The following is a 54,829-nucleotide window of genomic DNA, read 5'->3' on the forward strand; positions in this document are numbered from 1 at the left end:
AGGATGCCCGCCGGTCCTCGAAAGGGGGCTGGTAGACACCCTGAACGGGGGACAAGGAAGCTAAGGTGCCCCAGTAACGGCCCAGGATCAGGGCTGGCCTTCCGTGCGCGCGGTTGACCGTGTTTTCGGGGGGTTGCTACAATCGTCTGTCTCGGCAGGTCCGTTTTTTGGGCCTGCTTGCACATTTCCGCACTCCTGGCCGTTTTTCCCTCGGCCTCTCTTCAGAAGAACATACTGATGGCGACGATCAATCAGCTTGTCCGCAAGCCGCGGCAGGCAACCACTTATAAGAGTGCCTCGCCGGCACTTGATAAGTGCCCGCAGCGCCGTGGCGTCTGCACCCGCGTGTACACCACCACCCCGAAGAAGCCGAACTCGGCCCTCCGCAAGGTTGCCAAGGTCCGCCTGACCAACCAGGAAGAGGTCATCAGCTACATCGGTGGCGAAGGCCACAACCTGCAGGAGCACTCCGTGGTCCTGATCCGCGGCGGTCGCGTCAAGGACCTGCCGGGTGTGCGTTACCACACCGTTCGTGGTTCGCTCGATGCCTCGGGCGTCGCCAAGCGCCGCCAGGCCCGTTCCAAGTACGGCGCCAAGCGTCCGAAGAGCTAAGGGAAAGTACACATGTCTCGTAAAGGTAATACGCCGCAGCGTTCGGTCCTGCCCGATCCCAAGCACGGGAGCGAAACCATTGCCCGCTTCATCAACATGGTGATGCTGAGCGGCAAGAAGTCCGTTGCTGAAAAGATCGTCTATGGCGCAATGGACGTCATCGCCGAAAAGAACCCGAACTCCATCGAGCTGGTGCAGAAGGCTCTGGACAACGTGGCTCCGTCGGTCGAAGTGAAGTCCCGCCGCGTCGGCGGTGCGACCTACCAGGTGCCGGTTGAAGTCCGTTCGTCGCGCAAGATGGCCCTGGCCATGCGCTGGCTGATCGACTCGGCCCGTAAGCGTGGTGAAAACACCATGCCGAAGAAGCTGGCGGCTGAACTGCTGGATGCCTCGGAAAACCGCGGCGGTGCCATCAAGAAGCGCGAAGAAACCCACCGCATGGCCGAAGCCAACAAGGCATTCGCCCACTACCGCTGGTGAGTTTGACGGCCTTGTAAAACAGGCATGGCAGTACCACCTCGGTACTGCCTTGCGACACCTGGGGTGTCGCGCCAATCCGAAGGCCGCCGCAAGGCGGCGTTCGGCCATCCGAAATCCACGAAATTTGAGAGGCTCCCGTGGCCCGCACTACTCCCATCGAGCGTTACCGCAACTTCGGCATCATGGCTCACATCGATGCCGGCAAGACCACCACGTCCGAACGCATCCTGTTCTACACCGGCAAGAGCCACAAGATCGGTGAAGTGCACGACGGCGCCGCCACCATGGACTGGATGGAGCAGGAGCAGGAGCGTGGCATCACGATCCAGTCCGCTGCCACCACCGCCTTCTGGCGCGGCATGGACAAGTCCCTGCCGGAACACCGCTTCAACATCATCGACACCCCCGGGCACGTTGACTTCACCATCGAAGTGGAGCGCTCGCTGCGCGTGCTCGACGGTGCCGTGTTCGTGCTGTGTGCCGTCGGTGGCGTGCAGCCGCAGTCGGAAACGGTGTGGCGTCAGGCCAACCGTTACAAGGTGCCGCGCATCGCCTTCGTCAACAAGATGGACCGTACCGGTGCCAACTTCCAGAAGGTCGCCGCACAGCTGCGCGCCAAGCTGGGTGCTACCGCCGTTCCGATGCAGCTGCCGATCGGCGCCGAAGACAACTTCAAGGGCGTGATCGACCTGGTCAAGATGAAGGCCATCCATTGGGATGAAGCCAGCCAGGGCATGAAGTTCGAGTACCTGGACATCCCGGCAGACCTGCAGGCCGAGGCTGAAGAAGCCCGCACCTACATGATCGAAGCCGCGGCTGAAGCCAGCGAAGACCTGATGGAAAAGTACCTGGGCGGCGAAGAGCTGGCCGAGGCTGAAATCATCAACGCGCTGCGCACCCGCACCCTGGCCACCGAAATCGTGCCGATGTACTGCGGTTCGGCGTTCAAGAACAAGGGCGTGCAGGCCATGCTGGACGGCGTGGTGCAGCTGCTGCCGTCGCCGATCGACGTGCCGGACGTGACCGGTACCGACGTTGATGACGAAACCAAGGAAATGAGCCGCAAGTCCGACGACAAGGCTCCGTTCTCGTCGCTGGCCTTCAAGATCATCACCGACCCGTTCGTGGGCGCGCTGACCTTCTTCCGCGTGTACTCGGGCACCCTGAATGCTGGCGACCAGGTGATGAACTCGGTCAAGGGCAAGAAGGAGCGCATCGGCCGCATCCTGCAGATGCACTCCAACGATCGCGAAGAGATCAAGGAAGTGCTGGCCGGTGACATCGCCGCTGCCGTGGGCCTGAAGGACACCACCACCGGCGACACCCTGTGCTCGCTGGATCACCCGATCATCCTGGAGCGCATGGTGTTCCCGGAGCCGGTGATCTCGATGGCGGTTGAGCCGAAGACCAAGTCGGACCAGGAAAAGATGGGTCTGGCCCTGGGTCGTCTGGCCCAGGAAGATCCGTCGTTCCGCGTCAAGACCGACGAAGAATCCGGCCAGACCATCATCTCGGGCATGGGCGAGCTGCACCTGGACATCATCGTTGACCGCATGAAGCGCGAGTTCAACGTGGAAGCCAACGTCGGCAAGCCGCAGGTGGCTTACCGCGAAACCATCCAGATGTCGGACGTGAAGTCGGACTACAAGCACGCCAAGCAGTCCGGTGGTAAGGGTCAGTACGGTCACGTCGTGATCGAACTGTCGCCGATCACCGCTGAAGACCGTGCTGATCCGAAGATCGCTCCGAACATCAAGGACGACTTCCTGTTCATCAACGACATCACCGGTGGCGTGATTCCGAAGGAATTCATCCCGTCGGTTGAAAAGGGCCTGCGCGAAACCATCACCAGCGGTCCGCTGGCTGGCTTCCCGGTGGTGGACGTCAAGGTCAAGCTGGTGTTCGGCTCGTACCACGACGTTGACTCGTCGGAAATGGCGTTCAAGCTGGCTTCGTCGATGGCCTTCAAGCAGGGCTTCGCCAAGGCCAAGCCGGTGCTGCTGGAGCCGATCATGAAGGTCGAAATCGTGACCCCGGAAGACTACCAGGGTGACGTGATGGGCGACGTCAGCCGCCGTCGTGGCGTGCTGCAGGGCTCGAGCACCACCGGTGACGGTTCGGCCAGCATCATCAACGCGATGATCCCGCTGGGTGAAATGTTCGGTTACGCCACCTCGCTGCGTTCGCAGACCCAGGGTCGCGCCACCTTCACCATGGAATTCGACCACTACGAGCCGGCTCCGCAGAACATCGCCGACACCGTGATCAAGAAGGCCTGAGCGTAAGCTCGGGTCTTCCCTCCCTTCTTTTTTCTGATATTCAAGGTATACAACAATGGCAAAGGGTAAGTTCGAACGCACCAAGCCGCACGTCAACGTCGGCACCATCGGCCACGTCGACCACGGCAAGACCACGCTGACCGCCGCACTGACCAAGATCGGTGCCGAGCGCTTCGGTGGCGAGTTCAAGGATTACTCCGCGATCGACGCCGCGCCGGAAGAAAAGGCACGTGGCATCACGATCTCGACCGCGCACGTCGAATACGAATCCCCGACCCGTCACTACGCCCACGTTGACTGCCCGGGCCACGCTGACTACGTCAAGAACATGATCACCGGTGCTGCCCAGATGGACGGCGCGATCCTGGTGTGCTCGGCCGCTGACGGCCCGATGCCGCAGACCCGCGAACACATCCTGCTGTCGCGTCAGGTCGGCGTGCCGTACATCGTGGTCTTCCTGAACAAGGCTGACATGGTCGACGACGCCGAGCTGCTCGAGCTGGTCGAAATGGAAGTGCGTGAACTGCTGAGCAAGTACGACTTCCCGGGCGACGACACCCCGATCATCGCGGGTTCGGCTCGTCTGGCGCTGGAAGGCGACCAGAGCGACATCGGCGTGCCGGCCGTGATCAAGCTGGTTGAGGCGCTGGATTCCTGGATTCCGGAACCGGAACGCGACATCGACAAGCCGTTCCTGATGCCGGTGGAAGACGTGTTCTCGATCTCGGGCCGCGGCACCGTGGTGACCGGTCGTATCGAGCGCGGCATCATCAAGGTCGGCGACGAAATCGAAATCGTCGGTATCCGTCCGGTCCAGAAGACCACCGTCACCGGCGTGGAAATGTTCCGCAAGCTGCTGGACCAGGGTCAGGCAGGTGACAACGCCGGTCTGCTGCTGCGTGGCACCAAGCGTGACGACGTCGAGCGTGGCCAGGTGCTGTCCAAGCCGGGTTCGATCAAGCCGCACACCACCTTCGACGCCGAAGTGTACGTGCTGTCGAAGGACGAAGGCGGCCGTCACACCCCGTTCTTCAAGGGCTACCGCCCGCAGTTCTACTTCCGTACCACCGACATCACCGGTGCGGTTGAACTGCCGGAAGGCGTGGAAATGGTCATGCCGGGCGACAACATCAAGATGGTCGTCACCCTGATCAACCCGGTCGCCATGGACGAAGGCCTGCGCTTCGCAATCCGCGAAGGTGGCCGTACCGTCGGTGCCGGCGTGGTCTCCAAGATCATCGCGTAATCTGTTAGAATCTGCGCCCCGATGTTGCCTGGGTAGGGCATCGGGGCGTAATTAAATGGGAAAAGAGGCGCAGGATGCTCCTCGTGTTCCCCGGACCAGGAAGGGTCGTGCCATTCAGGCAGTGTCAACAGGCGACTGTTGACCGCCGCCTTGCATGCGCGCTATACTTTTTCGTCTGGGCAGATCGAGCAATCGGTCTGCCTCGGCTTTTGAGGTCTACGGAAAGATCTTGGCGTCGCACGGGACTGTGCGACGTTCGCATTCAGGATATTCATGGGACAAGGCAACCCAGAGGCCTTGTCTGTCGCTCTTTTAACGAAGGAACCACCGTCATGGCGGACCAAAAGATCCGTATCCGGCTGAAGGCATTCGATCATCGTCTGATCGACCGCTCGGCCAGCGAGATCGTAGAAACGGCCAAGCGGACCGGCGCGCAAGTGCGTGGCCCGATCCCGCTGCCGACCAAGATCGAGCGTTACACCATCCTCGTCTCCCCGCACGTCGACAAAGACGCGCGTGACCAGTACGAGACCCGCACGCACAAGCGCGTGCTCGATATCGTTGACCCGAACGACAAGACCGTGGACGCGCTGATGAAGCTCGAACTGGCTGCCGGCGTCGACGTTCAGATCAAGCTGACCTGAGGACTACGACCATGACGAAGAAGTATTCGTTGGGCTTCGTGGGCCGCAAGGCTGGCATGAGCCGCGTTTTCACCGATGATGGCCGCGCCATCCCGGTGACCTTGATTGAAGCCACCCCGAACCGCATCGCGCAGATCAAGACCGTCGAAGCTGACGGCTACAGCGCCGTGCAGGTGACCGTCGGCGCGCGTCGCGCTGCCCTGGTCAACAAGCCGGAAGCCGGCCACTTCGCCAAGGCGAAGGTGGAAGCTGGTCGCGGCCTGTGGGAATTCCGCGTTGAAGACGCGCAGCTCGGCGATTTCGCCGTTGGCGGCGAAGTCAAGGCGGACATCTTCGAAGTTGGCCAGAAGGTCGACGTCCAGGGTGTCACCAAGGGTAAGGGTTTCCAGGGCACCATCAAGCGCTACAACTTCCGTATGGGCGATGCAACCCACGGTAACTCGCTGTCGCATCGCGCGCCGGGTTCGCTGGGTCAGCGCCAGACCCCGGGTCGCGTTTTCCCGGGCAAGAAGATGTCGGGCCATATGGGTGCCGTGCAGCAGAGCACGCAGAACCTGGAAGTGGTCAAGGTCGACGTCGAACGCGGTCTGATCGCGATTCGTGGTGCCGTTCCGGGCGCTGCGGGTGGTGACGTGATCGTCCGTCCGGCGAGCAAGGCATAAGGAGAGATGACGATGGAACTCGTTATCACGGGTAGCAACAACAAGGTCTCGGTCTCCGAAGCCGTGTTCGGTCGCGATTTCAGCGAAGATCTGGTTCACCAGGTCGTCGTTGCCTACCGCAACGCCGGTCGCGCCGGTACCAAGGCACAGAAGACTCGCTCCGAAGTGGCTGGCACCACCAAGAAGTCGAAGAAGCAGAAGGGCGGCGGTGCGCGTCATGGCGCGCTGACGGCTCCGATCTTCGTCGGCGGTGGCGTCACCTTCGCGGCCAAGCCGCGCAGCTTCGAGCAGAAGGTCAACCGCAAGCAGTACCGTGCCGCCATGTGCGCGATCCTGTCCGAGCTGAACCGTCAGGGCCGTCTGACCATCGTGGAGTCCTTCGACGTCGAAGCGACCAGCACGAAGGGTCTGATCGCCAAGCTGGCCGGCCTGGAAGTGGGCAAGCGCCCGCTGATCGTCACCGAGGACGCATCGGAACACCTGTACCTGTCGGCGCGCAACGTTCCCTACGTGGAAGTGCGTGACGTGCAGGGCCTGGATCCGGTCTCCCTGGTCGGTGCCGACACGGTCGTCATCACCGCTGACGCGGTCAAGAAGGTCGAGGAGTGGCTGGCATGAACAGCAACGAAAAAATCTTCAGCGTGCTGCGTGCCCCGCGTGTCTCGGAAAAGACCGCGCGTCTGCAGGAAGTCTCCAACCAGTATGTCTTTGAAGTGTCGAACGAAGCGACCAAGGCCGATGTGAAGGCCGCGGTGGAGCAGCTGTTCGCAGTCAAGGTCGAGTCGGTCAACGTGCTGAACGTGAAGGGCAAGAACAAGTCCTTCCGTAACCGCAACGGCCGTCGCGGCGATTGGCGCAAGGCATACGTGCGTCTCGCCGATGGCCAGTCCATCGATGTAACGGCCAAGGCCTGAGGTACATCCCATGCCATTGATGAAATTCAAGCCCACCTCCGCAGGCCGTCGTTCGGCCGTGCGCGTGGTCACGCCCGATCTGCACAAGGGCGCACCGCACGCAGCGTTGCTGGAGCCGCAGAGCAAGTCCGGTGGTCGTAACCACCACGGCCGCATCACCACCCGTCACGTGGGCGGTGGTCACAAGCAGCACTACCGTGTCATCGACTTCAAGCGCAACAAGGAAGGCATTCCGGCGCGCGTGGAACGCATCGAATACGATCCGAACCGCACCGCCCATATCGCCCTGCTGTGCTACGTCGACGGCGAGCGTCGCTACATCATCGCACCGAAGGGCCTGAAGGCCGGTGACCAGGTGATCGCAGGTTCGGACGCGCCGATCAAGACCGGCAACACCCTGCCGCTGCGCAACATCCCGGTTGGTACCACTGTCCACGGCATCGAACTGAAGCCGGGCAAGGGTGCCCAGATCGCTCGTGCCGCCGGCGCTGCCGTGCAGCTCGTCGCTCGTGAAGGCATCTACGCCACCCTGCGCCTGCGCTCGGGTGAAATGCGCAAGGTGCCGGTCGAGTGCCGCGCCACCATCGGTGAAGTCGGTAACGACGAGCACAACCTGGAAAAGCTGGGCAAGGCTGGCGCCAAGCGTTGGCGCGGTGTCCGCCCGACCGTTCGTGGTGCTGCCATGAACCCGGTTGACCACCCGCACGGTGGTGGTGAGGCGAAGGCCGGCCAGGGTAACCCGCATCCGGTCACCCCGTGGGGTGTTCCGACCAAGGGTTACAAGACGCGCAAGAACAAGCGCACCCAGCAGTTCATCGTCCGCGATCGTAGGGGCTAATCGACCATGGCACGTTCACTCAAGAAAGGCCCGTTCGTCGATCACCACCTCGTCAAGAAGGTGGAGGCCGCTGCGGGTAGCAAGAAGCCGATCAAAACCTGGTCGCGTCGTTCGATGATCCTGCCTGACATGGTAGGCATCACCATCGCCGTTCATAACGGCAAGGCCCACGTTCCGGTGCTCGTCAACGAGAACATGGTCGGTCACAAGCTCGGCGAATTTGCCATCACCCGGACCTTCAAGGGTCATGGTGCTGACAAGAAGTCGGGCAAGTAAGGAGAGATGACAATGGAAGCGAAAGCAATCCTGCGCACTGCGCGCATCTCCCCGCAGAAGGCTCGTCTGGTCGCTGACCAGGTGCGCGGTCTGCCGGCCGAGCGTGCGGTCAACCTGCTGAAGTTCTCGGACAAGAAGGCTGCCCACCTGATCAAGAAGGTGGTGGAGTCGGCTATTGCCAATGCCGAGAACAACCAGGGCGCCGACGTCGACGAGCTGAAGGTTCAGACCATCATGGTTGATGAAGGTCCGACCCTGAAGCGTTTCATGGCGCGGGCGAAAGGCCGCGGTACCCGCATCCTCAAGCGCACCAGCCACATCACTGTGGTTGTGGGCGCCGGCAAGTAAGCGGAAAGGAAAAAACCATGGGTCATAAAGTTCATCCGATTGGTATCCGCCTCGGCATTTCCAAGGACTGGAACTCCAAGTGGTACGCCAACAAGGCCGAGTTTGCCGGTTACCTGGCAGCCGACCTGAAGGTGCGGGACATGCTGCGCAAGAAGCTCGCGCAGGCCGGCATCAGCAAGATCCTGATCGAGCGTCCGGCAAAGACCGCTCGCGTGACGATCCACACCGCCCGTCCGGGCGTGGTGATCGGCAAGCGCGGTGAGGACATCGAGAAGCTGCGCAAGGAAGTGAGCGACATGATGGGCGTTCCGGCGCACATCAACGTCACCGAAGTGCGCAAGCCCGAGCTGGACGCACAGCTGGTTGCCGAGTCGATCGCGCAGCAGCTGGAGCGTCGCATCATGTTCCGCCGTGCAATGAAGCGCTCGGTCGGCAACGCGATGCGCCTGGGTGCCCTGGGCATCAAGGTCAACGTCGGTGGCCGTTTGAATGGTGCAGAAATTGCCCGTTCGGAGTGGTACCGCGAAGGCCGCGTGCCGCTGCACACGCTGCGTGCCGACATCGACTATGGCTTCGCTGAAGCCAAGACGACCTACGGCATCATCGGCATCAAGGTCTGGATCTACAAGGGCGAAGTCTTCGATTTCTCCCAGGTTGGCCAGGAAAAGCAGGACGACACCCCGTCGCGCAACGATCGTAACGATCGCGGCGACCGCGGTGACCGTCAGCGCCCGGCTCGTGAAGCGAGGTAACGGCAATGTTGCAACCCAAGCGAACCAAATACCGCAAGGTACACAAGGGCCGTAATGATGGCCTGAGCTGGAGCGCCAACGCTGTCAGCTTCGGCGAATACGGCCTCAAGGCAACCGCCCACGGTCAGCTGACCGCGCGTCAGATCGAAGCGGCTCGCCGTTCGATCAGCCGCTACGTCAAGCGCGGTGGCAAGATGTGGATCCGTGTGTTCCCCGACAAGCCGATCACCAAGAAGCCCATCGAAGTCCGAATGGGTTCTGGTAAGGGCAACGTGGAATACTGGGTGGCCCAGATCCAGCCCGGCCGCATGATCTATGAAATTGAAGGCGTTGGCGAAGACGTGGCACGTGAGGCGTTCCGCCTGGCTGCCGCCAAGCTTTCCGTGACCACTACTTTCGTGACCCGGACGGTGCGCTGATGGACATCAAACAACTTCGCGAAAAGTCGGCTGACGAACTGAACGCCCACCTGACCGATCTGCGTAAGGAGCAGTTCTCGCTCCGCATGCAGCAGGTCACCGGGCAGCTGCCGAAGACTCACGAAACCCGCCGGGTCCGCCGCGAGATTGCTCGCGTCAAGACCCTGCTCGGCAGCAAGAAGTAAGGACGGCCGCTATGAGCGATAACAACGAAAAGACGCTGCGCACGGTCGAAGGCCGTGTCGTCAGCAACAAGATGGACAAGACGGTCACCGTGTTGGTGGAACGCCAGGTCAAGCACGCCCTGTACGGCAAGTACATCAAGCGCTCGACCAAGCTGCACGCTCACGATGCCGACAACGCCTGCAATGAAGGCGACGTCGTGCGCGTGACCGAGATTGCTCCGATGTCCAAGACCAAGAACTGGCGCGTGGTGGAAGTCATCACGCGTGCGGCTCAATAAGGAGATCTGAATCATGATCCAGATGCAGAGCTACCTTGACGTCGCGGACAACTCCGGTGCCAAGGAACTGATGTGCATCAAGGTGCTGGGTGGTTCCAAGCGCCGTTACGCGCACATCGGTGACATCATCAAGGTCACCGTGAAGGATGCGATCCCGCGCGGCAAGGTCAAGAAGGGTGAAGTGTATGACGCCGTCGTGGTGCGTACCCGCAAGGGTGTGCGTCGCGCCGACGGCTCGCTGATCCGTTTCGACGGCAACGCCGCGGTCCTGCTCAACAACAAGCAAGAGCCGATCGGCACCCGCATCTTCGGGCCGGTGACCCGTGAACTTCGTTCCGAGAAGTTCATGAAGATCGTCTCGCTCGCTCCCGAAGTGCTGTGAGCGACAGGAGATAATCATGGCTAACCGTATCAAGAAGGGCGACCAGGTCGTCGTCAACACCGGCAAGGACAAGGGCAAGCAGGGCGAAGTCGTCCGCGTCGACGGCGATCGTGTGATCGTCGCCAACGTGAACATCGTCAAGCGCCACACCAAGCCGAACCCGCAGGCAGGCGTTGCCGGCGGCGTGGTCGAGCGTGAAGCGTCGATCCATATCTCCAACGTGAATGTGCTGAACCCGGCTTCGGGCAAGGGCGAACGCGTTGGCTTCAAGGTGCTGGAGGATGGACGCAAACTGCGTGTGTTCCGCTCCAGCGGTGAGGCGCTCGACGCCTGAGGAATGAGAAGATGACTTCCCGTCTCGAAAAGTTCTACAAGGACGAAGTGGTGCCGGCGCTGATGAAGCAGTTCGGCTACACCAATCCGATGCAGGTCCCGAAGCTGGTCAAGGTCACCCTGAACATGGGTGTCGGCGAAGCGGCGACCAACAAGAAGATCCTGGAAAATGCCGTTGCTGACATGTCCAAGATCTCCGGCCAGAAGCCGGTCGTGACCAAGTCCCGTATTTCGGTGGCTTCGTTCAAGATCCGTGATGGCTGGCCGATTGGCTGCAAGACCACGCTGCGTCGTGCCAAGATGTATGAGTTCCTGGATCGCCTGATCAACATCTCGCTGCCGCGCGTGCGCGACTTCCGTGGTGTTTCCGGTCGTTCCTTCGACGGTCGCGGCAACTTCAACATGGGTGTGAAGGAACAGATCATCTTCCCGGAAATCGACTTCGACGCCGTCGACGCGATCCGCGGTATGGATATCGCCATCACCACCACCGCCAAGACCGACGCGGAAGCGAAGGCGCTGCTCGCAGCGTTCAAGTTCCCGTTCCGTAACTGATACGTCGAGGATATCGAAATGGCTAAGACCTCCATGGTCAACCGCGATCTGAAGCGTGCCAAGCTCGCTGCCAAGTACGCCGGCAAGCGCGAAGAGCTGAAGAAGATCATCTCCAGCACGACCGCTTCGTACGACGAAAAGGCAGAAGCCGTGATCAAGTTGCAGAAGCTGCCGCGCGATTCGTCGCCGAGCCGCCACCGCAACCGTTGCGAGCTGTCGGGCCGTCCGCGTGGCGTGTACAGCAAGTTCGGCCTCGGCCGTAACAAGCTGCGCGAAGCCACCATGCGCGGCGACGTGCCGGGCCTGCGCAAGGCAAGCTGGTAATAGGGGAGCAATCCCTGGATAGGAGATGAATTCATTCAGGTTCATCTCCTCCCGAAAGGGCCCGACGCAAGTCGGGCTCTTTTTGTCGTATACTCCCGCTTCTGTCCCGTCCTGCGGGGCAGGGTGTGTGTAAGAGGGGCCTGGCCCATCCCAGGACTACAAGCAAGATTTTCGCGAAAGCGGATATCGGTGCACTCAAAGGGTTTGACTAATGAGCATGACTGATCCCATCGCCGACCTGCTGGTACGCATCAAGAATGCGGCCGCGGTTGGCAAGCAGACGGTGAAGGCACCGTCCTCCAAGATCAAGGTTGCAATCGCAGAAGTGCTGAAGGCCGAGGGCTACATCACCGACCTGCGCGTGACCAAGACCGAAAACAACAAGGCCGAACTCGAAATCGTCCTGAAGTATTTCGAAGGCAAGCCGGTCATCGCGACCCTGAAGCGCTTCTCGCGTTCGGGCCTGCGCCAGTACCGCGGCAAGGCTGAACTGCCGAAGGTCCTGAACGGCCTGGGTATTGCCATCATTTCCACCTCCAAGGGCATCATGACTGATGCGCAGGCGCGCCAGTTGGGCGTCGGCGGCGAAGTCCTGTGCTTCGTGGCCTAAGGCGAGAAGGAGTCCACTATGTCCCGCGTAGCCAAGAAGCCGGTCAACCTGCCCAAGGGCGTTGAACTGAACATCCAGCCGGAATCCGTCAGCGTGAAGGGCCCGAAGGGCACCCTGTCGCTGCCGAAGAAAGCTGGCGTTGAAATTACCGTTGCAGACGGCGTTGCCACTCTGGCCGCCAACGATGCAAGCCTGGTCGCACTGACCGGCACCGTGCGCGCCATCCTGGCCAACATGGTCAAGGGCGTGAGCGAAGGTTTTGAGCGCAAGCTTGAACTGGTCGGCGTGGGTTACCGCGCTGCCATGCAGGGCAAGGACCTGAACCTGTCGCTCGGTTTCTCGCACCCGGTCGTGTTCGTCGCACCGGAAGGCATCACCATCACCACCCCGACCCAGACCGAAATTCTGGTCCAGGGCGCTGACAAGCAGCAGGTTGGTGAAGTGGCTGCCAAGATCCGTGGCTACCGTCCGCCGGAGCCCTACAAGGGCAAGGGTGTGAAGTACGCCGGCGAAGTCATCATTCGTAAGGAAGCCAAGAAGGCGTAAGGCGTTTCCCGCCAGCCCTTCAGCTTTCAAGGACCAAGATCATGAACAAGAACATCGCTCGTCTGCGTCGCGCCAAGTCGACCCGTGCACACATCCGCGAACTGGGCGTGCCGCGTCTGTCGGTGCTGCGCACCGGTCAGCACCTGTACGCACAGGTCTTCACCGCCGACGGCTCCAAGGTGCTGGCTGCGGCCAACACCACCCAGGCCGACGTCAAGGAAGGCCTGAAGAACGGCAAGAACAGCGACGCCGCCGCCAAGGTGGGCAAGCTGGTCGCCGAGCGCGCCAAGGCTGCGGGCATCGAGAAGGTCGCTTTCGACCGCTCGGGCTACCGCTACCACGGCCGCATCAAGGCACTGGCCGACGCAGCCCGCGAAGGCGGCCTGCAGTTCTAAGGGATAAGGAAGCGGGGTTTTGCCCCGCTTCCGCCTGCCTGCCGGCACGGGCTGTGCCGGGCGACGTCCTTCTTCTGCAGGGGCGCTCGATTCACCGCTTCACTTCACAGCTATAAGCGGCCCTGAGCCGTACATACCCAATCAATCAAGGAATCAACATGGCAGAAGAACGTCAGCAGCGGGGTCGCGATCGCGACCGTAACCGCGAAGAGAAAGTCGACGACGGCATGATCGAGAAGCTGGTCGCGGTCAACCGCGTCAGCAAGACCGTCAAGGGTGGCCGTCAGTTCACCTTCACCGCCCTGACCGTGGTCGGCGACGGCGAAGGCAAGGTCGGTTTCGGTTATGGCAAGGCCCGCGAAGTGCCGGTCGCCATCCAGAAGTCGATGGAGCAGGCCCGCAAGAACCTGGCCACCGTCGATCTGAACAACGGCACCCTGTGGCACCCGGTCAAGGCTGGCCACGGCGCAGCCCGCGTGTTCATGATGCCGGCTTCGGAAGGTACCGGTGTGATCGCCGGCGGTGCCATGCGCGCCGTGCTGGAAGCCGTTGGCGTGAAGAACGTGCTGGCCAAGGCCGTCGGTTCGCGTAACCCGATCAACCTGGTTCGCGCCACGCTGAAGGGTCTGACCGACATGCAGTCGCCGGCCCGCATCGCGGCCAAGCGCGGCAAGAAGGTGGAGGAACTCAACCATGGCTGATGCGTCCAACAAGACCGTCAAGGTCCGTCTGGTAGGTGGCCTGCGCGGCACCCAGTCCAAGCACCGTCTGTCGGTGCGCGCCCTGGGCCTGAACAAGCTGAACGACGTGCGTGAGCTGAAGGACAGCCCGCAGGTTCGTGGCCTGATCAACAAGGTCCAGTACCTCGTCAAGGTTGAGGAATAATCCAATGACCATGCGTCTCAATGATCTGAGCCCGGCACCGGGCGCCCGCACCGAGCGCACCCGCGTCGGTCGCGGTATCGGTTCGGGCCTGGGCAAGACTGCCGGCCGCGGCCACAAGGGTTCGTTCGCCCGTAAGGGTGGCGGCAAGATCAAGGCTGGCTTCGAAGGCGGCCAGACCCCCATGCAGCGTCGTCTGCCGAAGATCGGCTTCCGTTCGGCGATCGCCAAGGACACCGCTGAAGTGCTGCTGTATCAGCTGGATCGTCTGGAAGGCGGCGAGATCGACTTCGCCGCGCTGCGCGCCGCCAAGCTGGTGCCGAGCACCGCCAAGAAGGCCAAGATCGTCGTCAAGGGCGAAGTGACCAAGGCGTTCACCCTGAAGGGTGTTGCTGCAACGGCCGGTGCCAAGGCCGCGATCGAAGCTGCCGGCGGCAGCGTACAGGAGTAAGACATGGCGCAAGCTGGCATTGGTAACCTCGGCGGCGGGCTCGGCAAGTTCACGGAACTTCGCCAGCGTCTGTTGTTCGTTCTCGGGGCGTTGATCGTCTACCGCATCGGCTGCTATGTGCCGGTGCCGGGCGTCAACCCCAATGCCATGCTTGAGCTCATGCAGGCGCAGGGCGGCGGTATCGTGGACATGTTCAACATGTTCTCGGGCGGCGCCCTGCACCGTTTCAGCATTTTCGCGCTGAACGTGATGCCGTACATCTCGGCATCGATCGTGATGCAGCTGGCCGTCCACATCTTCCCGGCGCTGAAGGCGCTGCAGAAGGAGGGTGAATCCGGCCGTCGCAAGATCACCCAGTATTCCCGCATCGGCGCCGTGCTTCTGGCGGTGGTGCAGGGCGGCAGCATCGCGCTGGCGCTGCAGAACCAGCTGTCCCCAAGCGGTGCGCCGGTCGTGTACACCCCGGGCATGGGCTTCGTGCTCACCGCCGTGGTCGCGCTGACCGCCGGCACCATCTTCCTGATGTGGGTGGGCGAGCAGGTCACCGAACGCGGCATCGGCAACGGTGTGTCGCTGATCATCTTCGCCGGTATCGTGGCCGGTCTGCCGGGTGCGGTCATCCACACCTTCGAGGCCTACCAGGATGGCAACATCCAGTTCATCCAGCTGCTGCTGATCGCGCTGGTGGTGCTGGTCTTCACCTTCTTCGTGGTGTTCGTCGAGCGCGGCCAGCGCCGCATCACGGTGAACTACGCGCGTCGCCAGGGCGGTCGCAATGCGTACATGAACCAGACCTCGTTCCTGCCGCTGAAGCTGAACATGGCGGGTGTGATTCCGGCGATCTTCGCCTCCAGCATCCTGGCGTTCCCGACCACCCTGGCCATGTGGTCCGGCCAGGCCAGTTCGGCGACCTGGCTGCAGAAGCTCGCCAACGCGCTGGGCCCGGCTGAGCCGCTGCACATGATCGTGTTCGCCGTGCTGATCACCGGTTTTGCGTTCTTCTATACCGCGCTGGTGTTCAACTCGCAGGAAACCGCCGACAACCTGAAGAAGTCGGGCGCGCTGATTCCGGGCATCCGTCCGGGCAAGGCGACCGCCGACTACATCGACGGCGTGCTGACCCGCCTGACCGCAGCCGGCTCGGCCTACCTGGTCATCGTCTGTCTGCTGCCGGAAATCATGCGCACCCAGCTGAATGCGTCGTTCTACTTCGGCGGCACCTCGCTGCTGATCGTGGTGGTGGTGGTGATGGACTTCATTGCCCAGATCCAGGCGCACCTGATGTCGCACCAGTACGAAAGCCTGTTGAAGAAGGCCAACCTGAAGGGTGGCAACCGCGGCGGCTTTGCTCGCGGCTGATTCGGCTGTTACACTATCGTCTTCCTGACGTGATGGTCCTCCGCTTCGCGGACCTGGCCACACAAACGAAGGGCGGCCCCCGCAGCGGTTCCGGGTGGGGGTGTGATCGGGTCGTCCCGCGCGGGAGTAGCGCGGGCGGCACCGGGGCAGGGCACGCAAGTGGCTTGTTCCGGGGTCAACCTGGTCCGGCGCCGGAGCCTGGGCACACTCCCTGGGCCGGGTTCATGAAACCTTTCAGGTTTCACGGACTTCCAAGTAAACCGGAACCTTGTTAGTATCGCTAGTTAACTTTTTTGATCCATCCTGCCGGATTGGCGCACCTTGTGTGCGCTGTCGGCCATCACTCAGCTGGAGAACCGCGTCATGGCGCGTATTGCAGGCGTCAACCTGCCAGCCCAGAAGCACGTCTGGGTCGGGTTGCAAAGCATTTACGGCATCGGCCGTACCCGTTCGAAGAAGGTCTGCGAAGCCGCAGGCGTCACTTCGACCACCAAGATCCGCGATCTGTCGGAGCCGGAAATCGAGCGTCTGCGCTCGGAAGTGGCCAAGTACATCGTGGAAGGCGATCTGCGCCGTGAAATCGGTATCGCGATCAAGCGCCTGATGGACCTGGGCTGCTACCGCGGTCTGCGTCACCGTCGTGGCCTGCCGCTGCGCGGCCAGCGCACCCGTACCAACGCCCGCACCCGCAAGGGCCCGCGCAAGGCGATCAGGAAGTAAGGGACCTAAGAAATGGCTAAGCCCGTCGCTAAGACCAAGAAGAAGATCAAGCGCGTCGTCACTGACGGCGTTGCCCACGTCCACGCTTCTTTCAACAACACCATCGTGACCATCACCGACCGTCAGGGCAACGCTCTGTCGTGGGCGACCTCCGGTGGCGCTGGCTTCCGCGGTTCGCGTAAGTCCACCCCGTTCGCTGCCCAGGTGGCTGCCGAGAAGGCCGGCCGTGCCGCGCTCGACTACGGCGTCAAGTCCCTGGAAGTCCGCATCAAGGGCCCGGGTCCGGGTCGTGAGTCGGCCGTGCGCTCGCTGAACAACGTGGGCTACAAGATCACCAACATCATCGACGTGACGCCAATCCCGCACAACGGGTGCCGTCCGCCGAAGAAGCGTCGCGTCTAAAGGAGCGATAAGAAATGGCTCGTTATATCGGTCCTACCTGTAAGCTCGCCCGCCGCGAAGGCGCCGACCTTTCCCTCAAGAGCCCGGCCCGTGCGCTGGACTCCAAGTGCAAGCTGGAGCAGAAGCCCGGCCAGCACGGCGCGACCGCCCGCAAGGGCAAGCTGTCCGACTACGCCACCCAGCTGCGTGAGAAGCAGAAGGTCAAGCGTATCTACGGCCTGCTGGAGCGTCAGTTCCGCAACTACTACAAGAAGGCCTCGACCAAGAAGGGCAACACCGGCGAGAACCTGCTGCAGCTGCTGGAAACCCGTCTGGACAACGTCGTCTACCGCATGGGCTTCGCTGTGACCCGTCCGGCTGCCCGTCAGCTGGTCTCGCACCGCGGTGTAACCGTGAACGGCAAGTCGGTGAACCTGGCTTCGTACCAGGTCAAGGCCGGCGACGCTGTCGCCCTGTCGGAAAAGGCGGCCAAGCAGCTGCGCGTGCAGGAAGCCCTGACCGTGTCCAGCTCGCACGACCTGCGTCCGTCGTGGATTGAAGTCGATGCGGCCAAGTTCGCCGGCATCTTCAAGGCGGTTCCGGATCGTTCGGACCTGCCTGCGGATATCAACGAAGCGCTGATCGTCGAGTTGTATTCGAAGTAATTCACATTGGAGAACCCCCGGCGACGGCCGGGGTGTTCACTAGGAGAACCCGCAAACATGACGGTTACCGCCAACCAGGTTCTGCGTCCTCGCGGTCCGCAGATCGAACGCCTTACCGACACCCGCGCCAAGGTCGTCATCGAACCCTTGGAGCGTGGTTACGGGCATACGCTGGGCAACGCCCTGCGTCGCGTGCTGCTGTCGTCCATTCCGGGCTTCGCCATCACGGAAGTTGAAATCGACGGCGTGCTGCACGAGTACACCACGCTGGAAGGTCTGCAGGAAGATGTGCTTGAAGTCCTGCTCAACCTGAAGGACGTGGCCATCCGCATGCACACCGGCGACAGCGCCACGCTGTCCCTGTCCAAGCAGGGTCCGGGTGTCGTCACTGCGGCCGACATCAAGGTCGACCACAACGTCGAAATCCTGAACGCCGACCACGTGATCTGCCACCTGACCAAGGACACGGCGATCAACATGCGTCTGAAGGTCGAGCGCGGCTTCGGCTACCAGCCGGCGGCTGCACGTCGTCGTCCGGACGAAGAAACCCGTGCGATCGGTCGTCTGGTCCTGGACGCTTCGTTCTCCCCGGTCCGCCGCGTGGCGTACTCGGTGGAAGCGGCGCGTGTGGAACAGCGCACCGACCTGGACAAGCTTGTCCTGGATATCGAAACCAACGGCACGATCGACGCCGAGGAAGCCGTGCGCACCGCCGCCGACATCCTGAGCGATCAGCTGTCGGTGTTCGGTGACTTCACCCACCGCGACCGCGGTGCGGCCAAGCCGGCCAACAACGGCGTGGATCCGGTGCTGCTGCGCCCGATCGACGACCTGGAACTGACCGTGCGTTCGGCGAACTGCCTGAAGGCCGAAAGCATCTACTACATCGGCGATCTGATCCAGAAGACCGAAGTGGAGCTGCTGAAGACCCCGAACCTGGGCAAGAAGTCGCTGACCGAGATCAAGGAAGTGCTGGCACAGCGCGGCCTTTCGCTCGGCATGAAGCTGGAAAACTGGCCGCCGGCCGGTGTTGCCCAGCACGGCATGCTCGGCTGATCCAGCGCAACAGTTTTACCCCGCACCTTCGGGTGCGGGGGCTTTACCGCAGTACCTCGCACCGACAGGCGCACAGCCTGCGGTGACGGTCGGCCAGGAGGGCCGGCATCGGACCAACCGCAGTCCAAGTTTGAACGCCGGGAAGGCGACAGCGAACCACAACCGATCCAACATTCTTTAAGGAATCACACCCATGCGTCACCAGAAATCCGGCCGCAAGTTCAACCGTACCAGCGCCCACCGCGAAGCGATGTTCAAGAACATGGCTGCCTCGCTGTTCAAGCACGAGCTGATCAAGACCACCCTGCCGAAGGCCAAGGAACTGCGCCGCGTTGCCGAGCCGCTGATCACCCTGGCCAAGGTTGACTCGGTTGCCAACCGCCGTCTGGCCTTCGCCCGTCTGCGCGACAACGAAGCCGTGGGCAACCTGTTCACCATCCTGGGCCCGCGCTACGCGACCCGTCCGGGCGGCTACCTGCGTCTGCTGAAGTGCGGCTTCCGCGCCGGCGACAACGCCCCGATGGCCTACGTCGAACTGGTCGACCGTCCGGCCGTTGCTGAAGCCGTCGAAGGCTGAGCCTCCGTCAGGTTTTCAAGATTTGCTGAGAGACCCGGCCTTGTGCCGGGTTTTTCATTTCTGGCGCGTAAGGCGCTAGGGCGTCGTAGTCCAGTGCGGGGCAGCTTCGGGAGGGGGTATGCGGGACACGCCGTGAACCCATCCATGGGGGCTCGTAGAAAACATCCATGTTTTCTACGGTCCCGCATACCCCCTCCCGAAGCTGCCCCCGAAAGTTCGTCGGTGCTCACAGGGCCCATCGGCCGGGCATGGAAGGCCGCAACCTGACGCAGGCTCTTGTAGAGCCGGGCTTGCCCGGCTGCTCCTGCTCCTGCCTTCCCATCCGTGGCCAGCCATCCATCGGGGTGGGGCTGAGGTATCCCCTGGAGGGACACTCCACGGCATGGATGCCCGTAGTGACACGCCATGCGTGTCTCACGGGTCGGCCGGACCGCGCGACGGGGGTGCCTCAGCCCCGCCCAGCACGTAGAAATGACGAGCAACCCGCTCTACGCGACCAACCCACCGACATACGGCAATCCGCCGCAGCCATGACACAACACCACCCTGTTAATCTTGACACCTGACTTTCACGAGTGTGTTGGCAATGAATCCACTGCGCTGGCCTTACCGCGCCCAGTTCTTCCTGGGGTTCCTGATCTGTGCCGGGCTGCTGGCCTTTGCCATCTTCATGCAGTTGAAGATGGGCCTGGAGCCGTGCCCGCTGTGCATCTTCCAGCGCATCGCGTTTGCCGCGCTCGGCCTGCTGTTCCTGATCGGCGCACTGCATGGGCCGCGTGACCGGCCCGGGCGCATCACCTACGGCGTGCTGGCCTTCATCGCCGCCGCGGTGGGCATCGGCATTGCCGGCCGCCATGTGTACGTGCAGATGCTGCCGCAGGACCTGGGCTCCAGCTGCGGGCCGCCGCTGTCGTTCCTGAGCGAGACCATGGGGCCGTTCGAGGTGTTCCGCACCGTGCTGACCGGCACCGGCAACTGCGGCAACATCGACTGGGCCTTCCTCGGGCTTACCATGCCCATGTGGAGCCTGGTCTGGTTCGTGCTGCTGGGCCTGTGGGCGCTGGTGGTGTCGTTCCGCAAGCCGCCACGCCGCTATTGATTCTTCTGTACTGCTGACCTGACTGGATATTCCGATGAACGCCTCTACGCCTGCCAACGCTTCTGCCGCTTTGCCGACCGACTGGTCGCCGGAGAGCTGGCGCAGCCGGCCGGCGCTGCAGATGCCGACCTATCCCGATCCGGTCGCGCTGGATGCGTCACTGCATGAACTGAAGCGGCTGCCGCCGCTGGTGACCTCGTGGGAGATCCTGTCGCTCAAGCGCCAATTGGCCGAGGCACAGGAGGGTAAGCGCTTCCTGTTGCAGGGCGGTGATTGCGCCGAGAACTTCAGCGACTGCGAAAGCACCACCATCTCCAACCGGCTCAAGGTGCTGCTGCAGATGAGCCTGGTGCTGGTGCACGGCATGCGCAAGCCGGTGATCCGCGTAGGGCGCTTTGCGGGCCAGTACGCCAAGCCGCGCTCGGCCGACACCGAAACCCGCGATGGCGTCACCTTGCCGAGTTACCGTGGCGATGTCATCAACGCGCCCGATTTCACCGAAGCTGCGCGACTGCCGGATCCGCGTCGGATGCTGCAGGCGCATGCGCATTCGGCGATGACCATGAACTTCGTGCGCGCACTGATTGATGGCGGCTTCGCCGACCTGCACCACCCCGAATACTGGAACCTGGAGTGGGTACGTCACTCGCCGCTGGCCACCGACTACCAGAAGATGGTGTCGTCAATCGGCGACGCCGTCCGCTTCATGGAAACCCTGTCCGGCACCCAGGTGTACAACCTGAACCGGATTGACTTCTACACCTCGCATGAAGCGCTGTTACTGCCCTACGAGCAGGCACTGACCCGGCAGGTGCCGCGTCAGCAGGGCTGGCTGAACCTGAGCACGCATTACCCCTGGATCGGCATGCGCACGGCCGCGCTGGATGGTGCGCATGTGGAGTACCTGCGTGGCGTGCGTAATCCGATTGCGATCAAGGTCGGCCCGTCAGTGCAGCCTGATCAGCTACTGCGTCTGATCGATGTTCTGAATCCTGACGACGAACCCGGCCGCTTGAGCTTCATCCACCGCATGGGCGCGGCGCAGATCGCCGAGAAGCTGCCGCCGCTGCTGGATGCGGTGAAGCGCGATGGCCGCCGCGTGCTGTGGGTCTGCGATGCGATGCACGGCAATACCGAAAGCACCAGCAATGGCTTCAAGACGCGCCGGTTCGACAACGTGCGCAGCGAGGTGGAGCTGTCCTTCGACCTGCATGCCGCGGCCGGTACGCGACTGGGCGGCGTGCATCTGGAGCTCACCGGTGAGGATGTCACCGAGTGCACCGGTGGCGCGCGTGAGCTGACCGAGCGCGACCTGGAGCGGGCGTACCGGTCCACCGTGGATCCACGCCTGAACTATGAGCAGTCGCTGGAGATTGCGATGGCGATCGTGCGCAAGCAGTCCGCGTAACAAATCGATCATCGCCGCTCTGGCAGGGTAAGGGCTCTCCCCCCACAGGAGCCTGCATGCACGTCGACTGGACCCTGGCCGCCGAATACCTGTGGCCGATCGGCATCGCCCTGCTCATCGGCATCACCAGTTGGTGGCTGCTGATGGCACTCACCCGTCGCCTGAAAGGGCGTGAGTACCGGCGCGCGCGCATCGCCCGTGTGATCAGCCGACCGCTGGCCTTCGCACTGCCGCTGCTGGTGCTCATTCCCGCGCTGGAAGCGACCCCGCTGCAGGACCGCTGGCTTGACCAGGCACTACGCCTGCTGCATATCGGCCTCACCGCCTGTTTCGTCTGGTTCCTGGTGCGCGTAGTCGCGGCCGGCGAGCAGGCCATCCTGCGCGAGCATCGCATCGATGTGGCCGACAACCTGGCCGCGCGTCGCATCCATACCCAGACCCGGGTGCTGAGCCGGGTGCTGATGGGCGCGATCATCCTGGTCGGGATCTCGATGGTGCTGCTGACCTTCCCGATGGTGCGGCAGATCGGCACCGCGCTGCTGGCGTCGGCGGGCATCATCGGCCTGGTCGCCGGTATCGCGGCCAAGCCGGTGTTCGGCAATCTGATTGCCGGCCTGCAGATCGCGTTGACCCAGCCGATCCGGCTCGATGACGTGGTCATTGTCGAAGGCGAGTGGGGCCGTGTGGAGGAGATCGGCAGCAGCTATGTCGTGGTGCGCGTATGGGACGAACGTCGCATGGTGGTGCCGTTGACCTGGTTCATCGAGAACCCGTTCCAGAACTGGACCCGGCGCAGCGCCGACCTGCTCGGCACGGCGTTCCTGTGGCTGGATTACCGCGCCCCGATCGGTGCGATCCGCGCCGAGCTGGAGCGCATCTGCCACAGCGAAAAACTGTGGGACGGACGTGTCTGCGTCACCCAGGTCACCGAAACCAGCGAGCACACCCTGCAGGTGCGCCTGCTGGTCAGCGCCCGCAACTCGGGCGATGCCTTCGACCTGCGCTGCATCGTGCGCGAGCGCATGCTGGATTTCCTCGCCCGCGAGCACCCACAGGCGCTGCCGCGTACGCGTGCCGAGTTGCTGGAACAGCCGGATCCGGCGCTGCAGGCCGCACGCGGGCGGCCTGCGGGGCACGTGCGCTCGCCTGGGGCAGAGGACGGCGAACCGGCCGTGGACGTTACCGGATCAACGCCTCGGTCTTGAATGCCGGTGGCTTCCGCGCCCGGGTACGCTGTTCGTAGTCGTAGGCCAGCTCGATCAGGCGCGGTTCGCTCCACGCCGTGCCCATGAACAGCAACCCCAGCGGCAGCCCGTTCACGTGCGCCATCGGCACGCTGATGCTGGGGTAACCCGCCACGGCGGCGGCACTGTAGTTGCCGCCGGGAAATGCATCGGCCTCGCCGCTGCGCAGCGGCCACGCGGCACCGGTGGTCGGGGCCACCAGCGCATCCAGGCGCTCGGCTTTGAGTGCCGCATCAATACCTTCGGGGCCCGCCAGCCGGCGCGCCTCGGTGCGCGCCGCAATGTACTCCGGGCTGCCCAGCGCGCCGGCCTGCGCGGCGCTCTCCATCAGGTCCTGGCCGAACAGCACCAGTTCCTTGTCTGCGTGTGTGCGGTTGAAGGCAATGATGGCGTCCAGGTCGCGCACCGGGGCCTGCTGGGTGGAGAGGTAGCGGGCCATGCCGGCCTTGAACTCGTGCAGCAGCACGATCCGCTCCGCGGCTTCCCACTGGTCCTGGGTGGGCAGGCGCACCGGGACCACCACCGCACCCGCATCGCGCAGCACGGCGACCGCATGCTGCAGGGCGGGGGCAACGCCCGGTTGGGTGTCCAGCGACCCGTACAGCACGCCGATGCGCGCGCCGCGCAGGCCACCGTCCTTCAGCCGCGCGGTGTAGTCGTACACGGCCTGGCCCGGTCGGGTCGCGGTGGCCGGATCGGCGTCGTCGCGGCCGGCCATGGCGGTCAGCAGGGCCGCCGCGTCGGACACGCTGCGGGTCATCGGCCCAGGGGTGTCCTGGCTGAACGAGATCGGCACCACGCCATCGCGGCTGACCAGCCCGACGGTGGGCTTCAGTCCGACAATGCCATTCACCGCAGCCGGGCAGACAATGCTGCCGTCGGTCTCGGTGCCGACCGCCGCCGCCACCAGGTTGGCCGCCACTGCCACCGCACTGCCGCTGCTGGAACCGCACGGGCTGTGGCTGAGGCGGTAGGGATTGCGGGTCTGCCCGCCGCGCGCGCTCCAGCCCGATACCGACTGGCTGGAACGGAAGTTGGCCCATTCGCTGAGGTTGGTCTTGCCCAGGATCAGGGCCCCGGCCGCGCGCAGGCGGGTGACCAGGAAGGCATCGTCCGGACGGAAGCCAGCCAGGGCCAGAGACCCGGCGCTGGTCCCCATCGGGCGCGCGCCAATGTTGTCCTTCAGCAGCAGCGGAATGCCATGCAGGGGCCCGCGCAGCTGCCCACGGCGGCGTTCGGCATCCAGCGCTGCCGCTTCCTTCAGGGCGTCCGGGTTGAGCTCCAGCACGGAATTCAGGCGCGGTCCGGCGCGGTCCAGCCGGGCGATGCGGTCCAGATAGGCGCGGGTGAGGGTGACGCTGTCCAGTTCGCCTGCAGCCATCTGCGCCTGCAGTTCGCTGATATCCGCTTCGGCATAGGGGAACGGCGCGCTGGTGTCGGTCTTGTCCGCTGCGGCGGCATGCGCAGGGCTGGCCAATAGCGATGACGGCGAGGGCGAGCAGCCGCTCAGCGCGATGGCCAGTGCCAGCGATGTCAGTGACAGACGCATCAGTGAGTGTCAGGTGTCCCCGGTTGCAGCGCTCAGGCTAACCAGCGGTTGCCGCGCTTGGCAACTCAGTGACGCTTGCGCAGGTCGCGGGCGAGTACCCCGACCACGATCAGGTTGATGACCAGCACCGTCCACGAGGCCCAGCCGGGGTGGCGGAGGATGGCGTAAATATCGAAGGGCAGGTAGATGCCGGCGGTCACACAGCCGAGCCAGGAGGCCCAGGCCTTGGCCCGCCACAGGCCCCACGCTTCGAACAGATGCAGGACGCCGTAGGCGACCATGGCCGCTGCGGCCAGATGCACCGCGTCGGGGCTGATCATGTTCAGCAGCGAGGGAAGGGTGCCGTGATCCGGGTCCAGACTGAAACGCCGGATCAGGGCGTTGACCCCATCGCGCAGTGGCTGCGGGCCGAGCACTTCCAGCCCGGTCGCCGCCAGCAGCGCCAGTGCCGCCTTGCCGGCTTCCAGCAAGGCGATCACATGAAGACCCGGATGCGTATGCGGATCCGGGTTGTAGGGCTTGTCGGTCACGACAAAGGTCCGATCAACCGGCGCGCGACGCCTTCTTGCGGTCGCTTTCGGTCAGGAACTTCTTGCGCAGACGGATTTCCTTCGGGGTGATTTCGACCAGTTCGTCGTCCTCGATGAAGTCCAGTGCCTGTTCCAGCGTGTACTTGATCGCCGGGGTCAGCTGGATCGCGTCGTCCTTGCCCGAAGCGCGCATGTTGGTCAGCGGCTTGGTCTTGATCGCGTTGACGGTCAGGTCGTTGTCCTTGGAGTGGATGCCGACCAGCTGGCCTTCGTACACGTTGTCGCCTTCAGCGGCGAACAGCTTGCCGCGTTCCTGCAGCGGGCCCAGCGAGTAGGCCGGGGTGACGCCCGGGGCATTGGCGATCATCACGCCGTTGATGCGCTTGGCGATCGCGCCCTGTTCCTTCGGACCGTAGTGGTCGAACACGTGGAACAGCAGGCCCGAACCCTGGGTCAGGGTCTTGAATTCGTTCTGGAAGCCGATCAGGCCACGGGCCGGGATCGAGTATTCCAGGCGCACGCGGCCCTTGCCGTCCGGCTCCATGTTCTTCAGCTGGCCCTTGCGGGTGCCCAGCTTTTCCATCACGCCGCCCTGGTGCACTTCTTCCACGTCCACCACCAGCTGTTCGATCGGCTCCATCTGCTGGCCGTCGATTTCCTTGATGATCACTTCCGGGCGCGACACGGCCAGTTCATAGCCTTCGCGACGCATGTTTTCGATCAGCACCGACAGGTGCAGTTCGCCACGGCCGGAGACCAGGAACTTGTCGGCGTCATCCAGCTGTTCGACCTTCAGGGCCACGTTGTGGACCTTTTCACGGTCCAGGCGGTCCTTGATCTGGCGGCTGGTCAGGAACTTGCCACCGGACAGGTCCTTGTTGCCGGCGAACGGCGAGTTGTTGACCTGGAAGGTCATCGAGATGGTCGGCTCGTCCACGGTCAGCGCCGGCAGCGCTTCCGGGGTGTCCGGGTGGCAGATGGTGTCGGAGATGGTCAGCTCCGGGATGCCCGAGATGGCCACGATGTCACCGGCTTCAGCGGTTTCCTGCTCGATGCGTTCCAGGCCCAGGAAGCCCAGCACCTGCGCGACCTTGCCGTTGCGCTTCTTGCCTTCGCGATCGATCACCGCGACCTGCATGTTCTTCTTCAGCGTGCCGCGCTGGATGCGGCCGATGCCGATCACGCCCACGAAGTTGTTGTAATCCAGCTGGCTGATGCGCATCTGGAAGGCACCTTCCGGGTCCACTTCCGGCTTCGGCGCGTGCTGCATGATCGCTTCGTACAGCGGGGTCATGTCGCCGTCGCGCACGCTGTCTTCCAGACCGGCATAGCCGTTCAGGGCCGATGCGTAGACGATCGGGAAGTCCAGCTGCTCATTGGTGGCACCAAGCTTGTCGAACAGGTCGAACACCTGGTCGATCACCCACTCCGGACGCGAGCCCGGGCGGTCGACCTTGTTGACCACGACGATCGGCTTGAAGCCCATCGCGAAGGCCTTCTGGGTCACGAAGCGGGTCTGCGGCATCGGGCCGTCCATCGCGTCGACCAGGATCAGCACGGTGTCGACCATCGACAGCACGCGCTCGACTTCGCCGCCGAAGTCGGCGTGTCCGGGGGTGTCGACGATGTTGATGCGGTTCTTGACGCCAGTGCGCTTGTCTTCCCAGGTGATGGCCGTGTTCTTGGCCAGGATCGTGATGCCACGCTCCTTTTCCTGGTCATTGCTGTCCATCACGCGTTCGGCGAGCACGGTGCGCTCGGAAAGCGTGCCGGACTGCTTGAGCAGCTGGTCGACAAGGGTGGTCTTACCGTGGTCGACGTGGGCGACGATGGCGATGTTGCGAAGATTTTCGATGGACATGCGAAAGGGGGCCAGTCGGCGCCGGAAGTTGAAAAATGAAGTCCATCATTATACTGCTTTCAGGGCCAAACGCGAAAAGCCCCCTTCCGCGCATTCATCTACCCCGTAGAGCCACGCCCTGCGTGGCTTCGCGGTCCCGGCTGGGGCAGCCACGCAGGGCGTGGCTCTACGGAGGCCTTCACTCATCGTCGAAGGCCGTCCGGGCACGGAGGGGTGTAGAATCACGGGGCTGAAACACCCCCGAATATTCAAGGATCCACATGTCCCTCATCGCCACCTTCGACACCACCCAGGGCCCGATCAAGGTCGAGCTGTACCCGGACAAGGCTCCGCTGACCGTTGCCAATTTCGTGAACCTGGTCAAGCGCGGCTTCTATGACGGCCTGATCTTCCACCGCGTCATCGCCGACTTCATGATCCAGGGTGGCTGCCCGAAGGGGCAGGGCACCGGTGGTCCGGGCTACAAGTTCGAAGATGAAAAGAACGGCGTGAAGCACCAGATCGGCTCGCTGTCGATGGCCAATGCCGGTCCGAACACCAACGGCAGCCAGTTCTTCATCACCCACATCAAGACCGACTGGCTGGACGGCAAGCACACCGTGTTCGGCCAGGTCCTGGAAGGCCAGGCCATCGTCGATTCGGTCAAGCAGGGCGACGTGATCCATTCGATCACCCTGGAAGGCGACACCGACGCCGTGCTGGCCGCCCAGGCCGAACGCGTCGCGGAGTGGAACAAGATCCTCGCCGCCTGATGCTTCCAACGGCCCCCTGACGGGGGCCGTTTTCATGTCTGCGGCCGCCCCGCCAGGTCATCCCCGCCCGGCGGCCTTCTCCCACTACGTTTTTTCGCTTTTTAGCAGAGGAAATCCCCATGAAAGCACCTGTTCGTGTTGCCGTGACCGGCGCCGCCGGCCAGATCGGCTACGCCCTGCTGTTCCGCATCGCTTCCGGCGAAATGCTCGGCAAGGACCAGCCGGTCATCCTGCAGCTCCTCGAACTGCCGGTTGAAAAGGCCCAGGCCGCCCTGAAGGGCGTGATGATGGAACTGGAAGACTGCGCCTTCCCGCTGCTGGCCGGCATGGTCGGTACCGACGACGCCGAAGTGGCCTTCAAGGACGCCGACATCGCCCTGCTGGTCGGCGCGCGTCCGCGCGGCCCGGGCATGGAGCGCAAGGACCTGCTGCTGGAAAACGCCAAGATCTTCACCGCCCAGGGCGCAGCGCTGAACAAGGTCGCCAAGCGTGACGTCAAGGTGCTGGTGGTCGGCAACCCGGCCAACACCAATGCCTACATCGCGATGAAGTCGGCTCCGGACCTGAACCCGCGCAACTTCACCGCCATGCTGCGCCTGGACCACAACCGCGCGCTGAGCCAGCTGTCGACCAAGCTCGGCAAGCCGGTCGCCGGCATGGAAAAGCTGGTGGTGTGGGGCAACCACAGCCCGACCATGTACCCGGATTACCGCTTCGCCACCGCCGACGGCGCGTCCATCGCCGAGGCCATCAACGACCAGGAATGGAACGCCAACACCTTCATTCCGACCGTGGGCAAGCGCGGTGCGGCCATCATTGAAGCCCGTGGTTCGTCCTCGGCCGCTTCGGCCGCCAATGCCGCCATCGACCACGTGCGTGACTGGGTGCTGGGCAGCAACGGCAAGTGGGTCACCATGGGCGTGCCGTCCGACGGTTCCTACGGCATTCCGGAAGGCGTGATCTTCGGCTTCGCCGTGACCACCCAGAATGGCGAATACACCCTGGTCAAGGATCTGCCGGTCGACGACTTCAGCCAGAAGTATATCGACAAGACCTTGGCCGAGCTGGAAGAAGAGCGCGCCGGCGTCGCCCACCTGCTGGGCTGATAGCGGTTCCGGAGCGACGACCAACGGTCGTCGCCTACCGCGCTCTACGGGGAGGCTTCGGCCTCCCCGTTTCTGTTATGGACCCCTGAATCGACATGATCCATCTGCACTACGCCGACGATGCCCTGCTGGTGGCTGAGAAGCCCGCCGGCATGCTGTCCGTGCCCGGGCGTACGCCGGAAAACCAGGACTGCGTGGTGGCCCGGCTGCAGGTGCTGTATCCGGATGCGCTCACCGTGCACCGGCTCGACCAGGTCACCTCGGGGCTGCTGCTGCACGCACGCGGCAAGGCCATGCAGGCGGCGCTGTCGGCGCAGTTCGCGCAGCGCCAGGTGCACAAGCGCTATGTGGCAGTGCTGGAGGGGCTGTTGGATGGCGAGGCCGGCGAAGTGGACCTGCCGCTGATCGTGGACTGGCCGAACCGGCCGAAGCAGCAGGTGGACCATGAACGCGGCAAACCGGCGCTGACGCGCTGGACGGTGCTGGGTCGCGACGAAGTGGCCGGGCGGACCCGGGTCGAACTGGAACCGGTGACGGGCCGCAGTCATCAGCTCCGGCTGCATATGGCCAGCCTGGGCTACCCGATTGTGGGGGACGTGCTGTATGGCGCGCAGCCCGCCGCGCGCGTGCATCTGCACGCCTGCGCCTTGCGGTTCGCGCATCCCCTGAGCGGTGCCGCTGTGTCCGTGCACTCCACGCCAGGCTTCTGACCGCGTCGGAACTGGCACTATCGAGCGCAGGATGGGATGACTATCATGCGCATTCTTCGAAAATCAGGGATGATCAAATGACCCATCGGATCGGGTTCTTGCTGCTTGTAGTGTTGGCCGCGTGCGGATTCTCCGGAAAGGCCCTTGCATACCAGTCCTGCCAGAACGTCGTGGTTGGCATGGTGAACGGCAATCAGCCGGTGTTCCAGCAACAGTGCACCTGGTTGGCCGGTGCGATCGCACTGAATCCCACCACGCGCGGTTTGTCTTCGGCATGGAATCATCCCAATGCCGACAACGCGCTGGCCGATGTGCGAAGGAGCTGCGGCAGCGACTGCGTTGCGGTCAGTTTCTACAGCGACCATTACTACATGGCGGCGTCCGACACTGACGTGATCGGCTGGGGGGAAACGGCAGAGCTGGCCACGTACCAGTGCGTGATGGCATCCCAGGGCGCGCCCTGTGACGTGGTGGTCGCGGCGGGCAGTGGCGGAGCCGCACGGTACTGGTATTTCCACGCGCTGGGCTACAACAGCGCCCAGGACAAGGGCTACGCCTGGCGTGAAGCGCGCCGCCGGCGGGACGCGCGCAATGGGGTTCTGGAACAGTGCGGCAACGAGCCGGACTGCTTCGTCTTTGTCTACACGCTGGACCATGCCGCCATTGCCCGGTCAGAGAGTGGAAAGCTGTATGCGTCCGACGGCAAGACCGCTGGCCAGGCCCGCCGCGCTGCGCGCAAGTACTGCGCCAAAGAGGAAGGCGGCAAGGCCAAGTGCGACGTCGTGACCGAAGCCAAGTAGCGCGGGCTGAACGGCCGGCGCGTACGACCAAGGTCGTGCAGTGACACGCACCCCATCGGACTATGCTCGACCCCATGACTTTGTCTGGGAGGGCTGTCATGCGCTACGAAGAGCTGTACCAACGCTCCGTTGAGGAACCTGAGGCGTTCTGGGCCGAGGAAGCCCAGCGCATCTATTGGCACAGGCAGCCGGAACAGGTGCTGGACTACAGCACCCCACCGTTCCGGCGCTGGTTCGTCGGCGGTCAAACCAACCTCTGCTACAACGCGGTCGACCGGCACCTGGTGGATCGGCCGGACCAGCTCGCGCTGGTTGCCATTTCCACCGAAACCAACGTCACCCGCGAGATCACCTACCGCGAGCTGTACCGCGAAGTGAATGCGTTCGCCGCGGTGCTGCAGCGTCTGGACGTGCAGCGGGGTGATCGCGTCGTCATCTACATGCCCAACATGGCCGAAGCCGTGTTCGCCATGTTGGCCTGCGCGCGTATCGGTGCCATCCACTCGGTGGTGTTCGGTGGCTTCGCCGCACACAACCTGGCGCTGCGCATCGACGATGCCCAACCCAGGCTGCTGATCGCCGCCGATGCCGGCAAGCGCGGCGGCAAGGTGATTCCGTACAAGGCGATGGTGGATGCGGCCTGCGCCGAAGCGCAGTCGCCGCCGCCGCACGTGCTGATCGTCTCGCGCGGGCTGGATCCGGCCGAGCCGAAGGTGCCGGGCCGCGACGTCGATTACGACACGCTGCGCGCCGAGGTCGGCGACCAGGACGTGCCGGTGGTGTGGCTGGAAGCGAACGAACCCAGCTATCTGCTGTACACCTCCGGCACCACCGGCAAGCCCAAAGGCGTGCAGCGCGACGTCGGTGGCTATGCGGTCGCGATGGCGCAGTCGATGCGCACGGTGTTCGACTGCGCGCCGGGTCAGGTGATGTTTTCCACCTCGGACGTGGGCTGGGCGGTGGGTCATTCCTACAATGTTTACGGCCCGCTGATCGGCGGCTGCACCTCGCTGCTGTACGAAGGGCTGCCGACCAGTCCCGATCCAGGCATCTGGTGGGCACTGTGCGAACAATACGGCGTGCGCACGATGTTTTCCTCGCCCACCGCCATCCGCGTGTTGAAGAAGCACGATGCCGACTTCATCAAACGGCACGACCTGGCTGCGTTGAAGTACCTGTTCCTGGCCGGAGAGCCACTGGACGAACCGACCGCGCACTGGATCAACGATGCGCTGGGCAAGCCGATCATCGACAACTACTGGCAGACCGAGACCGGCTGGCCGGCGCTGACCCTGCTGCCCGGCGTGGACCTGAAGCCGGTGCGCTTCGGCTCGCCAGGCTTCCCCAATCTCGGCTACCGCATGAAGGTGATCGACGAGAACACCGGTGCGGAAGTCGAGCCAGGGCAGAAGGGCGTGCTGGTGATGGTGCCGCCGCTGCCGCCGGGCTGCATGAGCACGGTGTGGAAGGATGACGACCGCTTCCTGCAGAGTTACTTCAGCCATTTCAAGGAGCTGCTGTACAGCTCGCTGGACTGGGCGATCCGCGACGAGGACGGTTACACCTTCATTCTGGGCCGCACCGACGATGTGATCAACGTCGCCGGTCACCGGCTGGGCACGCGCGAGATCGAAGAGTGCATTTCCGGGCACCCGCAGGTGGCCGAGGCGGCGGTGATCGGGGTCAAGGACGAACTGAAGGGTCAGGTGCCGCTGGTGTTCGTCACCCTGAAGCAGGCGGTCGTCGGCGATGGCAGCGCAGTGGTGGCCGAGATGATGCAGCGGGTGACCGGTTCGCTGGGGGCGGTGGCGCGTCCGGCGCACATCCATATCGTCAATGCGCTGCCCAAGACCCGCTCGGGCAAGCTGCTGCGACGTTCGCTGCAGGCGCTGGCCGAAGAACGCGATCCGGGCGATCTGTCGACGCTGGATGATCCGGGAGCCCTGGACGAGATCCGGCGCGCGCTGGGCCGGTAAGGGCGTGCCGACCAACGGTCGGCACCTACCGATGCGCCGCGGTAGGTATCGACCGTTGGTCGATACGGGGGGTGCTGCGATGCAGCACCTCTGATCATGAACGTCGGTTAAGCTTCCAATGTGGTGGGGGCCCGGTGCGCGTAGCATCGGGGCATCACAAAGGGGGCGTGGCGTGGCCGCGGGTTCAATCCGGTCCCGCCCGCAGCTGCACTGAGTGACAGGGGGGACTACATGGCGTTCATTCATGCCAAGACGGCCGCTGGCCGTCAGGAAATCGAAGACCGTGCGCGCAAACTGCCGCCGGGACTGCGCTCCATTCTGCTGATGGTTGACGGCCTGCGCGATGACGACGAACTGACCGGCATGCTGCCGGGCCTGCGCGCGCCAGACGATGCGCTGGCGCAACTGCAGGCGATGGGCCTGATTGAAGTGGTCGGCGGCGCATTGGCGGCGGCCGCGCCGCGTTCGCTGACTGCCGGGCGCGAACACGACCCGGCGTTGTACAAGCAGTTGTATGACTGGATGAGCGAGTCGGTGCGCCGGCACCTGGGCCTGAAGGGCTACTTCATGCAGCTCAAGATCGAACGCTGCACCGATGCGGCCAGCCTGGAGAAGCTGTGGCCGGAAATGGCGGCAGCCGTCTCCAAATCGAAAAGCCCGGCGCTGGCCAATCGCTGGATGGAAGAAACCCGCGCCTTGCTGCAGGGCCAACCCGTCGACGCGTAGAGCGGGGCTTGCCCCGCTGCCGTTGCGTGGCTGCCGCATGCCGTCTGACCGCAACAGCCACGCAGGGCGTGGCTGTACACGTGTGCGTGTGACCGTCAGGCCAGACCTTCAGCCTTCAACGCCGCCTGCACACCCGCATCGGCTTCCATCCGGGTCTTGAACGCGGCCACGTTGTCCAGCCCGACCAGGTCCACGTTGGCACCGGTGGCCCAGCGCAGGGTGATGTAGAAGTACGGGTCGGCCACGCTGCGGAAGCCGGCCAGCCACGGCTTGTCGGCCAGCTGGCGGTCGGCGGTTTCGAACAGACCACGCAGGCGCTTGCGCGCGGCGGCGCGGATCGCGTCGTACTGACCTTCGTCGGCAATGAACTTGCCCGGCCCGAACAGCGGCGAGAACGCCGGGTGCACGTCGGAGTTGACGAACGACAGCCAGCGGGCGGCTTCGGCGCGCTGGCGCGGGCTGCCGTCACCGGCCAGGCCGGCCTGCGGGAAGGAGTCGGCGATGTAGCCCATGATCGCCGCGTTCTGGGTCAGCACGAAGTCTCCGTCGACCAGCGCCGGCACCGCGCCGGCCGGATTGATCGCCAGGAACGCGGGGGCCTTCATCGTGTCTTTGTCGAGCAGTTCCACTTCAAACGGCTGGCCGGTCCACTGCAGGGCAATGTGGTCGGCGGTGGAACAGGCTCCGGGCTTGCTGTACAGCTTCATGCGGACTCCAGGGTGGATCGATGGTGGAAACCACCACTATCGCGGAGCCGGCGGCGCGCGGCAACGGCGCGCCCAAAACAGATTGTTACGACTGGCGGGGCTTGAGGCTCTGCACCTTATAGAAGGTGTGATCGCCGATCGTGGCCACCTGGTAGGCATTGCGCCAGCTCGGGCTGGCAATGGCCAGCGCGGCGAAATGGCTGGCCCCGGGCACGATCTCCTTGCGCTCGCCCACCGGCAGCGCCCAGTTGCGCTCGGCGTCGAAGGCCACGGTCATCGCTTCTTCCCAGGCATCGGTGTTGCCCAGCTGGGTGCCGGGAGCCACGATGGTCGGGGCGAACTGCTTGCGCGCGGTCACCACCTGGCACATCGAGTCGCCCCACAGGCCGCTGTCCAGGCGGCGCAGGGCCACTTCTGCCACGGCTTGCTGGCCGCGCAGGGTCTGGTCACGCGCTTCGAGGTAGACGGTCGTGCTCAGGCACAACGAATCGGCGGCCGGCTGCGGCAACAACTGCGACAGCCAGAGAATCCAGGCCAGTTTCATAAAACTCCTTGCTCCGTATGGGCCGCACCTGGCTGGGCCATCCGATCGGGCGGACGGCGGCGAGGGTACTGCTTGGCGTCATGGGGAGGCGGCCATCGGGGCCGCCCGTTGGCGGCTCCCGAAAGATCGTGGGGGCCGCACGCTCACTCGAACTGGGTGGTGAGCGGGAAAGTTGGCGCACGATAGGGGGGTATTTCCCAATGTATCCTGAACCGAAAGGCTTGACATTCAGGTTCGTAGCGGGTGTCGGAACTCGCATTCAGGTGACGACCAACGGTCGTCACCTACCGATCGAACGGTAGCGCACGACCGCTGGTCGTGCGTGGAACGGCCCCGTTACAACGTCGCCGCCAACCGGCTTCCCTGGTTGATGGCGCGCTTGGCATCCAGCTCTGCGGCGACGTCCGCGCCTCCAATCAGATGTGCGTCCACACCGGCAGCCAGCAATGCCGCATGCAAATCGCGACGCGGCTCCTGGCCCGCACAGATCACCACGTGATCCACCGGCAGGGTCTGCTCGTGGCCGTCCACGCGGATGTGCAGACCGCTGTCATCCACGCCGAGGTACTCGACCCCGCCGAGCATCTTCACGCCCTTTGCCTTCAGGGTGGCGCGATGGATCCAGCCGGTGGTCTTGCCCAGCCGTGCGCCGGGCTTGCCAGGGCTGCGCTGCAGCAGCCAGACCTTGCGTGCGGGTGCTTCCGGCTGCGGGCGGGCCAGCGCGCCGCGCGCCTCGAAACTCGGGTCCACGCCCCATTCGGCCATCCAGCGCGCCGGGTCCAGTGCCGGTGATGGTCCTTCGTGGACGAGGAACTCGCCCACGTCGAATCCAATGCCGCCGGCACCGATGATCGCGGCTTCACTTCCTACCGTGACCTTGCCCAGCAGCACGTCCAGATAGGTGACCACCTTGGGATGGTCGGCACCGGGGAATTCCACCTGGCGCGGGGTGATGCCGGTGGCGACGACCACGCTGTCGAAATCGGCGAGGGTGGCCACGTCGGCCGTGGTCTCCAGCTTCACGTCCACGCCGGTTTCTTCCAGCTTGTGGCGGAAGTAGCGCAGGGTTTCATGGAACTCTTCCTTGCCCGGAATGCGCTTGGCCACGTTGAACTGTCCGCCGATCTCGCTGCCGGCGTCGAACAGGGTGACCGCGTGGCCGCGCTCGGCGGCCACCGTGGCACAGGCCAGGCCTGCCGGCCCGGCACCGACCACCGCAACCCTGCGCGGGGTCGGAGTAGGGCGGTACACCAGCTCGGTTTCATGCACGGCCCGCGGGTTGACCAGGCAGCTGGCGGTCTTGTTCTCGAACACATGGTCCAGGCAGGCCTGGTTGCACGCGATGCAGGTGTTGATCGCATGGGCGCGACCGGCGCGGGCCTTGTTCGCCCATTCCGGGTCCGCCAGCAGCGGCCGAGCCAGCGACACCATGTCGGCATTGCCGTCGGCCAGAATGCGTTCGGCGACATCAGGCATGTTGATGCGGTTGGTGGCGATTACCGGCACCTGCACATGCGGCTTGAGCTTGGCAGTAACGCCGGCGAAGGCCGCGCGTGGCACCGAGGTGGCAATGGTGGGGACACGCGCTTCATGCCAACCGATGCCGGAATTGATCAGCGTGGCTCCCGCTGCCTCAATCGCCTTGGCCTGCTGCACGATCTCTTCCCAGTTGCTGCCGTCGTCCACCAGGTCGACCAGCGACAGTCGGTAGATGATGATGAAATCCGGCCCACACGCTTCGCGGATGCGGCGCACGATTTCCACCGCAAAACGCATCCGCTTGGCGGCATCCCCGCCCCAGGCATCACTGCGCGCATTGGTGCGCGGCGCGATGAATTCGTTGATCAGATAGCCTTCCGAGCCCATCACTTCGACGCCGTCGTAGCCGGCCTCGCGGGCCAGCCGCGCGCTGCGCGCGTAGTCGGCGATGTGCCGCTCCACACCACGTGCGGACAAGGCACGCGGAGTGAACGGATTGATCGGTGCCTTCTTCTTTGAAGGGGCCACCGACAAGGGGTGATAGGCGTAGCGGCCGGCATGCAGCAGCTGCAGGCAGATCTTGCCGCCGTGCTCGTGGACAGCATGGGTCAGCTGGCGGTGCGGGCCCACTTCCCACGGCCAGGACAGCTTGCCGCCGAACGGCTTGAGCCAGCCCACCACGTTCGGCGCATAGCCGCCGGTCACGATCAGGCCGACGCCGCCGGCAGCGCGCTCGGCGAAATAGGCCGCCAGGCGCGGGAAGTCGCGCGCCCGGTCTTCCAGGCCGGTGTGCATCGAGCCCATCAGCACGCGGTTGCGCAGCTGGGTGAAGCCCAGATCCAGCGGACTGAACAGGTGAGGGTAAGCGGAAGTCTCGGCGGCTGGCGACATGAAGATACGCTTGCGTACGGAAGACGCGCAGGGTGCCGCGAAAGGGCCTTGCGTGCAATAGGCCCGTGCCCACGACCAACGGTCGTGGGCTACCGGTTGATCATGGGGGCCGGCCGAACGTGGATGCGGTCGATCATGTGGCCCGGTAGATCACGACCGTTGGTCGTGATCCACGCATCAATCCCACCCGGCCAAGGTCAGCTTCCCGATCACGCTGCCACTCTCCAGTTGCCGGTGCGCCTCACGCAGATTCGCCGCGTTGATCGTGCCCAGTGCGGTGTGCGCGGTGCTGCGCAGCTCGCCGGCATCGACCAGGCTGGCCACCCGGTTCAGGATGCGATGCTGTTCGATCAGGTCGGCGGTGCCGAAACGTGCGCGCGCGAACATGAATTCCCAGTGGATGCTGATGCACTTGGCCTTGTAGGGATCGCCAATGCGCAACGGGCCGCGCGGCTCCACGATCAGGCCCACGCGACCCTGCGGGGCCAGCAGCTCGCCCAGCACTTCCCAATAGGCGTCGGTGTCAGCGAGGTTCAAAGCGGCATCCACCGCCGCGATCCCCAACGCCTGCAGCTGCGGCGGTAGCGGCTGGCGGTGGTCAATGACATGGTGCGCGCCCATCGCCCGGCACCAGTCGGCCGACGCCGGGCGGGAGGCGGTGGCGACCACGGTGAACCCGGCGTGGCGGCCCAGCTGGATCGCCATCGAGCCGACCCCGCCGGCACCGCCGATCACCAGCAGCACCTGGCCGCGGTGGCGGCTGTCGTCAAAGCGCAGGCACATGCGGTCGAACAGCAGTTCCCACGCGGTCAGCGTGGTCAGTGGCAGCGCCGCGGCGTCGGCGAAGTCCAGCGTGGTCGGCTTGCGCCCCACCACGCGCGCGTCCACCAGCTGCCATTGCGCATTGCAGCCGGGGCGTGTGACATCACCGGCGTAATAGACCTCATCGCCCGGAGCAAAGGCGGTCACGTCCGGTCCCACCGCTTCCACCACACCGGACGCGTCGAAACCGAGAATGCGGGGAGGCGCCTCGTCCGTGCGCGGGGCGCGGCGTTGTTTGGCATCCACCGGGTTCACCGATACCGCCAGCACCCGAACCAGCAGGTCATGTCCGGTGGGTTGACCAGGGGCCGGGACGTTCATGTCCGACAGCGAGGCCGGGTCGTCGATCGGCAGGGCGCGTTCCTGAACAACAGCTTTCATGGCAGCTCCGGCAGGGGAAAATCGTATTCATCATACGACTGCCGGGAAACCTGTTGATGCGCTGAATAAGCGCACAACGTGCAACTGCACGATTTACTGTGGCGAGCCCTTGAAAACTCTGGAAAAGTGGCAAAACCCTTGTTATTGCTGGGTCTTGCGCAACTTCATAAAGCTGTATAGGGTGCCCGCTGCTGGGCCGGGTAGAGGTCTGGCGGTCGTCTTCACATGTTATGTGACTGTTAACATCACCTTCACTCCCCTGAGCATAATGTTCGCGGCGGTGGCGTGCTGAACCCGCAGTCTGAAACGACGCAATAGCGCTGGACCATGCCTCTACCGGTTTCATACCCCCGAACTAGGAGCTGTATTACATGAACAAGAAGATCCTTACTGCCGCGCTGCTGGGCGGTCTGGCCATGGCCCAGGCTGCGTCCGCGCAGGACTTCGATGACCGCTGGTACCTGACCGGTTCGGCGGGTTTCAATTTCCAGGACAGCGACCGCGGGACCAATGACGCTCCGTTCGTCACCCTGGGCCTGGGCAAGTTCATCAGCCCGAACTGGTCGCTGGACGGTGAGCTGAACTACCAGAACCCGAACTTCGACGACAACCAGGATCTGAACTGGAGCCAGTACGGCGGCGACATCTCCGCGCGCTACCACTTCATCCAGGAAGGCCGCGGCTGGAACCCCTACCTGCGTTTCGGCGTGGGCTACCAGAAGTCGGAAGAAGAGTTCTCGCAGCCGGGCCCGGTGCTGGGTGAGCGCAAGGACGGCAACTTCTCCGCCATCGTCGGCGTCGGTCTGCAGACCACCTTCGACAAGGCCGTGGCCGTGCGTGCCGAAGTCGGCTACCGCGGTGACTTCGATGACAAGAGCTACAACCCGACCCTGAACGGCCGTGACGAAAGCTGGTTCGGCGACCTGCTGGCCTCGGTCGGCGTCGTGATCCCGCTGGGTCCGGCTCCGGTTGCCGCTGTGGCTCCGCCGCCGCCGGCTGCGCCGAGCTGCGCCGACCTGGATGACGACGGTGACGGCGTCAACAACTGCGACGACAAGTGCCCGAACTCGCAGCCGGGTCAGACCATCGGTCCGGACGGTTGCCCGGTGCCGGTGTCGATCGACCTGAAGGGCGTGAACTTCGACTTCGACAAGTCGACCCTGCGTCCGGACGCCGTGGCGATCCTGAGCGAAGCCACCCAGATTCTGGTGCGTTACCCGGATCTGCGCGTTGAAGTCGCTGGCCACACCGACTCGAAGGGCACCGACGAGTACAACCAGAAGCTGTCCGAGCGTCGTGCAACCGCTGTGTACGACTACCTGACCAGCAACGGCGTTGCTGCTTCGCGTCTGGTCGGCCCGATCGGTTACGGCGAGTCGCGTCCGATTGCTCCGAACACCAACCCGGATGGTTCGGACAACCCGGAAGGCCGCGCCAAGAACCGTCGTACCGAGCTGAACGTCCAGAACTAAGTTCTGACGTAAAGGTTCAGAAGCAGGGCCCGGCATTGCCGGGCCCTGTTTTTTTGTGCGCTGGGTGGGAAATCGATAAAAAATTCAATGCGTTGCCGTATTCATTGAATGTCGGATCTTGTAAGGCGTTTCGTCGCTGTTAAACTCGACGCGTCGACCCTCTTACTGGATGCATCCCATGCTGCGTATCGCACTGGCCGCCGCGCTCGGCCTGGCCCTGGTTCCTGCCGCTCACGCCGCCGTGGACTGCTCCGCCCAGGCCACCAGTGCCTCGCCGCTGCCGCTGCCGGCGACGGCCATCGCGCCGGTGGCCGATGAGTTCGCCATCCGCAGCACCCAGCTGGGCATGCCCTCCGGTGTACTCACCCCCAATTTCGAGCAGCAGCAGTCGGTAGACCGTGCACTGCAGCGCCTGCGCATCGACGGCTGCCAGAACATCGCCAAGGCGATGCCGGGTGCGCCGGCGGTGAACCCGAACGATCCGGCGGCCTACAAGCCCAAGACCGAGTTCGACAACACCCCGTGGCGCTTTGACATGAGCCAGAACGGCAAGCGCATGACCGCCGAGGAATTCGACGCCTGGATGAAGGCGCGTGGCGTTCGCGTGGTCAAGGCACGTCCGGCTCCGGCCGCTGCTGCAGCTCCGGCAGCTGAACCGGCGGCCGAGACCAAGCCGGACAAGAAGTAAGTCGCCGCGCGCGACAGAGCGATGCGTACGACCCGCCGCCCCACTGCCGCGCCGACTACCGCGCCACGCCATGGTCTGGCGCGGGTCCTGTCCAAAGCGGGCGTGTGCTCGCGCACCGAGGCCGCGCGCTGGATCGCCGACGGCCGGGTGACGGTGGACGGGCGCACCATCAACAACCCCGAATTTCCGATCGTCGATGGCCGCCACCAGATCAAGGTGGACGGCCAGCCGCTGGGCAGCGCCCGGCGCATCCATCTCATGCTCAACAAGCCGCGCGGACTGGTCACCACCGTCCAGGACGAGCGCGGCCGCGACACCGTGTACCGCTGTTTCGACGGTGCCGGCTTGCCCTGGTTGGCACCGGTGGGACGGCTCGACAAGGCCAGCGAAGGCCTGCTGTTGTTCAGCAACGACCCGCAGTGGGCGGCGCGTCTGACCGACCCCACGACCGGCCCGGACAAGACGTACCACGTGCAGGTCGACGCCATTCCCTCTGCCGACCAGCTGGCGGCCCTGTGCGCCGGCGTTGAAGACGGCGGCGAGTTCCTGCGCGCCCGCCAGGTGCGGCTGCTGCGCAGCGGCGAGAAGACCGCCTGGCTGGAAGTCGTGCTGGAAGAGGGCCGCAACCGCCACATCCGGCGTCTGCTGGCGGCCTTCGATATCGCCGTTCTGCGTTTGATCAGAGTGGGGATAGGCCAGCTGCAACTGGGAACGCTTGCCAAAGGGGGCTGGCGCGAACTGCAGCCACACGACCTTGAACTGTTGTACGCCACGGCCGGAGGTGCCGGGGCTGACATCTAGTGCGTGGCCCGCTGGGGAGCGGGCGCACCACCGGGCAATGGACGGCCTGCTTTTACAGACTGACCACTACCGGGAGAAGTGCCATGTTCATCGTTCAATCTTTCCGCCCGCTGCTGCGCGGGGCCTGCCTGCTGTTGCCGGCGGTCGTGCTGACCGCCTGCGGCGGCCACAAACAGGCGGCCAAGGCGACCCCGCCGGTCACCGACAAGGTGGTGGAGTTGAAAACGCCGGAGCTGGACGGGCGCGGCAGTTACCGCTTCCACATGAGCGACGGCAAGAAGCGCATGAGCGCTGACGAGTTCGACGCCTGGATGAAGGCCAACGGCATCCGTGTGGCCAAGGGCAATCCGCAGGCCCGGCCGACCCCCAAGCCCGCCACCAAACCGGTGGTGGTGGCGAGCAAGGATAAAAAGAAGCGGTAGCGCCGGCCGCTGGCCGGCAACCCACGAAAACCGCGCAGCGGGGCAAGCCCCGCTCTACGTCAGGGGGGATCAGCCCTTGATAACACCCAGCTCCACGCCGATCCGGGTGAACGCATCAATCGCGCGGTCCAGGTGTGCACGGGTGTGCGCCGCGCTGATCTGGGTGCGGATACGCGCCTGGCCCTTGGGCACCACCGGGAAGAAGAAGCCGATCGCATAGATGCCTTCTTCGAGCAGGCGCTCGGCGAATTTCTGCGCCAGCGGTGCGTCGTACAGCATCACCGGGCTGATCGGGTGCACGCCCGGCTTCACGTCGAAGCCGGCGGCGGTCATCTTCTCGCGGAAATAAGCGGTGTTTTCCTGCAGCGTGGTGCGCAGGTCATCCGCGGCGGCCAGCATGTCGAACGCCTTGATGCCGGCGGCCACCACGTGCGGCGGCAGCGAGTTGGAGAACAGGTACGGGCGCGAGCGCTGACGCAGCAGCTCGATCACTTCGGCGCTGGCGGTGGTGAAGCCACCCAGTGCGCCGCCCATGGCCTTGCCCAGGGTGCCGGTGATGATGTCGATCTTCTCCAGCACGCCCTTCACTTCGGCCGAGCCGCGGCCGGTGGCACCCAGGAAGCCGGTGGCGTGGCATTCGTCGATGTGCACCAGCGCGTTGTACTTCTTCGCCAGCGCGGTGATCTCATCCAGCGGCGCAATGAAGCCGTCCATCGAGAACACGCCGTCGGTGGTGATCAGCTTGGTCTTGCAGCCCGCTGCATCGGCCGCCTGCAGCTGCGCTTCGAGGTCCGCCATGTCGCAGTTGGCATAGCGGAAGCGCTTGGCCTTGCACAGGCGCACGCCGTCGATGATCGAGGCATGGTTGAGTGCATCGGAAATGATGGCGTCGTTCTCACCCAGCAGCGGCTCGAACAGGCCGCCGTTGGCGTCGAAGCAGGCCGCGTACAGGATGGTGTCCTGCTTGCCGAAGAAGCCGGCGATCTGCTGTTCCAGCTGCTTGTGCAGGTCCTGGGTGCCACAGATGAAGCGCACCGACGCCATGCCGAAGCCGTGGCTGTCCAGCGCGTCCTTGGCCGCCTGGATCAGGTCCGGGTGGTCGGCCAGGCCCAGGTAGTTGTTGGCGCAGAAGTTCAGCACCGTGCGCCCGTCGTCCAGGGTGATCTCGGCCGACTGCGGGCTGGTGATGATGCGCTCGGACTTGAACAGGCCCTGGGCGCGGATCGCCTCCAGTTCCTCAACATAGTGCCGGGTCAGCGGGGCATTGGCGGTGTCGGTCATGGCAGGCAGTCACAGAAGCGGAAAAACACGATTTTACCTGTCCGGGCCAGCTCCGGGGCCTGGCCTGGGCGGTGGGGCAGGGCCGGGCGGAAAACAGTTGCGCATGTGATTGTTGCATCGCAATATCAATCAGGTTAAAAAACTGTAAACCACGTCACACCCCACCCACGTCCCGGAGAGACCCCGCATGAACCACGCCACGCGCTGTACCGCCGCCGTAGTGCTCTGCGCCGCCTTGTTCGCCCCGTTTGTCGCCAGTGCCCAGGACGAGGCCGAGTCTCCCTTCAGCTGGAATGTCACCGGCGTGTCCGATTACGTGTTCCGAGGTGCCTCGCAGACCGACGAGGACCCGACCGTGCAGGCTGGCTTCACCTACACCTCGCCGGTGGGCCTGTACGCCGGTGTGTGGGGTTCGGGTGTGGACTTTGGCGACGGTGGACCGGATGCCGAAGTTGATTACTTCATCGGTTATGGCGTGGATGTCACCGACAGCGTCAATTTCGACGTCATGCTCAACCGCTATTCGTACCCGGGTTCGAGCGAGCTGGCTTACAACGAGCTGATCACCAAGACCACGTTCGCCGAGCACTTCAATGTCACCGTGGCCTACAGCAACGATGTCTGGAACACCGACACCGACGGCTGGTACTACGCGGCCGGCACGGAATGGACCCTGCCGCAGGACTTCGTGCTGACCGCCAACATCGGCCGCAGCACGTTCGAGAAGGACGTGGCCAAGGATTACACCGACTGGAACATCGGCGTCAGCCGCACCTGGGGCCTGTTCACCCTCGGCCTGGGCTACTACGGCACCGACAGCAGCGGCGACTACAACTTCGGCAAGAATGCCGACGACCGCGTGGTGTTTACCGTTAGCGTCGGGCAGTAGTGCCGGCCGCTGGCCGGCAACCTCATGACCAAAGAAAAAGGCACCCGTCGGGTGCCTTTTTCGTACCGACCAACGGTCGGTACCTACCGGTATCCGGGCCGCGGTAGGTCACGACCGTTGGTCGTGACCGCGCACCCTCAATTCCAGCTAAGCACGACCTTGCCGGCCTTGCCTTCTTCCATCAGGTCAAAGCCCTTCTGGAATTCATCAATCGGCAGCTGATGGGTCATCACCTTGCCCAGCGGGAAGCCGCTCAGCACCAGCTGGGTCATCTTGTACCAGGTCTCGTACATCTTGCGGCCGTAGATGCCCTGCACGGTCAGACCCTTGAAGATGATCTTGTCCCAGTCGCAGCCAGCGCCCTTTGGCATGATGCCGAGCATGGCGATCTTGCCGCCGTGGTACATGCAGTCGAGCATGTCGTTGAACGCGCGCGGGTTGCCGCTCATTTCCAGGCCCACGTCGAAGCCCTCCATGTGCAGTTCCTTCATCACGTCCTTCAGCGAAGTGTTGGCGACGTTGACCACGCGGGTGGCCCCCATGTCGGCCGCCAGCTTCAGGCGGAAATCGTTGACGTCGGTCACCACCACGTTGCGCGCACCGATGTGCTTGCAGATGCCGGCGGCGATGATGCCGATCGGGCCGGCACCGGTGATCAGCACGTCTTCGCCGATCACGTCGAACTCCAGCGCGCAGTGCGCGGCGTTGCCGTACGGGTCGAAGAAGGCCGCCAGTTCGGACGGAATCTGGTCCGGGATCGGCCACAGGTTGCTGGCCGGCATCACCATGTACTCGGCGAAGGCCCCATTGACGTTGACGCCGATACCGACGGTGTTCGGGCACAGGTGCGGGCGGCCGCCGCGGCAGTTGCGGCAGTGGCCGCAGACGATGTGGCCTTCTGCCGACACGCGCTGGCCCACTTCATAGCCGGTCACCGCCGAACCCAGCTCGGCGATGCGGCCAACGAACTCGTGGCCGATGGTCAGGCCCGGCTTGATGGTGCGCTGGCTCCAGTCGTCCCACAGGTAGATGTGCAGGTCGGTACCGCAGATGGCGGTCTTTTCCAGCTTGATCAGGACCTCGTTCGGGCCCGGGGTCGGGACCGGCACGTCTTCCAGCCAGATGCCCTTGGCGGCTTCGCGCTTGACCAGGGCTTTCATTGTTTGCTGCGCCATCGGGGTGGAGCTCGTCAGGGGGAAAGGCGGAATTATAGGGCGGGGAGGGGGGTAATCCATGCTGCGGTGCGGCCATGACTTACGGCCGGGAGGACCGGCGCGTCGGGCGCGGTAGACTTCGGGGTTCATTCACCAAGGGCCGCTCCATGCGCTCGAACCTGCTTGCGTTCTCCGTCATTGCCAGCCTGGGGCTGGTCCAGGTCGCCCATGCCGCTGAAGGCATGTGGGTGCCGCAACAGCTGCCGGAGATCGCCGGCCCGCTGCAGAAGGCCGGGCTCAAGCTCTCGCCCGAGCAGCTGTCCAACCTGACCGGCGACCCGATGGGCGCGGTGGTGGCGCTGGGCGGCTGCACTGCCAGCTTTGTTTCCCCGCAGGGCCTGGTGGTGACCAACCACCACTGTGCCTACGGCGCGATCCAGCTCAACTCCACGGCCGAGAAGAACCTGATCAAGGACGGCTTCAACGCGCCGACCCTGAAGGACGAACTCAGCGCCGGGCCCAACGCCCGCGTGTTCGTGCTCGACCAGATCACCGACGTGACCGACCAGGCCAAGGCCGCCATCGCCGCCGCCGGCAAGGACCCGCTGGCCCGCACCCGCGCGCTGGAAGCCTTCGACAAGGCCCAGACCGCCGCGTGTGAAGCCGAAGCCGGCTTCCGCTGCCGTCTGTACAGTTTCTCCGGCGGCAACACCTACCGCCTGTTCCGCAACATGGAAATCAAGGACGTACGCCTGGTCTATGCGCCCCCGGGCAGCGTCGGCAAGTTCGGCGGCGATATCGACAACTGGATGTGGCCGCGCCACACCGGCGACTTCTCGTTCTACCGTGCCTACGTCGGCAAGGACGGCAAGCCGGCCGCGTTCTCGGCCGACAACGTGCCGTACCAGCCCAAGCACTTCCTGAAGTTCGCTGACCAGCCGCTGGGCGCGGACGACTTCGTGATGGTGGCGGGCTACCCGGGCCGCACCAACCGCTACGCGCTGGTCGGCGAGTTCAATGAAACCGCCAACTTCACCTATCCGATGATCGCCCGTCACTACAACGCGGTGCTGGCGCTGATCGATGCGGCTGGCAAGGCCGATCCCGACATCAAGGTGAAGTACGCCAATACCGCCGCCAGCATGAACAACGTGGCCAAGAACTACGCCGGTCAGCTGGAAGGCTTCAAGCGCATCGACGCCGCTGGCCAGAAGCAGGCCGAAGAGGCCGCCGTGCTGGCCTGGCTGAAAAAGCAGGGTGCCGCCGGCAAGCCGGCACTGGCCGCCCACGCCCAGCTGCTCAAGCACCTGGACACCAGCAAGTCCACGCGTGAGCGCGACCTGTTCGTCGGCCAGTTCCACAACACCTCTGCCGTCGCCGCGGCGCTGGCGCTGTACCGCCTGTCGATCGAGCGTGCCAAGCCGGATGCCGAACGTGAAGCCGGCTACCAGGACCGCGACCTGCCGACCCTCGAGGGCGGCCTGCGTCAGATGGATCGCCGCTATGTGGCGCGCATGGACCAGCAGCTTCAGCAGTACTGGCTGAACCAGTACGTGGCACTGCCGCCTGCGCAGCGCAGCAACGAAGTGCTCAACCAGTGGCTGGCAGGTACCGATACCGCCGCCGTCGATGCGCTGGTGAAGAAGCTGGCCGGCACCCGGCTGGGCAGCCTGGACGAGCGCCTGAAGTGGTTCAAGGCCGACCGCGCCGCGTTTGAAGCCAGCACCGACCCGGTCATCCAGTACGCCGTCGCCATCACCCCGGCGCTGCTGAAGATCGAAGAGCAGAAGAAGACCCGTGAAGGCGAATCGCTGATCGCCCGTCCGGCGTACCTGCAGGCACTGGCCGATTACAAGAAGAGCCAGGGCGAGTTCGTCTACCCGGATGCCAATCTGTCGCTGCGCATCACGTTCGGCAACGTGATGGGCTACACCCCCAAGGACGGCGTGGCCTACACCCCGTTCACCACCCTGGAAGGCATCGTCGCCAAGGAAACCGGGGCTGACCCGTTCGATTCGCCCAAGGCCCTGCTCGATGCGGTCAAGGCCAAGCGTTACGGCGGCCTGGAAGACAAGCGGGTCGGCTCGGTGCCGGTCAACTTCCTGTCCAACCTGGACATCACCGGCGGCAACTCCGGTTCGCCGGTGCTGGACGCGCACGGCAAGCTGGTCGGCCTGGCCTTCGACGGCAACTGGGAATCGGTCAGCTCCAACTGGGTGTTCGACCCGGTCATGACCCGCATGATCGCGGTCGACAGCCGCTACATGCAGTGGATCATGCAGGAAGTGGCTCCGGCTCCGCAGCTGCTGAAAGAGTTGAGCCTCACTCCGTGAGGCGCGATCCCGTTTTGCCGGGCATGGCCCGGCACTACGGGAATTTCCGCGAATGTTTCCAGGCAACCCCTCAGCGACGGCTGAGGGGTTTTTTGTTGCCGGTGTTACAACCCGGCCTTGCGGCCTGCCGACACGGTAGAATGCAGCTCCCCCACGATCGTTCACGTTCTGTGAACGATTGCGACTGTCTTCCCTTTCAAGGATCTCTAGTTCGCATGCGCATCCTGCTTGCCCGTCACGGTGAAACCCCGTGGAACGCCGAAGGCCGCTACCAGGGCCAGATCGACATCCCGCTGTCGCCGATTGGTGAGGCCCAGGCCCAGGCACTCGGTGCCCGGCTGGCCTCGGTCGACATCACCCGTGCAGTGGCCTCGCCGCTGTCGCGCGCACAGCGCACCGCGCAGCTGGCCCTGGGCAGCGAACGCGCCGCATCGCTGCTGACCGAGCCGGACCTGCAGGAAATCGCCCACGGCGAATGGGAAGGCCTGCTGGCCAGTGAGATCCACGAGAAGGATCCTTCGCGCCTGCGCGCCTGGCGTGAAGAGCCGGACACCGTGCTGATGCCCGGCGGCGAATCGCTGCGCCTGGTACTGGACCGCAGCTGGCGCGGCCTGGCCCGCGCCGCCGAAGGCCTCGGGGAACACGACACGTTGCTGGTGGTGGCGCATGATGCGGTCAATCGCGTCATTCTGTGCCGCATCCTGGGCCTGCCGCTGTCGCGCCTGTGGACCTTCCGCCAGGCTCCAACCACGCTCAACATGCTCGAAGGTGCGGACCTGGACAGCCTGGAAGTGGTGCGTCTGAACGATTGCGCCCATCACACCCCGTTCTTCGGCGAAGCCAAGCACCGCGCGCTGTAACTCCACGAACACGATTCATTGCCATGACCACCTCCCGCCCGCAGACCCTGACCGACTGGCTCGCCTTCATCGAGCAGCAGCATCCGGCCACCATCGACATGGGGTTGGACCGTGTGCGCAGCGTTGCCCAGGCCATGGGGCTGGGCGCGCCCGGCAAGCGCGTGATCGTGGTCGGCGGCACCAATGGCAAGGGCTCCACCGTCGCTTTCATCGAGGCCATCGGCCGTGCGGCGGGCTGGAAGGTGGGGGCGTATACCTCGCCGCACCTGCTGCACTACAACGAGCGCGTGCGCATCGACGGTGAAAACGCCAGCGATGCCGCGTTGATCAGCGCCTTCAACACCATCGAGGACGCGCGTGGCGATACCACGCTGACCTACTTCGAGTACGGGACGCTGGCGGCGCTGCAGCTGTTCGGGCAGGCCGGACTGGATCTGGCGGTGCTGGAGGTCGGCCTGGGCGGTCGCCTGGACGCGGTCAACATCGTCGATGCCGATGTCGCTGTGATCACCACCGTGGACATCGACCACAGTGAGTGGCTGGGCGAGGACCGCGAAGCCATCGGCGCGGAGAAGGCCGGCATCATCCGGGGCTGGAAGCCGGTGATCCTGGGCGAAACCGATCCGCCCTCCAGCGTGCTGGCGCGTGCGTATCTGGTGGGGGCCAACGCGATCCGTGGCGGCAGCGACTTCTTTGCGGATGTGATTGACGGCCAGCGCTGGCGCTGGCGCGATGTCGGCATGCGCATCGAGCTGCCGATGCCCGCTTTGCGCGGCCCGATCCAGCTGCGCAATGCCGCCTCGGCGATCGCCGCCCTGCGCGCGCTGGACCGTCCGTTGCCGCGCGCGGCCATCGTCGAAGGCGTGGCCAATGCACGCATCGCCGGTCGTCTGCAGACGTTCCAGCGCGAGGGCGTCGAAGTGCTGGTCGATGTGGGCCACAACCCACAGGCGGCGCGCGAACTGGCGGCCGCGCTGAAGGCGGCACCGACCAGTGGCCGCACCATGGCGGTGTTCGCGGCCCTGCAGGACAAGGATGCCGTGGGCGTGGTCAACGCATTGGCCGAGCGCGTGCAGACCTGGCATCTGGCCGGGCTGGACGGGGCCCGCGCGCAGAGCGCACAGGCGCTGCAGGCGCGGCTGGCCGATACCGCCGCCGCCGATGCCCACACCCATGCCACCGTGGAAGACGCGCTGGCACAGGTGGTGTCCAGTGCACAGCCGGGAGATCGCGTGCTGGTGCTGGGCTCGTTCCACACCGCCGCGAAGGCATTGCAATGGCTGCAATCCACGCCATGATCCGTTCCGCTTGAGACACGCGTCGTGGCCATCATTCAGCTGGCTTGGACGCGACCACTGCCCACCCCCTTATAATCAAGCCGGCATTCCGCCGCGCCGCCTGCCTGCCTTCCGTGGATACTCCTCTGAAACAGCGACTGATTGGTGCCATCGTTCTGGTGGCCTTGGCCGTGATTTTCCTGCCCATGCTGGTCAAGGGCCCTGCGCCGGACAGTGGCGTGGCCAATGTGCCGATTACCGCGCCCGATGCGCCCGCCGACGGTCAGTTCCAGACCCGCGAGCTGCCGCTGGTGGCTCCAGCCGGTGGCGCGACCGGCCTGCAGGGTGCTGCGTCCAGCACTGCCCCGTTGAATGAAGCCGCCGCTACGCCGGCCGACGCCGCCGCGCCGGCGGACACCTCGCCGGCCGTCGCCGCGGGCAACTATGCGGTCAGCTTCGGTGCGTACGCCAGCCAGAAGGACGCCGAGGCGGTCATCGCCTACCTCAAGCGTTCCAATCTGCCCGGTTTCAGCGAGCCGGCCACCATCAACGGTCGTCAGGCCTTCCGCGTGCGGGTCGGACCCTACGCCGACCGCGCCCAGGCCGAAGCCGCACGTCTGGAGGCGGTCAAGGTCCGCAACGACGTGAAGGCCGAAGTGGTGACCCTCGACGCGCGCGCTGACACCCCGGCTGCGGCTGCCCCGGCACCGGCCTCCAGCGCCAGTGCCGCCGCTGCGTCGTCCGCCGTGACCACCGAGGCGCTGCCGCCGGAACCGGTCGCTGCCGCAAAGCCGGCGGCCAAGCCGGAAGCGCCCAAGCCGGCCCCGAAACCCGAACCCAAGCCGGAAGCCAAGCCGGCCACGCCCGAACCAGCCAAGCCAGTTGCAGCCGTCCCGGCCGCGCCGGCCGCCAGCAGCGTCGGTTTTGCCGTGCAGCTGGGGGCCTTCGGCAAGGCCGAAGACGCCAACGCGCTGCGCGACAAGGTCCGCGCAGCCGGTTTCAGCGCGTTTGTAGAGCAGGTACGCACCGACAAGGGCACGCTGCACCGCGTGCGCGTCGGCCCGGTCGCCAATCGAGCCGAGGCGGAGAACCTCAAGGCCCAGGTTGCGTCCAAGGTCGGCGTGGCCGGCATGGTCCGGCCGCATCCCTGATGGCCGGGGCACGCCCCTGCCGGCAGCTTGGCTCCCGCCGTGAGCAGGGGGCCGCATGATCGACCTCGTCCTGCTGGTGGTGATCGGCATTTCCACGCTGCTGGGGCTGATGCGCGGCTTTGTCAGCATCGTCATCAGCACCTTCTCCTGGTTGCTGGGGGGATGGGCATCGCTGATGTTCGGGCGCGCCGCCGCCGGCTGGTGGTCGGCACCGGCCGCGCCCGGCACCGGCCATTACTTCGCCGGCTACCTCACCGTGTTCCTGCTGGTCATGGTGTCGGTGTGGGGCATTGGCCTGGTGATCCGCCAGGCGGTGCGCTCGACCAGCATGAACAGCGCCGACCGCATGCTCGGCGGCGGCCTCGGCCTGGCGCGTGGGGCCCTGATCGGCTGCGCCCTGCTGCTGCTGGGCTCGTATACCCCGTTGACCCGGGAACCGTCCTGGCGCGACTCCAACCTGCGCGCCATGCTCGACCCGGGCGTGGGCTGGATGCAGGCCAAAATGCCGCGCATGCCCGAACTGCCCCAGCTGCCTGACCTGCAGGACATGCAGCAGCTGCCGGCGGCGCTGCCGGAAGTGAATCTGGCCCAACTGCCGGTGGCAGGGTTGGGCAAGCCGGCCCAGACAGGCGATAATGGCGTGCTTGGCCAGTTGCTGGGTGGACGCGGATGGCCGCGACCGCTGGATGAAACCCCGCAGCAGGCGGTGGACCCCGCCGACGTGTGGGCGCAAAAGCCAGGTTCCCCCCAGAATCTCGACCCGGCGCTGGTGCGCCCGGACGAGCCCGTTCCAGCCCGGAACGGTTCCCCCGGCCAGGCACGGCCACCTTCACAGTAATGGGCTCGGCCCAGCGGAGATTCGCACCATGTGTGGCATCGTCGGTATTGTCGGCAACCAGAACGTCGCCGGGCAGTTGTATGACGGCTTGACCGTCCTTCAGCACCGCGGCCAGGACGCGGCAGGCATCGCCACCGCCGACGGCACCCGCCTGCGTGTGCAGAAGAAGAACGGCCTGGTCCGCGACGTGTTCGACGCCAAGACCATGTCCACCCTGGAAGGTCGCGTCGGCATCGCCCATGTGCGCTACCCGACGGCCGGCTCGGAAGGCATGGATGAAGCGCAGCCGTTCTACGTGAACTCGCCGTACGGCATCGCGCTGGCCCACAACGGCAACCTGATCAATACCGAGGCCCTGCGCCAGCAGGTGTTCGAACAGGATCGCCGCAACATCAACACCGATTCGGACAGCGAAGTGCTGCTGAACGTGTTCGCCTATGAACTGGACGCGCAGCGCCAGCTGAGCCCGGAAGCGGCCATCCGCGCCGTGGCCGGTGTGCACCGTCGCTGCAAGGGTGGCTACGCCGTGGTCAGCGTGGTGCTGGGCCTGGGCCTGGTGGCCTTCCGCGACCCGCACGGGATCCGCCCGCTGGTGCTGGGCAAGCGCAGCCACGCAGAAGGTGACGAATACATCGTGGCCTCTGAATCGGCCGCGCTGGACGTGCTGGGCTTCCAGCGCGTGCGCGACGTGCGCCCCGGCGAAGCGCTGGTGATCACTGCGCGCGGCGAGCTGTTCTCTGAAGTGTGTGCGGACCCGGTCGAACACACCCCGTGCATCTTCGAGTACGTCTACTTCGCGCGCCCGGACTCGATGATCGACAACGTCTCTGTGCACAAGGCGCGCATGCGCATGGGCATCAAGCTGGGCGAGAAGATCCTGCGCCTGCGTCCGGACCACGACATCGACACCATCATTCCGATTCCGGATACCTCGCGCGATGCCGCGCTGGAAATCTCCAACGTGCTCGGGGTGAAGTACCGCGAAGGCTTCATCAAGAACCGCTACATCGGCCGCACCTTCATCATGCCGGGGCAGGGCGAGCGGGTGAAGTCGGTGCGCCGCAAGCTCAACCCGATCCACCTGGAGTTCCGCAACCGCGTGGTGCTGCTGGTCGACGATTCGATCGTGCGCGGCACCACCAGCCAGCAGATCGTGCAGATGGCGCGCGACGCCGGCGCGCGCAAGGTGTACCTGGCCAGCGCCGCACCGCCGGTGCGTTACCCGAACATCTACGGCATCGACATGCCCGCCGCCGAAGAGCTGGTCGCGCACAACCGCACCGTCGAGCAGATCGAAGCGCACCTGGGCTGCGACTGGCTGATCTACCAAGACATCGAAGACATGGAAGCAGCGGTGAGTGAAGGCAACCAGGAGCTGAAGAACTTCGACTCCTCGTGCTTCACCGGTGTGTATCCGACCGGGATCGAGCCGGGCTATTTCGAACGCATCCAGCAGCTGCGTTCGGACGACGCCAAGCACAAGCGCCGCGCCTGAGGCGTGGCGGTGAGCGTGCCGCTGCCGCTCGATGCTGCGGCCACGGACCTGCTGCGTGCCGCGCAGCAGTGCATGGCCGAAGCCGATCCACTGCGCAAGGTCGCACTCACCCAGCACCATGCCCGGCAGTTCCGCGCCGGGCAGCTCAAGGCTGCCGCCGACGCGCAGCCGCCGGAGCCGATCCGCATGCCCGGTCGCCCGCCGCAGCTGCAACTGGTGCACCCGCGCGAGCTGCCGCGACGCGGGCTGGGCAGCCCGGAAGGGCGGGCGGCCTTCATTCACGCCATCGCGCATATCGAGTTGAATGCCATCGACCTGGCCTGGGACGCGGTGTATCGCTTCCGTGGGCTGCCGTCGTCATTCCATGCCGATTGGGTGAGCGTCGCCGATGACGAATCGCGCCACTTCATGCTGCTGCAGGGGCGTCTTGAAGCGCACGGTCACCGCTATGGGGATTTTCCCGCGCACAACGGCCTGTGGGACATGTGCGAACGAACCGCGCACGACGGCCTGTCGCGCATGGCGCTGGTGCCGCGGGTGCTGGAAGCGCGCGGACTGGACGTCACCCCGGGCATGATCACCAAGCTGCGGTCGGCCAACGACCACGCCACCGCCGATGTGCTGGAAGTGATCCTGCGCGAGGAAGTGGCGCATGTGGCGGCTGGCTCGCGCTGGTATCGGTGGTACTGCGCCCGCGAAGGAGTGGAGCCGCGTGCACGTTTCATCGCGCTGCTGAAGGAGTACGCGGGCGGGTATCTCAACGGGCCGTTCAACCTGGAAGCGCGTTTGCTGGCCGGGTTTGATGAAGAAGAGATGGCCGATCTGGTAGAGCAGGCAGGAAATTCGTGATTTCAGGCGTTGGCCAACACCACGCGCTTTCCGTCTTCCGTTGGCCGGTTGATGTAGAACAACCCCGGCCCGGGCCGATACGGCAACTCCCTTACGCCCTCGTCCGCCGCATACAACAGCGCCGTATCCCCCAGCGCATCGAAATTCCAATGCGCAGACTGCATCAGGTAACGCTGCCGTAATCGCAGTTCCTGCGCCGCATCCAGCGCGTGGCCCGCCAGTAATCGCGCGGCAATGTCCTGCAGTTCGGCCGGTAACGCCAGCCCCGGTATCGCATCCGGCGACTGCTGCCACACCACGCCGGCTGCCACCGCGCGCGCATGCATCAGCCGCAACGCCACCAGCTGGTAGCGCCAGTCAATCTCGCGCTTCAACACCACCGCCGCATGCGCGAACAACACCCATTGCGGCAGCACGCTGTTGCTGCCGGCCACGCGCATCTGCTGCCAGCGATGCCAGACATCCACCCAAACCGCGTCATCGTCCAGGTCCAGGGCTTTCTGCCAGCGCCTGCACGCGGCCTGTGCGCGAACGTATACCTGGGTGCTGCGCAGCAGAGACAGCGGCGGTGCCGTGGTGTCGGGCACGTCATGCTGTCGGATGCGCTGGCCCTGCGGCCGGGTCAGCAGCTTGGGGCCTTCGATGCGCTGGTCGTAACTGCCGCCGATGTTGGCGTGCGCGCCGGGCAGGGCGATCTCCTCGAAGGTCGGTGCCACCGTGGTCAAGGCGAAATGATGGCGATGCTCGTCGCGCGCGGTGAGCTGCACCACGGTATCGGCGCAACCGGCCTTCAGCGCGACCTGTGGCCGCTGGTCGGCTTGGCGGGAATCGATGGCCACTACGGTGTCGAACAGGCCGACGAAGCGCACCGGACGTGAACGCACCACGCTGTCGCCCAGCAGCTGCCAGCCGGTGCGGCGCAGCTGTTCGCGCAGCCAGTCGCGGCCCCCGGCGCGGTTGAGCCGGTTCACTGCGTCGCGGGCCGAAGCCGCCCCGCGCGAGAACCCGAACAGGTCCAGCCGCACCTCACCCAGCACCCGGCCGGGACGCGCCTGCGCGAGCGCCCGCAACGCCTCCGGCAAACGTTCGTCGAGGGCACGCCGGACCTTGGCGATCACCCCGCTGCGGCCAATGCCGAACGCCAGGCCCATCAGGTCATCCTCTTCACCGGTGCGCGTGCCGGCACCTTCGATGTAGATCGCCAGCGACAGCAGCCCGGGCAGGGCAGGGGAGGCAGCACGGTGGTCCGGATACAGCGCGTGCAACCGCGCGATGTTGGTCAGCCCGTTGCTGTAGCTGCTGGTCAGGCGGCTTTGATACGGCGATGCATCATCGGCAAGCACCGCCGGGGCCGGCGGACGCGGGGCGGGCGTGGTGCTGCCGGCAGGACGCGAGGCATGCTGCAGGTTGTCGGCGTTGTTGCGGGTGCCGTCGAAGAACAGGCCGATCTGGAGCGAAACGAGGTCGGTCTCATCAGGTTGCCCTGCCATGGCGTCGGTTCCCGGTCGATGCACGGCCACGTTAACGCGAAAGCGGTACTTACGCGACATAGCTGAACCGTCGTG

At 64.7% G+C, this 54,829-nt stretch carries 62 protein-coding genes and 1 pseudogene; 53 read left to right on the top strand and 10 right to left on the bottom strand.

Annotated elements, in window-relative coordinates; genetic code table 11:
* Positions 1-237 precede the first annotated feature (237 nt).
* The 34 genes from rpsL (at position 238) to PDM29_RS11630 (ending at position 22,881) form a co-directional block, all read left to right on the top strand.
* Positions 238-612: a 30S ribosomal protein S12 gene (rpsL, locus tag PDM29_RS11465; RefSeq protein ID WP_282298327.1), complete on the top strand. Its 375-nt coding sequence runs from the start codon at positions 238-240 to the stop codon at positions 610-612.
* Between the two features lie 12 nt (positions 613-624).
* A complete protein-coding gene (rpsG, locus tag PDM29_RS11470) occupies positions 625-1,092 on the top strand; it encodes a 30S ribosomal protein S7 (protein ID WP_125358599.1) in 468 nt (155 codons plus the stop codon).
* A 137-nt stretch (positions 1,093-1,229) separates the two neighbouring features.
* Positions 1,230-3,371: an elongation factor G gene (fusA, locus tag PDM29_RS11475; RefSeq protein WP_311190292.1), complete on the top strand. Its 2,142-nt coding sequence runs from the start codon at positions 1,230-1,232 to the stop codon at positions 3,369-3,371.
* A 55-nt stretch (positions 3,372-3,426) separates the two neighbouring features.
* Positions 3,427-4,617: an elongation factor Tu gene (tuf, locus tag PDM29_RS11480; protein ID WP_311190285.1), complete on the top strand. Its 1,191-nt coding sequence runs from the start codon at positions 3,427-3,429 to the stop codon at positions 4,615-4,617.
* A 332-nt stretch (positions 4,618-4,949) separates the two neighbouring features.
* Entirely contained in the window at positions 4,950-5,261 is a 312-nt protein-coding gene (gene rpsJ / locus PDM29_RS11485; RefSeq protein ID WP_010341589.1) for a 30S ribosomal protein S10, read from the top strand.
* 11 nt (positions 5,262-5,272) lie between these two features.
* A complete protein-coding gene (gene rplC, locus PDM29_RS11490; protein ID WP_282297146.1) occupies positions 5,273-5,923 on the top strand; it encodes a 50S ribosomal protein L3 in 651 nt (216 codons plus the stop codon).
* Between the two features lie 12 nt (positions 5,924-5,935).
* The gene (gene rplD / locus PDM29_RS11495) at positions 5,936-6,541 is read left to right on the top strand and encodes a 50S ribosomal protein L4 (RefSeq protein WP_125358588.1); all 606 of its coding nucleotides are present in this window, start codon (positions 5,936-5,938) and stop codon (positions 6,539-6,541) included.
* The gene (gene rplW / locus PDM29_RS11500; RefSeq protein ID WP_125358585.1) at positions 6,538-6,837 is read left to right on the top strand and encodes a 50S ribosomal protein L23; all 300 of its coding nucleotides are present in this window, start codon (positions 6,538-6,540) and stop codon (positions 6,835-6,837) included. The genes rplD and rplW overlap by 4 nt, the downstream gene beginning before the upstream one ends.
* 10 nt (positions 6,838-6,847) lie before the next feature.
* Positions 6,848-7,675: a 50S ribosomal protein L2 gene (rplB, locus tag PDM29_RS11505; protein WP_125358583.1), complete on the top strand. Its 828-nt coding sequence runs from the start codon at positions 6,848-6,850 to the stop codon at positions 7,673-7,675.
* Between the two features lie 6 nt (positions 7,676-7,681).
* A complete protein-coding gene (gene rpsS / locus PDM29_RS11510) occupies positions 7,682-7,951 on the top strand; it encodes a 30S ribosomal protein S19 (protein ID WP_311190293.1) in 270 nt (89 codons plus the stop codon).
* Positions 7,952-7,963: 12 nt separating this feature from the next.
* Positions 7,964-8,299: a 50S ribosomal protein L22 gene (gene rplV, locus PDM29_RS11515; protein ID WP_080375339.1), complete on the top strand. Its 336-nt coding sequence runs from the start codon at positions 7,964-7,966 to the stop codon at positions 8,297-8,299.
* A 17-nt stretch (positions 8,300-8,316) separates the two neighbouring features.
* Complete coding sequence (gene rpsC, locus PDM29_RS11520) at positions 8,317-9,051, top strand: 30S ribosomal protein S3 (RefSeq protein WP_311190294.1); 735 nt, start codon at positions 8,317-8,319, stop codon at positions 9,049-9,051.
* 5 nt (positions 9,052-9,056) lie between these two features.
* The gene (rplP, locus tag PDM29_RS11525; protein ID WP_125358574.1) at positions 9,057-9,470 is read left to right on the top strand and encodes a 50S ribosomal protein L16; all 414 of its coding nucleotides are present in this window, start codon (positions 9,057-9,059) and stop codon (positions 9,468-9,470) included.
* Positions 9,470-9,655 (top strand): 50S ribosomal protein L29, encoded by a 186-nt coding sequence (gene rpmC / locus PDM29_RS11530; RefSeq protein ID WP_125358571.1) that lies wholly within the window; start codon positions 9,470-9,472, stop codon positions 9,653-9,655. Before rplP ends, rpmC begins: the two co-directional genes overlap by 1 nt.
* Positions 9,656-9,666: 11 nt before the next feature.
* On the top strand, positions 9,667-9,933 hold the full coding sequence (rpsQ, locus tag PDM29_RS11535; RefSeq protein ID WP_282297143.1) for a 30S ribosomal protein S17: 267 nt from the start codon (positions 9,667-9,669) through the stop codon (positions 9,931-9,933).
* Between the two features lie 13 nt (positions 9,934-9,946).
* Positions 9,947-10,315 (top strand): 50S ribosomal protein L14, encoded by a 369-nt coding sequence (gene rplN / locus PDM29_RS11540; protein WP_125358566.1) that lies wholly within the window; start codon positions 9,947-9,949, stop codon positions 10,313-10,315.
* 16 nt (positions 10,316-10,331) lie between these two features.
* Complete coding sequence (rplX, locus tag PDM29_RS11545; protein ID WP_017355416.1) at positions 10,332-10,649, top strand: 50S ribosomal protein L24; 318 nt, start codon at positions 10,332-10,334, stop codon at positions 10,647-10,649.
* A gap of 11 nt (positions 10,650-10,660) precedes the next feature.
* The gene (rplE, locus tag PDM29_RS11550; RefSeq protein WP_125358563.1) at positions 10,661-11,203 is read left to right on the top strand and encodes a 50S ribosomal protein L5; all 543 of its coding nucleotides are present in this window, start codon (positions 10,661-10,663) and stop codon (positions 11,201-11,203) included.
* Positions 11,204-11,221: 18 nt separating this feature from the next.
* On the top strand, positions 11,222-11,527 hold the full coding sequence (gene rpsN / locus PDM29_RS11555) for a 30S ribosomal protein S14 (protein ID WP_125358560.1): 306 nt from the start codon (positions 11,222-11,224) through the stop codon (positions 11,525-11,527).
* A gap of 211 nt (positions 11,528-11,738) precedes the next feature.
* The gene (gene rpsH, locus PDM29_RS11560; RefSeq protein ID WP_125358557.1) at positions 11,739-12,137 is read left to right on the top strand and encodes a 30S ribosomal protein S8; all 399 of its coding nucleotides are present in this window, start codon (positions 11,739-11,741) and stop codon (positions 12,135-12,137) included.
* 18 nt (positions 12,138-12,155) lie between these two features.
* On the top strand, positions 12,156-12,683 hold the full coding sequence (gene rplF, locus PDM29_RS11565) for a 50S ribosomal protein L6 (RefSeq protein ID WP_311190295.1): 528 nt from the start codon (positions 12,156-12,158) through the stop codon (positions 12,681-12,683).
* A gap of 41 nt (positions 12,684-12,724) precedes the next feature.
* Positions 12,725-13,078: a 50S ribosomal protein L18 gene (rplR, locus tag PDM29_RS11570; protein ID WP_017355421.1), complete on the top strand. Its 354-nt coding sequence runs from the start codon at positions 12,725-12,727 to the stop codon at positions 13,076-13,078.
* A gap of 158 nt (positions 13,079-13,236) precedes the next feature.
* Positions 13,237-13,779 carry a 30S ribosomal protein S5 gene (gene rpsE / locus PDM29_RS11575; protein ID WP_125358551.1) on the top strand — a complete coding sequence of 181 codons (543 nt, stop codon included), beginning with the start codon at positions 13,237-13,239 and terminating at the stop codon, positions 13,777-13,779.
* Positions 13,772-13,963 (top strand): 50S ribosomal protein L30, encoded by a 192-nt coding sequence (gene rpmD, locus PDM29_RS11580; protein WP_125358548.1) that lies wholly within the window; start codon positions 13,772-13,774, stop codon positions 13,961-13,963. The genes rpsE and rpmD overlap by 8 nt, the downstream gene beginning before the upstream one ends.
* Before the next feature lie 4 nt (positions 13,964-13,967).
* Positions 13,968-14,411 carry a 50S ribosomal protein L15 gene (rplO, locus tag PDM29_RS11585; RefSeq protein WP_311190296.1) on the top strand — a complete coding sequence of 148 codons (444 nt, stop codon included), beginning with the start codon at positions 13,968-13,970 and terminating at the stop codon, positions 14,409-14,411.
* A gap of 3 nt (positions 14,412-14,414) precedes the next feature.
* Positions 14,415-15,770: a preprotein translocase subunit SecY gene (gene secY, locus PDM29_RS11590; RefSeq protein WP_311190297.1), complete on the top strand. Its 1,356-nt coding sequence runs from the start codon at positions 14,415-14,417 to the stop codon at positions 15,768-15,770.
* A gap of 363 nt (positions 15,771-16,133) precedes the next feature.
* A complete protein-coding gene (gene rpsM / locus PDM29_RS11595) occupies positions 16,134-16,490 on the top strand; it encodes a 30S ribosomal protein S13 (protein WP_125358539.1) in 357 nt (118 codons plus the stop codon).
* A gap of 12 nt (positions 16,491-16,502) precedes the next feature.
* On the top strand, positions 16,503-16,892 hold the full coding sequence (rpsK, locus tag PDM29_RS11600) for a 30S ribosomal protein S11 (protein WP_017355427.1): 390 nt from the start codon (positions 16,503-16,505) through the stop codon (positions 16,890-16,892).
* 14 nt (positions 16,893-16,906) lie between these two features.
* On the top strand, positions 16,907-17,536 hold the full coding sequence (gene rpsD / locus PDM29_RS11605) for a 30S ribosomal protein S4 (protein WP_125358536.1): 630 nt from the start codon (positions 16,907-16,909) through the stop codon (positions 17,534-17,536).
* A gap of 57 nt (positions 17,537-17,593) precedes the next feature.
* Complete coding sequence (locus tag PDM29_RS11610) at positions 17,594-18,592, top strand: DNA-directed RNA polymerase subunit alpha (protein WP_311190298.1); 999 nt, start codon at positions 17,594-17,596, stop codon at positions 18,590-18,592.
* A 193-nt stretch (positions 18,593-18,785) separates the two neighbouring features.
* The gene (gene rplQ / locus PDM29_RS11615; protein ID WP_311190299.1) at positions 18,786-19,169 is read left to right on the top strand and encodes a 50S ribosomal protein L17; all 384 of its coding nucleotides are present in this window, start codon (positions 18,786-18,788) and stop codon (positions 19,167-19,169) included.
* A gap of 586 nt (positions 19,170-19,755) precedes the next feature.
* A complete protein-coding gene (locus PDM29_RS11620) occupies positions 19,756-20,268 on the top strand; it encodes a disulfide bond formation protein B (RefSeq protein WP_125358528.1) in 513 nt (170 codons plus the stop codon).
* A 34-nt stretch (positions 20,269-20,302) separates the two neighbouring features.
* Positions 20,303-21,676 (top strand): class II 3-deoxy-7-phosphoheptulonate synthase, encoded by a 1,374-nt coding sequence (locus tag PDM29_RS11625; RefSeq protein ID WP_425508669.1) that lies wholly within the window; start codon positions 20,303-20,305, stop codon positions 21,674-21,676.
* A 56-nt stretch (positions 21,677-21,732) separates the two neighbouring features.
* Positions 21,733-22,881 (top strand): mechanosensitive ion channel family protein, encoded by a 1,149-nt coding sequence (locus tag PDM29_RS11630; RefSeq protein ID WP_311190300.1) that lies wholly within the window; start codon positions 21,733-21,735, stop codon positions 22,879-22,881.
* On the opposite strand, the gene PDM29_RS11635 is transcribed toward PDM29_RS11630, so the two are convergent.
* From PDM29_RS11635 to typA, 3 genes are all read right to left on the bottom strand, one after another.
* A complete protein-coding gene (locus PDM29_RS11635) occupies positions 22,856-24,469 on the bottom strand; it encodes an amidase (protein ID WP_311190301.1) in 1,614 nt (537 codons plus the stop codon). The genes PDM29_RS11630 and PDM29_RS11635 overlap by 26 nt on opposite strands.
* 65 nt (positions 24,470-24,534) lie before the next feature.
* Complete coding sequence (locus PDM29_RS11640) at positions 24,535-24,999, bottom strand: DUF2127 domain-containing protein (RefSeq protein ID WP_311190302.1); 465 nt, start codon at positions 24,997-24,999, stop codon at positions 24,535-24,537.
* A gap of 13 nt (positions 25,000-25,012) precedes the next feature.
* Positions 25,013-26,860 (bottom strand): translational GTPase TypA, encoded by a 1,848-nt coding sequence (gene typA, locus PDM29_RS11645; protein WP_311190303.1) that lies wholly within the window; start codon positions 26,858-26,860, stop codon positions 25,013-25,015.
* A 260-nt stretch (positions 26,861-27,120) separates the two neighbouring features.
* Here typA and PDM29_RS11650 point away from each other — a divergent pair, with 260 nt between their 5' ends.
* The 6 genes from PDM29_RS11650 (at position 27,121) to PDM29_RS11675 (ending at position 32,930) form a co-directional block, all read left to right on the top strand.
* Positions 27,121-27,612, top strand: a complete 492-nt coding sequence (locus PDM29_RS11650) for a peptidylprolyl isomerase (RefSeq protein ID WP_311190304.1) — start codon at positions 27,121-27,123, stop codon at positions 27,610-27,612.
* A 119-nt stretch (positions 27,613-27,731) separates the two neighbouring features.
* On the top strand, positions 27,732-28,718 hold the full coding sequence (locus PDM29_RS11655; RefSeq protein WP_311190305.1) for a malate dehydrogenase: 987 nt from the start codon (positions 27,732-27,734) through the stop codon (positions 28,716-28,718).
* A gap of 95 nt (positions 28,719-28,813) precedes the next feature.
* Entirely contained in the window at positions 28,814-29,428 is a 615-nt protein-coding gene (locus PDM29_RS11660) for an RluA family pseudouridine synthase (RefSeq protein ID WP_311190307.1), read from the top strand.
* A 179-nt stretch (positions 29,429-29,607) separates the two neighbouring features.
* Positions 29,608-30,228 carry a DUF4189 domain-containing protein gene (locus PDM29_RS11665; protein WP_311190308.1) on the top strand — a complete coding sequence of 207 codons (621 nt, stop codon included), beginning with the start codon at positions 29,608-29,610 and terminating at the stop codon, positions 30,226-30,228.
* A gap of 98 nt (positions 30,229-30,326) precedes the next feature.
* Positions 30,327-32,204: a propionate--CoA ligase gene (gene prpE, locus PDM29_RS11670; protein WP_311190309.1), complete on the top strand. Its 1,878-nt coding sequence runs from the start codon at positions 30,327-30,329 to the stop codon at positions 32,202-32,204.
* Positions 32,205-32,435: 231 nt separating this feature from the next.
* Positions 32,436-32,930 carry a hypothetical protein gene (locus PDM29_RS11675; RefSeq protein ID WP_311190310.1) on the top strand — a complete coding sequence of 165 codons (495 nt, stop codon included), beginning with the start codon at positions 32,436-32,438 and terminating at the stop codon, positions 32,928-32,930.
* 95 nt (positions 32,931-33,025) lie between these two features.
* Here the strand turns inward: PDM29_RS11675 and PDM29_RS11680 are convergent, their stop codons facing one another.
* The 4 genes from PDM29_RS11680 to PDM29_RS11695 all read right to left on the bottom strand — a co-directional run bounded on the left by PDM29_RS11680 (position 33,026) and on the right by PDM29_RS11695 (position 37,754).
* Positions 33,026-33,637: a glutathione S-transferase N-terminal domain-containing protein gene (locus PDM29_RS11680; RefSeq protein ID WP_311190311.1), complete on the bottom strand. Its 612-nt coding sequence runs from the start codon at positions 33,635-33,637 to the stop codon at positions 33,026-33,028.
* Between the two features lie 85 nt (positions 33,638-33,722).
* Complete coding sequence (locus tag PDM29_RS11685) at positions 33,723-34,181, bottom strand: cell wall hydrolase (RefSeq protein ID WP_282298226.1); 459 nt, start codon at positions 34,179-34,181, stop codon at positions 33,723-33,725.
* A gap of 336 nt (positions 34,182-34,517) precedes the next feature.
* The gene (locus PDM29_RS11690; protein WP_311190312.1) at positions 34,518-36,551 is read right to left on the bottom strand and encodes an oxidoreductase; all 2,034 of its coding nucleotides are present in this window, start codon (positions 36,549-36,551) and stop codon (positions 34,518-34,520) included.
* Between the two features lie 177 nt (positions 36,552-36,728).
* The gene (locus tag PDM29_RS11695) at positions 36,729-37,754 is read right to left on the bottom strand and encodes a zinc-binding alcohol dehydrogenase family protein (protein WP_311190313.1); all 1,026 of its coding nucleotides are present in this window, start codon (positions 37,752-37,754) and stop codon (positions 36,729-36,731) included.
* 113 nt (positions 37,755-37,867) lie between these two features.
* Between PDM29_RS11695 and PDM29_RS21060 the strand changes: the two are divergent.
* The 5 genes and pseudogenes from PDM29_RS21060 to PDM29_RS11715 all read left to right on the top strand — a co-directional run.
* Positions 37,868-37,924: pseudogene (locus PDM29_RS21060) on the top strand (KxYKxGKxW signal peptide domain-containing protein); the annotation flags it as partial.
* A 201-nt stretch (positions 37,925-38,125) separates the two neighbouring features.
* Positions 38,126-39,226, top strand: coding sequence for an OmpA family protein (locus PDM29_RS11700; protein ID WP_311190314.1), 1,101 nt, complete (start codon positions 38,126-38,128; stop codon positions 39,224-39,226).
* A gap of 178 nt (positions 39,227-39,404) precedes the next feature.
* Positions 39,405-39,914, top strand: coding sequence for a hypothetical protein (locus PDM29_RS11705; protein ID WP_311190315.1), 510 nt, complete (start codon positions 39,405-39,407; stop codon positions 39,912-39,914).
* Between the two features lie 21 nt (positions 39,915-39,935).
* On the top strand, positions 39,936-40,715 hold the full coding sequence (locus tag PDM29_RS11710) for a pseudouridine synthase (protein WP_311190316.1): 780 nt from the start codon (positions 39,936-39,938) through the stop codon (positions 40,713-40,715).
* 83 nt (positions 40,716-40,798) lie between these two features.
* Positions 40,799-41,137 (top strand): hypothetical protein, encoded by a 339-nt coding sequence (locus PDM29_RS11715; protein ID WP_311190317.1) that lies wholly within the window; start codon positions 40,799-40,801, stop codon positions 41,135-41,137.
* 69 nt (positions 41,138-41,206) lie between these two features.
* On the opposite strand, the gene kbl is transcribed toward PDM29_RS11715, so the two are convergent.
* A complete protein-coding gene (gene kbl / locus PDM29_RS11720; protein WP_311190318.1) occupies positions 41,207-42,418 on the bottom strand; it encodes a glycine C-acetyltransferase in 1,212 nt (403 codons plus the stop codon).
* A gap of 187 nt (positions 42,419-42,605) precedes the next feature.
* On the opposite strand from kbl, the gene PDM29_RS11725 reads away from it, so the two are divergent.
* Positions 42,606-43,307 carry a TorF family putative porin gene (locus PDM29_RS11725; protein WP_311190319.1) on the top strand — a complete coding sequence of 234 codons (702 nt, stop codon included), beginning with the start codon at positions 42,606-42,608 and terminating at the stop codon, positions 43,305-43,307.
* Between the two features lie 137 nt (positions 43,308-43,444).
* Here the strand turns inward: PDM29_RS11725 and tdh are convergent, their stop codons facing one another.
* On the bottom strand, positions 43,445-44,467 hold the full coding sequence (tdh, locus tag PDM29_RS11730) for an L-threonine 3-dehydrogenase (protein WP_125362289.1): 1,023 nt from the start codon (positions 44,465-44,467) through the stop codon (positions 43,445-43,447).
* A 161-nt stretch (positions 44,468-44,628) separates the two neighbouring features.
* Here tdh and PDM29_RS11735 point away from each other — a divergent pair, with 161 nt between their 5' ends.
* From PDM29_RS11735 to PDM29_RS11765, 7 genes are all read left to right on the top strand, one after another.
* A complete protein-coding gene (locus PDM29_RS11735; protein WP_311190320.1) occupies positions 44,629-46,794 on the top strand; it encodes a S46 family peptidase in 2,166 nt (721 codons plus the stop codon).
* A 215-nt stretch (positions 46,795-47,009) separates the two neighbouring features.
* Entirely contained in the window at positions 47,010-47,654 is a 645-nt protein-coding gene (locus tag PDM29_RS11740; RefSeq protein WP_311190321.1) for a histidine phosphatase family protein, read from the top strand.
* A 23-nt stretch (positions 47,655-47,677) separates the two neighbouring features.
* On the top strand, positions 47,678-48,952 hold the full coding sequence (folC, locus tag PDM29_RS11745) for a bifunctional tetrahydrofolate synthase/dihydrofolate synthase (RefSeq protein ID WP_311190322.1): 1,275 nt from the start codon (positions 47,678-47,680) through the stop codon (positions 48,950-48,952).
* Positions 48,953-49,065: 113 nt separating this feature from the next.
* On the top strand, positions 49,066-50,082 hold the full coding sequence (locus PDM29_RS11750) for an SPOR domain-containing protein (RefSeq protein WP_311190323.1): 1,017 nt from the start codon (positions 49,066-49,068) through the stop codon (positions 50,080-50,082).
* A 55-nt stretch (positions 50,083-50,137) separates the two neighbouring features.
* Positions 50,138-50,920 (top strand): CvpA family protein, encoded by a 783-nt coding sequence (locus PDM29_RS11755; protein WP_311190324.1) that lies wholly within the window; start codon positions 50,138-50,140, stop codon positions 50,918-50,920.
* A 28-nt stretch (positions 50,921-50,948) separates the two neighbouring features.
* On the top strand, positions 50,949-52,415 hold the full coding sequence (purF, locus tag PDM29_RS11760; RefSeq protein ID WP_311190325.1) for an amidophosphoribosyltransferase: 1,467 nt from the start codon (positions 50,949-50,951) through the stop codon (positions 52,413-52,415).
* Between the two features lie 72 nt (positions 52,416-52,487).
* On the top strand, positions 52,488-53,264 hold the full coding sequence (locus PDM29_RS11765; RefSeq protein ID WP_311193771.1) for a ferritin-like domain-containing protein: 777 nt from the start codon (positions 52,488-52,490) through the stop codon (positions 53,262-53,264).
* A gap of 2 nt (positions 53,265-53,266) precedes the next feature.
* Here the strand turns inward: PDM29_RS11765 and PDM29_RS11770 are convergent, their stop codons facing one another.
* Entirely contained in the window at positions 53,267-54,754 is a 1,488-nt protein-coding gene (locus tag PDM29_RS11770) for a DUF2235 domain-containing protein (protein ID WP_311190326.1), read from the bottom strand.
* Between the last annotated feature and the right edge of the window lie 75 nt (positions 54,755-54,829).

This window comes from Stenotrophomonas oahuensis (genome assembly GCF_031834595.1).
Lineage (GTDB): Bacteria > Pseudomonadota > Gammaproteobacteria > Xanthomonadales > Xanthomonadaceae > Stenotrophomonas > Stenotrophomonas oahuensis.

Coding starts and splice junctions, on each gene's coding strand:
- rpsL (WP_282298327.1), top strand. CDS start 238: ATGGCGACGATCAATCAGCTTGTCCGCAAGCCGCGGCAGGCAACCACT.
- rpsG (WP_125358599.1), top strand. CDS start 625: ATGTCTCGTAAAGGTAATACGCCGCAGCGTTCGGTCCTGCCCGATCCC.
- tuf (WP_311190285.1), top strand. CDS start 3,427: ATGGCAAAGGGTAAGTTCGAACGCACCAAGCCGCACGTCAACGTCGGC.
- rpsJ (WP_010341589.1), top strand. CDS start 4,950: ATGGCGGACCAAAAGATCCGTATCCGGCTGAAGGCATTCGATCATCGT.
- rplC (WP_282297146.1), top strand. CDS start 5,273: ATGACGAAGAAGTATTCGTTGGGCTTCGTGGGCCGCAAGGCTGGCATG.
- rplD (WP_125358588.1), top strand. CDS start 5,936: ATGGAACTCGTTATCACGGGTAGCAACAACAAGGTCTCGGTCTCCGAA.
- rplW (WP_125358585.1), top strand. CDS start 6,538: ATGAACAGCAACGAAAAAATCTTCAGCGTGCTGCGTGCCCCGCGTGTC.
- rplB (WP_125358583.1), top strand. CDS start 6,848: ATGCCATTGATGAAATTCAAGCCCACCTCCGCAGGCCGTCGTTCGGCC.
- rpsS (WP_311190293.1), top strand. CDS start 7,682: ATGGCACGTTCACTCAAGAAAGGCCCGTTCGTCGATCACCACCTCGTC.
- rplV (WP_080375339.1), top strand. CDS start 7,964: ATGGAAGCGAAAGCAATCCTGCGCACTGCGCGCATCTCCCCGCAGAAG.
- rpsC (WP_311190294.1), top strand. CDS start 8,317: ATGGGTCATAAAGTTCATCCGATTGGTATCCGCCTCGGCATTTCCAAG.
- rplP (WP_125358574.1), top strand. CDS start 9,057: ATGTTGCAACCCAAGCGAACCAAATACCGCAAGGTACACAAGGGCCGT.
- rpmC (WP_125358571.1), top strand. CDS start 9,470: ATGGACATCAAACAACTTCGCGAAAAGTCGGCTGACGAACTGAACGCC.
- rpsQ (WP_282297143.1), top strand. CDS start 9,667: ATGAGCGATAACAACGAAAAGACGCTGCGCACGGTCGAAGGCCGTGTC.
- rplN (WP_125358566.1), top strand. CDS start 9,947: ATGATCCAGATGCAGAGCTACCTTGACGTCGCGGACAACTCCGGTGCC.
- rplX (WP_017355416.1), top strand. CDS start 10,332: ATGGCTAACCGTATCAAGAAGGGCGACCAGGTCGTCGTCAACACCGGC.
- rplE (WP_125358563.1), top strand. CDS start 10,661: ATGACTTCCCGTCTCGAAAAGTTCTACAAGGACGAAGTGGTGCCGGCG.
- rpsN (WP_125358560.1), top strand. CDS start 11,222: ATGGCTAAGACCTCCATGGTCAACCGCGATCTGAAGCGTGCCAAGCTC.
- rpsH (WP_125358557.1), top strand. CDS start 11,739: ATGAGCATGACTGATCCCATCGCCGACCTGCTGGTACGCATCAAGAAT.
- rplF (WP_311190295.1), top strand. CDS start 12,156: ATGTCCCGCGTAGCCAAGAAGCCGGTCAACCTGCCCAAGGGCGTTGAA.
- rplR (WP_017355421.1), top strand. CDS start 12,725: ATGAACAAGAACATCGCTCGTCTGCGTCGCGCCAAGTCGACCCGTGCA.
- rpsE (WP_125358551.1), top strand. CDS start 13,237: ATGGCAGAAGAACGTCAGCAGCGGGGTCGCGATCGCGACCGTAACCGC.
- rpmD (WP_125358548.1), top strand. CDS start 13,772: ATGGCTGATGCGTCCAACAAGACCGTCAAGGTCCGTCTGGTAGGTGGC.
- rplO (WP_311190296.1), top strand. CDS start 13,968: ATGACCATGCGTCTCAATGATCTGAGCCCGGCACCGGGCGCCCGCACC.
- secY (WP_311190297.1), top strand. CDS start 14,415: ATGGCGCAAGCTGGCATTGGTAACCTCGGCGGCGGGCTCGGCAAGTTC.
- rpsM (WP_125358539.1), top strand. CDS start 16,134: ATGGCGCGTATTGCAGGCGTCAACCTGCCAGCCCAGAAGCACGTCTGG.
- rpsK (WP_017355427.1), top strand. CDS start 16,503: ATGGCTAAGCCCGTCGCTAAGACCAAGAAGAAGATCAAGCGCGTCGTC.
- rpsD (WP_125358536.1), top strand. CDS start 16,907: ATGGCTCGTTATATCGGTCCTACCTGTAAGCTCGCCCGCCGCGAAGGC.
- PDM29_RS11610 (WP_311190298.1), top strand. CDS start 17,594: ATGACGGTTACCGCCAACCAGGTTCTGCGTCCTCGCGGTCCGCAGATC.
- rplQ (WP_311190299.1), top strand. CDS start 18,786: ATGCGTCACCAGAAATCCGGCCGCAAGTTCAACCGTACCAGCGCCCAC.
- PDM29_RS11620 (WP_125358528.1), top strand. CDS start 19,756: ATGAATCCACTGCGCTGGCCTTACCGCGCCCAGTTCTTCCTGGGGTTC.
- PDM29_RS11625 (WP_425508669.1), top strand. CDS start 20,303: ATGAACGCCTCTACGCCTGCCAACGCTTCTGCCGCTTTGCCGACCGAC.
- PDM29_RS11630 (WP_311190300.1), top strand. CDS start 21,733: ATGCACGTCGACTGGACCCTGGCCGCCGAATACCTGTGGCCGATCGGC.
- PDM29_RS11635 (WP_311190301.1), bottom strand. CDS start 24,469: ATGCGTCTGTCACTGACATCGCTGGCACTGGCCATCGCGCTGAGCGGC.
- typA (WP_311190303.1), bottom strand. CDS start 26,860: ATGTCCATCGAAAATCTTCGCAACATCGCCATCGTCGCCCACGTCGAC.
- PDM29_RS11650 (WP_311190304.1), top strand. CDS start 27,121: ATGTCCCTCATCGCCACCTTCGACACCACCCAGGGCCCGATCAAGGTC.
- PDM29_RS11655 (WP_311190305.1), top strand. CDS start 27,732: ATGAAAGCACCTGTTCGTGTTGCCGTGACCGGCGCCGCCGGCCAGATC.
- PDM29_RS11660 (WP_311190307.1), top strand. CDS start 28,814: ATGATCCATCTGCACTACGCCGACGATGCCCTGCTGGTGGCTGAGAAG.
- PDM29_RS11665 (WP_311190308.1), top strand. CDS start 29,608: ATGGTGAACGGCAATCAGCCGGTGTTCCAGCAACAGTGCACCTGGTTG.
- prpE (WP_311190309.1), top strand. CDS start 30,327: ATGCGCTACGAAGAGCTGTACCAACGCTCCGTTGAGGAACCTGAGGCG.
- PDM29_RS11675 (WP_311190310.1), top strand. CDS start 32,436: ATGGCGTTCATTCATGCCAAGACGGCCGCTGGCCGTCAGGAAATCGAA.
- PDM29_RS11680 (WP_311190311.1), bottom strand. CDS start 33,637: ATGAAGCTGTACAGCAAGCCCGGAGCCTGTTCCACCGCCGACCACATT.
- PDM29_RS11685 (WP_282298226.1), bottom strand. CDS start 34,181: ATGAAACTGGCCTGGATTCTCTGGCTGTCGCAGTTGTTGCCGCAGCCG.
- PDM29_RS11690 (WP_311190312.1), bottom strand. CDS start 36,551: ATGTCGCCAGCCGCCGAGACTTCCGCTTACCCTCACCTGTTCAGTCCG.
- PDM29_RS11695 (WP_311190313.1), bottom strand. CDS start 37,754: ATGAAAGCTGTTGTTCAGGAACGCGCCCTGCCGATCGACGACCCGGCC.
- PDM29_RS11700 (WP_311190314.1), top strand. CDS start 38,126: ATGAACAAGAAGATCCTTACTGCCGCGCTGCTGGGCGGTCTGGCCATG.
- PDM29_RS11705 (WP_311190315.1), top strand. CDS start 39,405: ATGCTGCGTATCGCACTGGCCGCCGCGCTCGGCCTGGCCCTGGTTCCT.
- PDM29_RS11710 (WP_311190316.1), top strand. CDS start 39,936: ATGCGTACGACCCGCCGCCCCACTGCCGCGCCGACTACCGCGCCACGC.
- PDM29_RS11715 (WP_311190317.1), top strand. CDS start 40,799: ATGTTCATCGTTCAATCTTTCCGCCCGCTGCTGCGCGGGGCCTGCCTG.
- kbl (WP_311190318.1), bottom strand. CDS start 42,418: ATGACCGACACCGCCAATGCCCCGCTGACCCGGCACTATGTTGAGGAA.
- PDM29_RS11725 (WP_311190319.1), top strand. CDS start 42,606: ATGAACCACGCCACGCGCTGTACCGCCGCCGTAGTGCTCTGCGCCGCC.
- tdh (WP_125362289.1), bottom strand. CDS start 44,467: ATGAAAGCCCTGGTCAAGCGCGAAGCCGCCAAGGGCATCTGGCTGGAA.
- PDM29_RS11735 (WP_311190320.1), top strand. CDS start 44,629: ATGCGCTCGAACCTGCTTGCGTTCTCCGTCATTGCCAGCCTGGGGCTG.
- PDM29_RS11740 (WP_311190321.1), top strand. CDS start 47,010: ATGCGCATCCTGCTTGCCCGTCACGGTGAAACCCCGTGGAACGCCGAA.
- folC (WP_311190322.1), top strand. CDS start 47,678: ATGACCACCTCCCGCCCGCAGACCCTGACCGACTGGCTCGCCTTCATC.
- PDM29_RS11755 (WP_311190324.1), top strand. CDS start 50,138: ATGATCGACCTCGTCCTGCTGGTGGTGATCGGCATTTCCACGCTGCTG.
- purF (WP_311190325.1), top strand. CDS start 50,949: ATGTGTGGCATCGTCGGTATTGTCGGCAACCAGAACGTCGCCGGGCAG.
- PDM29_RS11765 (WP_311193771.1), top strand. CDS start 52,488: ATGGCCGAAGCCGATCCACTGCGCAAGGTCGCACTCACCCAGCACCAT.
- PDM29_RS11770 (WP_311190326.1), bottom strand. CDS start 54,754: ATGGCAGGGCAACCTGATGAGACCGACCTCGTTTCGCTCCAGATCGGC.